General features: G+C 72.8%; 50 protein-coding genes, 3 pseudogenes and 1 riboswitch (1 of these 54 only partly in view). Of the genes and pseudogenes, 26 read left to right on the forward strand and 27 right to left on the reverse strand.

Features of this window, described 5'->3' with window-relative positions:
• Positions 1-312: 312 nt before the first annotated feature.
• Together ACFVTC_RS28600 and ACFVTC_RS28605 are read left to right on the forward strand one after the other, a co-directional pair.
• Entirely contained in the window at positions 313-2,934 is a 2,622-nt protein-coding gene (locus ACFVTC_RS28600) for a helicase-associated domain-containing protein (protein ID WP_390131385.1), read from the forward strand.
• A 57-nt stretch (positions 2,935-2,991) separates the two neighbouring features.
• The gene (locus ACFVTC_RS28605; protein WP_266699937.1) at positions 2,992-4,635 is read left to right on the forward strand and encodes a DNA repair helicase XPB; all 1,644 of its coding nucleotides are present in this window, start codon (positions 2,992-2,994) and stop codon (positions 4,633-4,635) included.
• A 956-nt stretch (positions 4,636-5,591) separates the two neighbouring features.
• Here ACFVTC_RS28605 and ACFVTC_RS28610 read toward each other — a convergent pair.
• Positions 5,592-6,437 (reverse strand): annotated as a pseudogene (locus ACFVTC_RS28610) (glycosyltransferase 87 family protein); the annotation flags it as partial.
• Positions 6,438-6,604: 167 nt separating this feature from the next.
• Positions 6,605-6,799, reverse strand: coding sequence for a hypothetical protein (locus tag ACFVTC_RS28615; RefSeq protein ID WP_390131386.1), 195 nt, complete (start codon positions 6,797-6,799; stop codon positions 6,605-6,607).
• 344 nt (positions 6,800-7,143) lie between these two features.
• Between ACFVTC_RS28615 and ACFVTC_RS28620 the strand changes: the two genes are divergently transcribed.
• Positions 7,144-9,228 (forward strand): HelD family protein, encoded by a 2,085-nt coding sequence (locus tag ACFVTC_RS28620; RefSeq protein WP_390131387.1) that lies wholly within the window; start codon positions 7,144-7,146, stop codon positions 9,226-9,228.
• Between the two features lie 102 nt (positions 9,229-9,330).
• Here ACFVTC_RS28620 and ACFVTC_RS28625 read toward each other — a convergent pair whose 3' ends face one another.
• Entirely contained in the window at positions 9,331-10,026 is a 696-nt protein-coding gene (locus ACFVTC_RS28625; protein ID WP_390131388.1) for a copper homeostasis protein CutC, read from the reverse strand.
• A gap of 143 nt (positions 10,027-10,169) precedes the next feature.
• Here ACFVTC_RS28625 and ACFVTC_RS28630 point away from each other — a divergent pair, with 143 nt between their 5' ends.
• From ACFVTC_RS28630 to ACFVTC_RS28640, 3 genes are read left to right on the forward strand one after another with little or no spacing between them, the layout of a single operon-like run.
• A complete protein-coding gene (locus tag ACFVTC_RS28630) occupies positions 10,170-10,832 on the forward strand; it encodes a hypothetical protein (protein WP_390131389.1) in 663 nt (220 codons plus the stop codon).
• A 17-nt stretch (positions 10,833-10,849) separates the two neighbouring features.
• Positions 10,850-12,055, forward strand: a complete 1,206-nt coding sequence (locus ACFVTC_RS28635) for a Cmx/CmrA family chloramphenicol efflux MFS transporter (protein WP_390131515.1) — start codon at positions 10,850-10,852, stop codon at positions 12,053-12,055.
• 20 nt (positions 12,056-12,075) lie between these two features.
• The gene (locus ACFVTC_RS28640) at positions 12,076-13,179 is read left to right on the forward strand and encodes a GNAT family N-acetyltransferase (protein ID WP_390131390.1); all 1,104 of its coding nucleotides are present in this window, start codon (positions 12,076-12,078) and stop codon (positions 13,177-13,179) included.
• Between the two features lie 107 nt (positions 13,180-13,286).
• Here the strand turns inward: ACFVTC_RS28640 and ACFVTC_RS28645 are convergent, their stop codons facing one another.
• Together ACFVTC_RS28645 and ACFVTC_RS28650 are read right to left on the reverse strand one after the other, a co-directional pair.
• A complete protein-coding gene (locus ACFVTC_RS28645) occupies positions 13,287-13,553 on the reverse strand; it encodes a DUF4031 domain-containing protein (RefSeq protein ID WP_329288580.1) in 267 nt (88 codons plus the stop codon).
• A complete protein-coding gene (locus tag ACFVTC_RS28650) occupies positions 13,550-13,945 on the reverse strand; it encodes a hypothetical protein (protein WP_390131391.1) in 396 nt (131 codons plus the stop codon). The genes ACFVTC_RS28645 and ACFVTC_RS28650 overlap by 4 nt, the downstream gene beginning before the upstream one ends.
• A gap of 55 nt (positions 13,946-14,000) precedes the next feature.
• Here ACFVTC_RS28650 and ACFVTC_RS28655 point away from each other — a divergent pair, with 55 nt between their 5' ends.
• The 3 genes from ACFVTC_RS28655 to ACFVTC_RS28665 all read left to right on the forward strand — a co-directional run bounded on the left by ACFVTC_RS28655 (position 14,001) and on the right by ACFVTC_RS28665 (position 16,723).
• The gene (locus ACFVTC_RS28655; protein ID WP_390131392.1) at positions 14,001-14,924 is read left to right on the forward strand and encodes a MurR/RpiR family transcriptional regulator; all 924 of its coding nucleotides are present in this window, start codon (positions 14,001-14,003) and stop codon (positions 14,922-14,924) included.
• Between the two features lie 205 nt (positions 14,925-15,129).
• Complete coding sequence (gene murQ, locus ACFVTC_RS28660) at positions 15,130-16,077, forward strand: N-acetylmuramic acid 6-phosphate etherase (protein WP_390131393.1); 948 nt, start codon at positions 15,130-15,132, stop codon at positions 16,075-16,077.
• A 58-nt stretch (positions 16,078-16,135) separates the two neighbouring features.
• Positions 16,136-16,723 carry a hypothetical protein gene (locus ACFVTC_RS28665; RefSeq protein WP_390131394.1) on the forward strand — a complete coding sequence of 196 codons (588 nt, stop codon included), beginning with the start codon at positions 16,136-16,138 and terminating at the stop codon, positions 16,721-16,723.
• 121 nt (positions 16,724-16,844) lie between these two features.
• Here the strand turns inward: ACFVTC_RS28665 and ACFVTC_RS28670 are convergent, their stop codons facing one another.
• The 5 genes from ACFVTC_RS28670 to thrC form a co-directional block, all read right to left on the reverse strand.
• On the reverse strand, positions 16,845-17,999 hold the full coding sequence (locus ACFVTC_RS28670; RefSeq protein ID WP_390131395.1) for an NADH:flavin oxidoreductase: 1,155 nt from the start codon (positions 17,997-17,999) through the stop codon (positions 16,845-16,847).
• 197 nt (positions 18,000-18,196) lie between these two features.
• Positions 18,197-19,819: a chaperonin GroEL gene (gene groL, locus ACFVTC_RS28675; RefSeq protein WP_168528718.1), complete on the reverse strand. Its 1,623-nt coding sequence runs from the start codon at positions 19,817-19,819 to the stop codon at positions 18,197-18,199.
• 433 nt (positions 19,820-20,252) lie between these two features.
• The gene (locus ACFVTC_RS28680) at positions 20,253-20,459 is read right to left on the reverse strand and encodes a cold-shock protein (protein ID WP_007493268.1); all 207 of its coding nucleotides are present in this window, start codon (positions 20,457-20,459) and stop codon (positions 20,253-20,255) included.
• A 454-nt stretch (positions 20,460-20,913) separates the two neighbouring features.
• A complete protein-coding gene (locus ACFVTC_RS28685) occupies positions 20,914-21,189 on the reverse strand; it encodes a MoaD/ThiS family protein (RefSeq protein ID WP_390131396.1) in 276 nt (91 codons plus the stop codon).
• Between the two features lie 120 nt (positions 21,190-21,309).
• Positions 21,310-22,647 carry a threonine synthase gene (gene thrC / locus ACFVTC_RS28690; RefSeq protein WP_390131397.1) on the reverse strand — a complete coding sequence of 446 codons (1,338 nt, stop codon included), beginning with the start codon at positions 22,645-22,647 and terminating at the stop codon, positions 21,310-21,312.
• Positions 22,648-22,664: 17 nt separating this feature from the next.
• A riboswitch (SAM riboswitch) is annotated at positions 22,665-22,821 on the reverse strand.
• Positions 22,822-22,988: 167 nt separating this feature from the next.
• Between thrC and ACFVTC_RS28695 the strand changes: the two genes are divergently transcribed.
• Entirely contained in the window at positions 22,989-23,933 is a 945-nt protein-coding gene (locus tag ACFVTC_RS28695; RefSeq protein ID WP_390131398.1) for a glucosyl-3-phosphoglycerate synthase, read from the forward strand.
• A 126-nt stretch (positions 23,934-24,059) separates the two neighbouring features.
• Complete coding sequence (locus ACFVTC_RS28700; protein ID WP_390131399.1) at positions 24,060-25,472, forward strand: trehalose-6-phosphate synthase; 1,413 nt, start codon at positions 24,060-24,062, stop codon at positions 25,470-25,472.
• Positions 25,473-25,500: 28 nt separating this feature from the next.
• On the opposite strand, the gene otsB is transcribed toward ACFVTC_RS28700, so the two are convergent.
• The 3 genes from otsB to ACFVTC_RS28715 all read right to left on the reverse strand — a co-directional run bounded on the left by otsB (position 25,501) and on the right by ACFVTC_RS28715 (position 28,217).
• Positions 25,501-26,376 (reverse strand): trehalose-phosphatase, encoded by an 876-nt coding sequence (gene otsB / locus ACFVTC_RS28705; RefSeq protein ID WP_390131400.1) that lies wholly within the window; start codon positions 26,374-26,376, stop codon positions 25,501-25,503.
• 300 nt (positions 26,377-26,676) lie between these two features.
• A complete protein-coding gene (locus tag ACFVTC_RS28710) occupies positions 26,677-26,904 on the reverse strand; it encodes a DUF3263 domain-containing protein (RefSeq protein ID WP_168533769.1) in 228 nt (75 codons plus the stop codon).
• Positions 26,905-26,951: 47 nt separating this feature from the next.
• On the reverse strand, positions 26,952-28,217 hold the full coding sequence (locus tag ACFVTC_RS28715; protein ID WP_390131401.1) for an ABC transporter substrate-binding protein: 1,266 nt from the start codon (positions 28,215-28,217) through the stop codon (positions 26,952-26,954).
• Between the two features lie 137 nt (positions 28,218-28,354).
• On the opposite strand from ACFVTC_RS28715, the gene ACFVTC_RS28720 reads away from it, so the two are divergent.
• From ACFVTC_RS28720 to ACFVTC_RS28730, 3 genes are all read left to right on the forward strand, one after another.
• Entirely contained in the window at positions 28,355-29,305 is a 951-nt protein-coding gene (locus tag ACFVTC_RS28720) for an ROK family protein (protein WP_390131402.1), read from the forward strand.
• A complete protein-coding gene (gene nagA, locus ACFVTC_RS28725) occupies positions 29,305-30,450 on the forward strand; it encodes an N-acetylglucosamine-6-phosphate deacetylase (protein ID WP_390131403.1) in 1,146 nt (381 codons plus the stop codon). Before ACFVTC_RS28720 ends, nagA begins: the two co-directional genes overlap by 1 nt.
• A 117-nt stretch (positions 30,451-30,567) precedes the next feature.
• The gene (locus ACFVTC_RS28730) at positions 30,568-31,497 is read left to right on the forward strand and encodes a 1-phosphofructokinase family hexose kinase (RefSeq protein WP_390131404.1); all 930 of its coding nucleotides are present in this window, start codon (positions 30,568-30,570) and stop codon (positions 31,495-31,497) included.
• 176 nt (positions 31,498-31,673) lie between these two features.
• Here ACFVTC_RS28730 and ACFVTC_RS28735 read toward each other — a convergent pair whose 3' ends face one another.
• Both ACFVTC_RS28735 and cdgB read right to left on the reverse strand, forming a co-directional pair.
• Positions 31,674-32,675: a carbohydrate-binding protein gene (locus ACFVTC_RS28735; RefSeq protein WP_390131405.1), complete on the reverse strand. Its 1,002-nt coding sequence runs from the start codon at positions 32,673-32,675 to the stop codon at positions 31,674-31,676.
• A gap of 128 nt (positions 32,676-32,803) precedes the next feature.
• Entirely contained in the window at positions 32,804-34,495 is a 1,692-nt protein-coding gene (cdgB, locus tag ACFVTC_RS28740; protein WP_390131406.1) for a diguanylate cyclase CdgB, read from the reverse strand.
• A gap of 372 nt (positions 34,496-34,867) precedes the next feature.
• Between cdgB and ACFVTC_RS28745 the strand changes: the two genes are divergently transcribed.
• Positions 34,868-35,431, forward strand: coding sequence for a flavin reductase family protein (locus ACFVTC_RS28745; RefSeq protein ID WP_266699960.1), 564 nt, complete (start codon positions 34,868-34,870; stop codon positions 35,429-35,431).
• Positions 35,432-35,456: 25 nt separating this feature from the next.
• Here the strand turns inward: ACFVTC_RS28745 and ACFVTC_RS28750 are convergent, their stop codons facing one another.
• The 3 genes from ACFVTC_RS28750 to arfB form a co-directional block, all read right to left on the reverse strand.
• Positions 35,457-36,329, reverse strand: a complete 873-nt coding sequence (locus ACFVTC_RS28750; protein WP_390131516.1) for a sigma-70 family RNA polymerase sigma factor — start codon at positions 36,327-36,329, stop codon at positions 35,457-35,459.
• Positions 36,330-36,555: 226 nt separating this feature from the next.
• Entirely contained in the window at positions 36,556-36,837 is a 282-nt protein-coding gene (locus tag ACFVTC_RS28755; RefSeq protein WP_168528731.1) for a hypothetical protein, read from the reverse strand.
• 121 nt (positions 36,838-36,958) lie between these two features.
• Complete coding sequence (arfB, locus tag ACFVTC_RS28760; RefSeq protein WP_266699963.1) at positions 36,959-37,393, reverse strand: alternative ribosome rescue aminoacyl-tRNA hydrolase ArfB; 435 nt, start codon at positions 37,391-37,393, stop codon at positions 36,959-36,961.
• Positions 37,394-37,591: 198 nt separating this feature from the next.
• Here arfB and ACFVTC_RS28765 point away from each other — a divergent pair, with 198 nt between their 5' ends.
• Together ACFVTC_RS28765 and ACFVTC_RS28770 are read left to right on the forward strand one after the other, a co-directional pair.
• Complete coding sequence (locus tag ACFVTC_RS28765) at positions 37,592-38,167, forward strand: TerD family protein (protein ID WP_390131407.1); 576 nt, start codon at positions 37,592-37,594, stop codon at positions 38,165-38,167.
• A gap of 430 nt (positions 38,168-38,597) precedes the next feature.
• On the forward strand, positions 38,598-39,143 hold the full coding sequence (locus ACFVTC_RS28770) for a GNAT family N-acetyltransferase (protein WP_390131408.1): 546 nt from the start codon (positions 38,598-38,600) through the stop codon (positions 39,141-39,143).
• Between the two features lie 31 nt (positions 39,144-39,174).
• Here ACFVTC_RS28770 and ACFVTC_RS28775 read toward each other — a convergent pair.
• Both ACFVTC_RS28775 and ACFVTC_RS28780 read right to left on the reverse strand, forming a co-directional pair.
• Positions 39,175-39,303 (reverse strand): annotated as a pseudogene (locus ACFVTC_RS28775) (VOC family protein); the annotation flags it as partial.
• A 27-nt stretch (positions 39,304-39,330) separates the two neighbouring features.
• Positions 39,331-40,740, reverse strand: a complete 1,410-nt coding sequence (locus ACFVTC_RS28780; protein ID WP_390131409.1) for a M1 family metallopeptidase — start codon at positions 40,738-40,740, stop codon at positions 39,331-39,333.
• Positions 40,741-40,777: 37 nt separating this feature from the next.
• Here ACFVTC_RS28780 and ACFVTC_RS28785 point away from each other — a divergent pair, with 37 nt between their 5' ends.
• Positions 40,778-41,278, forward strand: a complete 501-nt coding sequence (locus tag ACFVTC_RS28785) for a hypothetical protein (protein ID WP_390131410.1) — start codon at positions 40,778-40,780, stop codon at positions 41,276-41,278.
• 96 nt (positions 41,279-41,374) lie between these two features.
• On the opposite strand, the gene ACFVTC_RS28790 is transcribed toward ACFVTC_RS28785, so the two are convergent.
• A complete protein-coding gene (locus ACFVTC_RS28790; RefSeq protein ID WP_390131411.1) occupies positions 41,375-42,082 on the reverse strand; it encodes a pentapeptide repeat-containing protein in 708 nt (235 codons plus the stop codon).
• Positions 42,083-42,208: 126 nt separating this feature from the next.
• On the opposite strand from ACFVTC_RS28790, the gene ACFVTC_RS28795 reads away from it, so the two are divergent.
• The 3 genes and pseudogenes from ACFVTC_RS28795 (at position 42,209) to ACFVTC_RS28805 (ending at position 45,956) form a co-directional block, all read left to right on the forward strand.
• A complete protein-coding gene (locus tag ACFVTC_RS28795; protein WP_390131412.1) occupies positions 42,209-43,375 on the forward strand; it encodes an NAD(P)-binding protein in 1,167 nt (388 codons plus the stop codon).
• Positions 43,376-43,424: 49 nt separating this feature from the next.
• Positions 43,425-44,409, forward strand: a pseudogene (locus tag ACFVTC_RS28800) (zinc-binding dehydrogenase).
• A gap of 56 nt (positions 44,410-44,465) precedes the next feature.
• Positions 44,466-45,956: an MFS transporter gene (locus ACFVTC_RS28805; protein WP_390131413.1), complete on the forward strand. Its 1,491-nt coding sequence runs from the start codon at positions 44,466-44,468 to the stop codon at positions 45,954-45,956.
• On the opposite strand, the gene ACFVTC_RS28810 is transcribed toward ACFVTC_RS28805, so the two are convergent.
• From ACFVTC_RS28810 to ACFVTC_RS28820, 3 genes are all read right to left on the reverse strand, one after another.
• Positions 45,945-46,418, reverse strand: coding sequence for a GNAT family N-acetyltransferase (locus tag ACFVTC_RS28810; protein WP_390131414.1), 474 nt, complete (start codon positions 46,416-46,418; stop codon positions 45,945-45,947). The two genes, ACFVTC_RS28805 and ACFVTC_RS28810, sit on opposite strands and share 12 nt — an antisense overlap.
• Positions 46,419-46,665: 247 nt before the next feature.
• Positions 46,666-48,078 carry an NAD(P)/FAD-dependent oxidoreductase gene (locus ACFVTC_RS28815; protein ID WP_390131415.1) on the reverse strand — a complete coding sequence of 471 codons (1,413 nt, stop codon included), beginning with the start codon at positions 48,076-48,078 and terminating at the stop codon, positions 46,666-46,668.
• A gap of 10 nt (positions 48,079-48,088) precedes the next feature.
• Complete coding sequence (locus ACFVTC_RS28820) at positions 48,089-48,742, reverse strand: rhomboid-like protein (RefSeq protein ID WP_390131416.1); 654 nt, start codon at positions 48,740-48,742, stop codon at positions 48,089-48,091.
• On the opposite strand from ACFVTC_RS28820, the gene ACFVTC_RS28825 reads away from it, so the two are divergent.
• A complete protein-coding gene (locus tag ACFVTC_RS28825) occupies positions 48,741-49,727 on the forward strand; it encodes an aminoglycoside phosphotransferase family protein (protein ID WP_390131417.1) in 987 nt (328 codons plus the stop codon). The two genes, ACFVTC_RS28820 and ACFVTC_RS28825, sit on opposite strands and share 2 nt — an antisense overlap.
• 130 nt (positions 49,728-49,857) lie before the next feature.
• Here the strand turns inward: ACFVTC_RS28825 and ACFVTC_RS28830 are convergent, their stop codons facing one another.
• On the reverse strand, positions 49,858-51,600 hold the full coding sequence (locus ACFVTC_RS28830) for an HEXXH motif domain-containing protein (protein ID WP_390131418.1): 1,743 nt from the start codon (positions 51,598-51,600) through the stop codon (positions 49,858-49,860).
• 67 nt (positions 51,601-51,667) lie between these two features.
• The gene (locus ACFVTC_RS28835; protein WP_390131419.1) at positions 51,668-51,838 is read right to left on the reverse strand and encodes a hypothetical protein; all 171 of its coding nucleotides are present in this window, start codon (positions 51,836-51,838) and stop codon (positions 51,668-51,670) included.
• A gap of 199 nt (positions 51,839-52,037) precedes the next feature.
• Between ACFVTC_RS28835 and ACFVTC_RS28840 the strand changes: the two genes are divergently transcribed.
• From ACFVTC_RS28840 to ACFVTC_RS28855, 4 genes are all read left to right on the forward strand, one after another.
• Entirely contained in the window at positions 52,038-52,340 is a 303-nt protein-coding gene (locus tag ACFVTC_RS28840; protein WP_390131420.1) for a trypco2 family protein, read from the forward strand.
• A gap of 3 nt (positions 52,341-52,343) precedes the next feature.
• On the forward strand, positions 52,344-53,459 hold the full coding sequence (locus ACFVTC_RS28845; protein WP_390131421.1) for a trypsin-like peptidase domain-containing protein: 1,116 nt from the start codon (positions 52,344-52,346) through the stop codon (positions 53,457-53,459).
• Positions 53,460-53,578: 119 nt separating this feature from the next.
• The gene (locus ACFVTC_RS28850; RefSeq protein WP_390131422.1) at positions 53,579-53,764 is read left to right on the forward strand and encodes a hypothetical protein; all 186 of its coding nucleotides are present in this window, start codon (positions 53,579-53,581) and stop codon (positions 53,762-53,764) included.
• Between the two features lie 14 nt (positions 53,765-53,778).
• On the forward strand, positions 53,779-55,593 hold the full coding sequence (locus ACFVTC_RS28855; RefSeq protein WP_390131423.1) for an HEXXH motif domain-containing protein: 1,815 nt from the start codon (positions 53,779-53,781) through the stop codon (positions 55,591-55,593).
• A 10-nt stretch (positions 55,594-55,603) separates the two neighbouring features.
• Here the strand turns inward: ACFVTC_RS28855 and fxsT are convergent, their stop codons facing one another.
• Positions 55,604-56,236, reverse strand: partial view of an FxSxx-COOH system tetratricopeptide repeat protein gene (gene fxsT, locus ACFVTC_RS28860; protein WP_390131424.1) — the end only. The gene runs 3,264 nt beyond the window's last position; the window shows 633 of its 3,897 coding nt (coding positions 3,265-3,897); its start codon lies off the right edge, out of view — the gene reads right to left on this strand; its stop codon occupies positions 55,604-55,606.

The following is a 56,236-nucleotide window of genomic DNA, read 5'->3' on the forward strand; positions in this document are numbered from 1 at the left end:
GTGGCCACCGACGGTACCGCGTCGGGCCCCGCTCCCGGGTGCTGCCGCCCCCGGACCCCCCCCCGCATCGGCCTGGACGGCCTCGTCCGCAAGCGCCGGACGGGCCGCGGGTGCGGGCCCGCGCCGAAAGAGTGCTGGAAGGCCGGCGCCCGGGGCCATGTCTTTCAGCCCTTCCGGCGATTGAGGACGAGCCCTTCGGGCGATGCGGGGGTCCAGGGGGCGCAGCCCCTCGGCGGGGTCCGGGGCCGAGCCCAGACGACGGGACGGGTCGGGTAGGGGCGGCGGGGGCGCGGAACCACTACCGTTGAGCGGATGAGGACAGAGGAGCAGCGCGACCCGGACCCCGCCCCGGCGGGCACCCCGCCGCGCTCACTGGCGGAAGCCCTCCGCACGAGGGACGACACCTCCCTGTCGACCCTCCTTCGCATCCGCCCGGATCTCATCACCCCCGTCCCCACCGACCTGACGCAGCTCGCCACCCGCGCCGCCACCCGCGCCTCGGTCGTCCGCGCCCTGGAGCGCCTGGACCGGTTCGCCCTGCAGACGGCGGAGGCCCTGGCGGTGGCGTCGGACCCGGCGACGTACGACGAACTGATGGGCCTGATGGCGGGGGACGACCGCGACCCGGCGGTCACGGCAGCGTTCCCGCACGCGCTCGCCACCCTGCGCGAACAGGCCCTCGTCTGGGGCACCGACGACCGCCTCCGGCTCGTGCGCACGGCACGCGAGCTGCTCGCCCCGGCCGCCCAGCACCCCTCCCCCACCGGCCTCGGCCCGACGGTCGCCGAGGCCACGGCGGGCATGTCCCCGGGCCGTATCCAGGAGATCGTGGCCGCCTGCGGTCTGCCGACCACCCACGACTCCGTCTCCGCGGTGGCCTCGCTGACCGCCCTGTTCACCGACCGCAAGCGGATGCCGGCGCTCCTCGACACCGCGCCCGCCGAGTCGCTGGAGGTGCTGTCACGGCTGGTGTGGGGGCCGCCGTACGGCCAGGTGACGGCCGATCCGGCGCGTCATCTGCGCTGGTTGATCGACCGCGCGCTGCTGCTGCCGACGGCGCCCGGCACGGTCGTGCTGCCCCGTGAAGTGGCCCTGCACCTGCGGGCGGGCCGCGCGCACCGGGAGACGGACCCGGTGGCACCGGCCCTCGAGCAGGCCAGGACGCACCGTCCGCAGATGGTGGACACGACCGCCGCCGGCCAGGCCTACACCGCGCTCGCCACCGTCGAGGAACTGCTCAAGGACTGGCACGAGGGCGGCCCGTCCGTGCTGCGCGCCGGCGGTCTGAGCGTGCGGGACCTGAAGCGGACGGCGGTCGCCCTGGACGTGGCGGAACCGGTGGCCGCGTTCTGGGTCGAGCTGGCCTACGCGGCCGGGCTGCTGGCCACGGACGGCGAGGCCGACGAACGGTACGCGGCGACGCCCGGTTACGACGAGTGGCTCGAGCTGCCCTCCGGTGAACGCTGGGCCCTCCTCGCCTCGGCGTGGCTGGCCGCGACCCGCACGGCGGGCCTGGTCGGCGGGCGGGACGCGAAGGACCGTACGTTGTCGGCGCTGGGGCCGGGTCTGGACCGCTCCGCGGCCCCCGAGGTCCGCCACCGTGTCCTCACCCTCCTCGCCGGTCTGCCGGAGGGCTCCTCCGCCGTCCCGGACTCCGTCATCGCCCGGCTCCACTGGGAGCGTCCCCCGCGCGGCCCCCGGACCGCCGCCGGCGACGACCTGCGGGGCCGGCTGGCCCGCTGGACCCTGTCCGAGGCGGAGCTGCTGGGGGTCACCGGCCGAGGCGCGCTGTCGGCGCAGGGGCGGGCCCTGCTGGGGTTGCCGCCGGCGCCGGCCCACGACACCGCGTCCGGGTCCGGGTCCGGGTCCGTGGGCGCGAGTGCCGGAAGAGGCGCCGGGGCAGGGGCCAGGCTTCCCGTGCACAGGCACCACCGCGCCGCCGCCGAGCCGGCCGCCCCTCTCCCGCGGACCCCGGCCGAACGGGCCGCCGCCTCCGCACAGGCCGCCCGGATCCTCGGGCCGCTGCTCCCCGAGCCCCTGGACCACGTCCTCCTCCAGGCCGACCTGACCGCTGTCGCCCCCGGCCCCCTGGAGCGCCCCCTGGCCGAATCCCTGGGTGTGCTCGCGGACGTCGAGTCGAAGGGCGGGGCGACGGTCTACCGTTTCACCCCGGGATCGGTACGGCGGGCCCTGGACGCGGGCCGTTCGGCCTCCGACCTGCACGCCTTCCTCACGGCGCACTCCCGCACCCCGGTCCCGCAGCCGCTCAGCTATCTGATCGACGACGTGGCCCGCAGGCACGGCCATCTGCGGATCGGGGCGGCGTCGGCGTACGTCCGCTGCGACGACGACGCCCTGCTGAACGAGATCCTCGCCGACAAGCGCTCCCAGGGGCTGCGGCTCAGGCGCCTCGCGCCCACCGTGCTCGCCGCGCAGGCCGACCCGGCCGCCCTCCTGGAGGGTCTGCGCTCCATGGGTTTCGCGCCGGCCGCCGAGTCCGCCGAGGGGGACGTGCTGATCACCCGCGCGCACGCCCACCGCACCCCGCCGCGTTCCGCCCCCGAGCCCGTCCCGGACGGCCCGCCGGTGCCCGACGCCACCCTCCTGGGCGCCGCGATTCGTGCCATCCGCGCGGGTGACCTGGCCTCCACGAGCCCGCGCAAGGGCGCTCGGGCCGATCTGCCGGGCACCGGTGAGCTGCCCCGCACCGGCTCCGCCGAGACCCTCGCCACCATGCAGGCCGCCGTCATGACCGGCGGGACCGTGTGGATCGGCTACGTCAACGCGGAGGGCGCCGCCAGCCAGCGCGTGATCGCCCCGATCCGCGTCGAGGGCGGCTTCGTGACGGCGTACGACCACACGGCCGACGAGGTCCGCACCTATCCGCTGCACCGCGTCACGGGGGTCGCGGAACTGGCGGACGACCAGCGGTGATCACCCGTTCGTAAGGCACACTTGAGGTTTGGCCGCACGGAAGGGATAGGTACGTACGTGAACGGTCCCCTCATCGTCCAGTCCGACAAGACCCTGCTCCTGGAGGTCGACCACGAGCAGGCAGACGCCTGTCGCCGGGTCATCGCGCCGTTCGCGGAGCTGGAGCGGGCGCCCGAGCACATCCACACCTACCGGGTGACGCCGCTCGGGCTGTGGAACGCGCGGGCCGCGGGGCACGACGCCGAACAGGTCGTCGACGCCCTCGTCGAGTTCAGCCGCTACCCGGTGCCGCACGCGCTGCTCGTCGACATCGCCGAGACGATGGACCGCTACGGCCGGCTCACGCTGAGCAAGCACCCGGCGCACGGGCTCGTCCTGACCAGCACCGACCGGCCCGTTCTCGAAGAGGTGCTGCGGTCGAAGCGGATCGCGCCGCTGGTCGGCGCCCGGATCGACCCCGACACCGTGGCCGTGCACCCCTCCGAGCGCGGGCAGATCAAGCAGACGCTGCTGAAGCTGGGCTGGCCGGCCGAGGACCTCGCCGGGTACGTGGACGGCGAGGCGCATCCCATCGAGCTGGCCGAGGACGGGTGGGCGCTGCGGCCGTACCAGAACCAGGCCGTGGAGAACTTCTGGCACGGCGGGTCCGGTGTCGTGGTGCTGCCCTGCGGCGCCGGCAAGACGCTCGTCGGCGCGGGGGCCATGGCACAGGCCAAGGCCACCACCCTCATCCTCGTCACCAACACCGTCTCCGCCCGGCAGTGGAAGCACGAGCTGGTGAAGCGCACCTCGCTGACCGAGGACGAGATCGGCGAGTACAGCGGGACGCGCAAGGAGATCCGCCCGGTCACCATCGCGACGTACCAGGTGCTGACGACGAAGCGGAAGGGCGTCTATCCACACCTCGAACTCTTCGACTCCCGCGACTGGGGTCTGATCGTCTACGACGAGGTGCACCTGCTTCCCGCGCCGGTCTTCAAGTTCACCGCCGATCTGCAGGCGCGGCGCCGGCTGGGTCTGACCGCCACCCTGGTCCGTGAGGACGGGCGCGAGTCGGACGTCTTCTCGCTCATCGGACCCAAGCGGTTCGACGCTCCGTGGAAGGAGATCGAGGCGCAGGGGTACATCGCGCCCGCGGACTGTGTGGAGGTGCGGGTCAATCTGACCGACTCCGAGCGGCTCGCGTACGCCACCGCGGAGGCCGAGGAGAAGTACCGCTTCTGCGCGACGACCGCGACCAAGCGGAAGGTGACGGAGGCGCTGGTACGGAAGTTCGCCGGGCAGCAGATCCTGGTGATCGGCCAGTACATCGACCAGCTCGACGAGCTGGGCGAGCATCTGGACGCGCCGGTCATCAAGGGCGAGACGAGCAACGCGCAGCGCGAGAAACTCTTCGACGCGTTCCGTGAGGGCGAGATCAGCGTGCTCGTGGTGTCGAAGGTCGCCAACTTCTCCATCGACCTGCCGGAGGCGACCGTCGCCATCCAGGTGTCGGGCACCTTCGGCTCGCGCCAGGAGGAGGCCCAGCGGCTGGGACGGGTGTTGCGTCCGAAGGCCGACGGCCACCAGGCCCACTTCTACTCGGTCGTCGCCCGCGACACCATCGACCAGGACTTCGCCGCCCACCGGCAGCGGTTCCTGGCGGAGCAGGGGTACGCCTACCGGATCCTGGACGCGGACGAGCTGCTGGCCGACAGCTGAGCCAGCACCAGCAGCCCCAGCAGCGGGTACGGCGAGGCCAGCGGCTGCTGCCACCAGGGGAGCCGGAGGTCCAGGTCGCCCTGGTGCGGGATCAGCCAGAGGGTGCGGGCCGTGAAGACCGCGGCGACGGCGGCGGCCGGACGCGGACCGTGTCCGGCGTACAGCACGGCGATCAGCGGCACGCACCACACCCAGTGGTGCGACCAGCTGACGGGTGAGACGAGCAGGGCCGTGAACGCGGTGCCGAGCACACCCCAGCGGTCGGGGTGCGGACCGGCGGCCGGGGCGTACCGCCCGGCGCGCGGGACCGCCCGCCCGGCGTACGCGAGGGCGCGGTCCGGGGCGTACGTGGTCTTCGACGCGTAGGTGGTCCGTGACGCGCAGGTGACCTCCGGCACGTGGGCGACCGCTGGTGCATACGTGGTCCTTGGCGCGGGCGTGGTCCTCCCCGGCGCGGGCTTTGTCCCCGGCCCGGGCGTGGTCCCTGGCGCGGGGGTGGTCCTTGGCGCGGGGGTGGTCCTCCCCGGCGCGGGCGTGGTCCTTGGCGCGGGGGTGGTCCTCGGCGCGGGGGTGGTCCCTGGCGCGGGGGTGGTCCTCGGCGCGGGGGTGGTCCCCGGCGCAGGGGTGGTCCCCGGCGCCGGGGTGGTCCTCCCCGGCGCGGGCTTTGTCCCTGGCGCGGGGGTGGTCCCCGGCGCGGACGTGGTCCCCGGCGCGGACGTAGTCCCCGGCGCGGGCGTGGTCCTGGAGGCGTGGGGGGCCTCTGAGTCGTGCGGGGCCGGGGTGGGCATGGAGGCGTGCGGGGTCTTCGCCGGGCACATGGCCTCCGGGTACGGAGCCTCGTCAGGGTGCCGAGCCCGAGCCGCGTACGGGATCTTCCCAACGGGCGGGCTCTCCGCCGCGGGCGGGCTCTCCGCCGCGGGCGGGCTCTCCGCCGCGGGCGGGCTCTCCGCCGCGGGCGGGCTCTTCGCCGCGGCGGCGAAGGCGACGGTGGTGGCGAAGGCGACGGTGGTGGCGACGGCGGCGGTGCGGGTGCAGGACAGCCAGAGGCCCGCACAGCCGACGACGGCGGTCGGCAGGGCCCAGGCCGGGCCCGGGGACGGCTCTCCCAGCGCGCGGGCGATCAGGCCCTGGAGCGACTGGTTGTCGACGATCCACGGCTTGCCGACGCGGCCGGTCTCGTAGAGCCGCCGGGTCCAGAAATCCACGCTCGCCGCGGGCAGCACGAGCGCGCCCAGCAGCACGGTCCCGGCGAAGGTGCCCGCGGCCGTGCCCGCCTCCCGCCGGCGGCCCGTGAACAGCAGGTACGCGATGAACGCGACGGGCGTCAGTTTCACCCCGGCCGCGATCCCGACCGCGACACCCTTGCCGGGGGCGCCGGGCGGCCGGGTCAGGTCCCACAGGACCAGACAGACGAGGGCGAGATTGACCTGGCCGAAAAGAACGCTCTGGAAGACGGGTTCGAGCCACAGGGCGAGCGCGGTGGCGGCACAGACCGCGGGGAGCCGGGCGGCCAGGCCCGCTAGACGGCAGGAGAGCCGTACGAGCACGGCCAGCAGGACCGCGTTCCCGAGGACGAAGGCCACTTTCAGCGCGGGCGGGGCGAGCCAGGCGGCCGGGACGAACAGCAGCGCCGCGAAGGGCGGGTACGTGGCGGGCAGCCGCCACTCGGTGACGGTGAACCCGTAGAGATCCGTGCCGTGCGCGACGGCCGCGCCCTCGGCCCGGTAGACGAGCGCGTCGGCCATGGGAGCGCGCTGGAGGACGCACAGCGCGGCGAAGGCGGCGAGGGAGACGGCGAGCAGGGCGGCCGCGACGGCAGTCGCGAACGGGCGGCCGACGGCGGCTCCGGTGGGTGAGCGAGTGATCACTTTCCGCTGAAGCACGGAGCGACCCTAGTGCCGTGGCACTTCGCTCCGGCGTACGGCTCACCGCGCCGGGCGGGGCGTACGACCGCGGCGGTGGCCGCGGCTCAGTGGTGCCGTACGCCCGCCTCCTCGCCGTACTCGCCGAGGACGACCACGTCGAGGGCCGCGCCCGCGAAGACCTTGACGGCGTGCAGGGCGTCGCCGAGGAGGTGGCGGTGGCGGCCCGCGGAGAAGGCGGTCGCGCCGCGGGTGGCGGGACCGTGCTGGGCTGGACCTGGGGTGAAAGTGGCTGCGCTCATGTATCCATCATGGGAGTCTCCGCCCCTTGTGGCGTCGGTCCATGGACCGAACCTCGGCTCTCCCTCGTACACCCGCGGGCCTCCGTGGGTCCGCCTCACGACGGACGGCGACCCCTAGGGATCCGGGGTCCGCGACCCTGACACCCGCGGACCCGCGCCCCCGCCGACGTGGAACCCGCGCCACCGCGGCGCCACGAAATCCGGTTGGCCCGTGCCCGCCCCCTGACCTAGAATCTCCGCTCTTGCCCGCCTCCCTCGACGGAGTGCCGCCGCCCGGACGGAAACCGGCCGGCCCCAGGAACATCCAGGATCCAGTCACGCCGCAGGTCTCCGGAGGCAGCCCCGTGTCCACCCCGCCCGCCGACCCCCACGCCGACCCCACCGACCGTGGCCCGGACGCCCCGGACGACCCCCTGCTGCGCGAGCGGACCCACCTCGGGGAGTCCCGTGCGGCGCTGCGCGCGATGCGCGAGGACGTGGAGAACCTCGACATCCGCGACGTCACCGCGAACTGGGTCAACGCCGCGGTGCTCCAGCGCCAGATGGACGAGCGGATCAAGGCCCTGGCCGATCTCAGCCACACCCCGCTGTTCTTCGGCCGCCTCGACTATCTCCACGCGCCCGGCGCCGACAAGGCGGAAGGCGCGGACGGCGAGCGCTTCTACATCGGGCGGCGGCATGTGCACGACGCCGAGGGCGACCCCATGGTCATCGACTGGCGTGCCCCGGTGTCGCAGCCGTTCTACCGGGCCTCGAAGAAGGACCCGATGGACGTCGGGCTGCGCCGCCGCTTCGGATACACCGGCGGCGACCTCACGGCGTACGAGGACGAGCACCTCTCCGACCCCTCCGAGACCGCGGCCACCAGCAAGCTGCTCCAGCAGGAGATCGAGCGGCCGCGCGTCGGCCCGATGCGCGACATCGTGGCGACCATCCAGCCCGAGCAGGACGAGATCGTCCGCAGCGGGCTGAGCGGAAGCGTGTGCGTCCAAGGGGGGCCGGGCACCGGGAAGACCGCCGTCGGCCTGCACCGCGTCGCCTACCTCCTCTACGCCCACCGGGAGCGGCTGGCCCGCACCGGCACCCTCGTCATCGGGCCGAACAAGTCGTTCCTGCACTACATCGAGCAGGTGCTGCCCGCCCTGGGCGAGCTGGAGGTCAAGCAGGCCACGGTCGACGACCTCGTCGCCCATGTGGAGGTGCGCGGGGCCGACACGTCCACCGCCGCCGTCATCAAGGGCGACGCGCGGATGGCCGAGGTGCTGCGGCGCGCGGTCCGCGCGCACGTGACCCCGCCGGGCGAGCCGGTCGTCGTGGTGCGCGGCTCCCGGCGCTGGCGGGTACCGGCGTACGAACTGGAGGAGATCGTGAGGGAGTTGCTGGACCGCGACATCCGGTACGGCGCCGCCCGCGAGGCCCTTCCGCAACGGATCGCGCACGCCGTGCTGGTGCAGATGGAGCGGGCCGGGGAGGCACCGGACGACCGGGTGCAGGACGCCGTCGCCCGTGACAGCGCGGTGAAGGCGGCGGTGAAGGCGATCTGGCCGCCCGTCGACCCGGCCCGGCTGGTCCTGCGGCTGCTCGCCGACGCGGACTTCCTCGCCGTGCACGCCGAGGGTGTCCTCGGCGCGGACGAGCAGAAGGAGATCCTCTGGGCGAAGCCGGCCCGGTCGGTGAAGGCCGCCAGGTGGTCCCCCGCGGACACGGTGCTGATCGACGAGGCGACCGACCTCGTCCAGCGCACGCACTCCCTCGGACACGTGGTGCTCGACGAGGCGCAGGACCTCTCCCCGATGCAGTACCGCGCCGTGGGCCGCCGCTGCACGACGGGGTCGGCGACCGTGCTGGGCGACCTCGCGCAGGGCACCACCCCCTGGGCCACCCGGAGCTGGGGCGAGGCGCTCGCCCACCTCGGCAAGGAGGAGGCCGTCGTCGAGGAGCTGACGGCGGGCTTCCGCGTCCCCACCGACGTCATCGCCTACGCCTCCCGGCTGCTGCCGCACATCGCGCCGGGGCTGACCCCGGTGGCGTCGGTCCGCGAGAACCCGGGCTTCTTCGAACTGCGCGCCACCGACACCGATCACGAAGTGGTCGACGCCTGCCAGGAGTTGCTGCGCCAGGAGGGCTCGGTCGGGCTCATCGCCGCCGACGCCCGCGTGCCGGTGCTCGCCGAGGCGCTGGCCGCCGCCGGTCTGACGTATCTCGGTCCGGGCGAGGAGACGACCCCGGACACCCGGCTGACGCTCGTCCCCGCCTCCCTGGCCAAGGGCCTGGAGTACGACTATGTGGTCCTGGACGAGCCGCGGGCCGTGGTCGACGGCGAACCGGACGAGCGGACGGGGCTGCGCCGTCTGTACGTGGCGCTGACCCGCGCGGTCTCGGGGCTGATCGTGACCCACGCAGCACCGCTGCCGCCCCAACTGGGTTAGCCCGCGGGCCTCGCAAACGGGAACGGCGGACTCGGGAACGGCGACGGCGAAGGCGAAGGCGCGGACCCCGGCGCGTCCGACGCCGGCCCGGAGAACCGGCCGCTACGCGTCCAGCGCCGCCCGCCACTGCCGTACCGCGTCCGCCGACACCGGCCCGGCCCAGCCGTCGGGCCGGGCCGCGCCACCGATGTGGAAGGCGTCGACGCCCGCGGCGCGCAGCCGGGGCACATGGTCGAGGCGCAGGCCGCCGCCGACCATCACGCGCGGCTCGTAGCCGGGCTCGCCGCCACGGGCGGTCTCGGCGAGGAGGGTGGGCAGCCCGTCGTCCACGCCGTTCGGTGAACCTGCCGTCAGATAGGCGTCCAGGCCCGGCAGTTCGGCGAGCTGCTTGCGCAGCGAGTCGCGGTCGGCGGCCCGGTCGATGGCGCGGTGGAAGGTCCAGGGACAGCCGTCGAGTTCGCCGACGATCCGCTCCACGGCGGACAGATCGGGCCCGCCGTGCTCGTCGAGGAACCCGAGGACGAACTCGCCGGCCCCCGCGGTCCGCATCTCGCCCGCCGCGCGGACGAGCGCGTCGACGTCCCCGGCCGCGAAGCCGTCGGCCAGCCTGAGCATCACGCGCAGCGAGATGTCCACGGCGGCACGGATCCCGGCAAAGGTCTCCACCGTCGGGGTGAGCCCGTCGGCGGCCATGTCGGTGACCAGCTCCAGCCGGTCCGCGCCTCCGTCCTGGGCGGCGACCGCGTCCTCCACGTCGAGGGCGATCACCTCCAGGACTGCACGCCTGCGCTCACTCATAGGACCTCTTCCCTCGGACGGCTACTACAGGTCTAGTCCAATCCCAAGCGTACGCCGGGAACAGCCACCGCCGCGAGAAGATCCCCCGAGGGCGCCCCGCCCGCACCCTGTGGTCCGCCGCCCCGGCGCGGGAGAATGCGCGCATGCCCGACCTCGACGCGCTGCGCGCCCGCTGGACCCATGCCCTGGAGGGGACCCGCCCGCCCGGCGGACCCGACCCGGCCCCGTACGCGGACAACCTCCTCGCCCGCTGGCGGGAGCCGCAGCGCCGGTACCACTCCGTCGCCCACCTCACCGCGGTCCTCGACCACGTCGATCTGCTGGAGGAGTACGCGGACGATCCGGACCTGGTGCGCCTGGCCGCCTGGTTCCACGACGCCGTCTACCATCCCGACCGCTCCGAGAACGAGGAGCGCTCCGCCCGCCTCGCCGAACGCGCCCTCGCCGAACTGGGCTGCGACGCGTCGCGCACACGGGAGGTCGCCCGCCTCGTCCGCCTCACCGTCACCCACGACCCCGCCCCCGACGACCGCGACGGCGCGGTCCTCTGCGACGCCGACCTCGCCGTCCTGGCCTCGCCGCCGGACGCCTACGCCGCCTACACCGCCGCCGTCCGCGAGGAGTACGCCTTCGTCCCGGACGCGGCCTTCCGCGCGGGCCGGGCGGCGGTGCTGCGCGAACTCCTGGACCTGCCGCGGCTGTTCCGGACGCCGTACGGTCGGCGCGAGTGGGAGGAGCGGGCCCGGCACAACGTCCGGGACGAGCTGGGCCGGCTGGCCCCGACCGCGCCCGGAGCCGGCGCATGACCGGCGCGCGCACCCGTATGCCCCTCGCCGTCCACATCCTGGCCCTCTCCGTCTTCGCCCTCGGAACCAGCGAGTTCATGCTCTCGGGGCTGCTGCCGCCGATAGCCGACGACATGGGCGTCACCATCCCGCGGGCGGGTCTGCTGATATCGGCGTTCGCCGTCGGGATGGTCGTCGGGGCGCCGCTGCTCGCCGTGGCCACCCTGCGGCTGCCCCGCCGCACCACCCTCGTCGCGCTCATCGCCGTCTTCGGTCTCGGGCAGATCGCCGGGGCGCTCGCTCCGACGTACACCGTGCTCTTCGCCTCCCGCGTGGCGAGCGCGCTGGCCTGCGCGGGCTTCTGGGCGGTGGGCGCGGCGGTGGCGATCGCGATGGTCCCGCAGACGGCGCGGGCCCGTGCCCTCTCGGTGATGATCGGCGGGCTCTCCATCGCGAACGTCCTCGGCGTGCCCGCCGGCGCGTTCCTCGGGGAGCACCTGGGATGGCGTTCCGCGTTCTGGGCCGTCGGCGCCGCCTCGGCGATCGCCCTGACCGGCGTCGTCACCCTGATCCCGCGCATCCCGCGGCCGGCCGAGAAACCGCGGCTGCGGCGGGAGGTGCTCATCTACCGCGATCCGCAGGTCTGGCTCGCCGTCACCGTCGTGATGCTCTCCGCGGGCGGAGTCTTCTGCGCGTTCAGCTATCTCGCGCCGCTGCTCACCGACGTCGCCGGGCTCGACGACGGCTGGGTGCCCGGCGTCCTGGCACTGTTCGGGGTCGGCGCGTTCATCGGTACGACGATCGGCGGCCGTATCGCCGACGCGCACCTGTTCGGGGTGCTCCTCACGGGTATCGCCGCCTCCGCCTCCGTCCTGGTCGCGCTCGCCCTGCTCGGGCAGTACGCGATCGCGGCCGTCGTCCTCTCCTTCCTGCTCGGTGTCTCCTGCTTCGGCACCGCCCCGGCGCTCAACGCCCGCCTGTTCAACCTCGCCGGTTCCGCCCCCACCCTGGCCGGCGCCACCGTCACGGCCGCCTTCAACCTCGGCAACGCCGGGGGCCCCTGGGTCGGCGGCGCGGTCATCGACGCGGGCCTCGGGTACGCGGGGACTGCCTGGGCGGGCGCAGCGATGACGGTGGCCGGGATGGCCGTGGCGGCGGTCTCGCTGCGCCTGCACCGGCGCGGCGGGCCCTCCCGCCTGGTGGCGGCCGGGAACACGAACAATCCAGTACGCACACAGGCCTGAGCGCACTTATCCTCACCCGCATGCGAGGCATGGGTGGGGACCAGGTGCGGGAAGCCGTCGCCGGGGCCGTGGCACTGCTGCGGACGGTGACCGGACGGGACTGGGACGCGGTCCGGGCGGGCCGTCTGGAGTGGAGCTGCCGCAGGACGGCCGAGCACATCGCGTCCGACCTCATCGCGTACGCGGGCCAGTTGGCGGGCCGCGCGACCGGGGCCTACCTGCCCTTCGAGATCGTCATGGACGACGGCACCGACGCGGCGGGCGTCGTCGACGTGATCGAGGCGACCGGCGCCCTGCTGGCCGCCGCCGTCCGTACGGCACCGCGCGAGCTGCGCGCCTTCCACCCGTACCCGTTCCGCAGCGCCGGCCGCGAGGGCTTCGCCGCGATGGGCGTCACCGAGGTGCTGGTGCACACCCACGACATCGCGCGGGGACTGGGGGTCGCCTACGAGCCCCCGGCCGAACTGTGCGAGGACGTCCTCACCCGGATCTTCCCGCAGGTGCGGCCCGGCCACGCCCCCTGGCCCACCCTGCTGTGGGCGACCGGCCGCGGCGAACTGCCGGACCGCGCCCCGCTCACCGAGTGGCGCTGGAACAACAACCTGGTGATCGAGGCCGAGCGGCTCACCCTTCAGGGCGTCACGCCCGCGGCCGCCGCCGATCTGCTCGCGGGCGGCGCGGGCGGTTTCCGGTGGATCGAGGGCGGCCCCTTCGAGGGCACCCGGGACGCCGCCGGAATGATCGTGAAGGGGTACGAGGCGGGCGTGCACCGCCCGGAGTGGGGCATGTTCGTGCTCGTACGGACCGCGGACGGCCTGGCCGTCGGCGGCATGGGCTTCCACGGAGCACCCGACGAGGAGGGCCGCGCCGAGGTCGGCTACGACCTCGCGGAGAACGCCCGCGGCCACGGCTACGCGACCGAGGCGCTCGGTGCCCTCGCCGCCCGGTACCTCGCCCGCGACGACGCCAAGGTCCTCTTCGCGGTCATAGACCGGGACAACGCCGCCTCCCAACGGGTCGTCGCACGCGCCGGTTTCAGCCGGGTGAGCCAGGACGCCGACCAGTACGCGTACGAACTGACGGGCCCGGACCCGGCCCTGCGGGTCTACGCCCGCGAGGACTGACCCGCGCCCGCGGGCGCGGCCCGCCCCCGCCCCCCGTCGCCCCCGTCGCCCGCGCTCTTCCGGCGGCCGGCCCCGGCCGCCGGCCCGTGCCACCCCGGACCCGGCCCTCACCCACCGGCGTGCTTGCGCCGGCGCAGCCCCGCCCCGTGCAGCAGCCGCACCACCTCGCGGCTGCCGACCTCCACCGCCCCGGCGCGCACGGCGTCCGCGTAGCGGTGTGCCGGGACGTCGTAGTGGTCACGTTCGAAGGCACGCGACGGGACGCCGAGGCCGGCCGCGAACCGGTGGAGTTCGTCGTACGACAGGTCGCTGATCAGGTGGGACCACAGGCGGCCATGGCCGGGCCACGTGGGCGGATCGATGTAGACGGTCACGAGGACGGGAGGTCGCCGGTGGCCGATCCGAGGGTGCCCACCGACGCGACCTTCACCCCGGCCTTGTGGCACACCCAGTGCGGGTCGGGCCCCAACTCGGGCTCCACGTCGAGCGCGTGCGGGTCCCCGGAGCCGCAGACCGGGCACAGCGGCCACCGTCCGTACCGCTCCAGGAGCGCGTCCTGCACGTCCTGGGCGACCAGTCCGGCGACATAGCCGAGACCCTCCGGCCACTGCTCGACCCACCAGCGGCGCTGCACCACCGAGTCCTCGACGAGCGAGACGACGTCCGCCTCGGCCACCTCCCCGGCGACCAGGTCGGCCAGGACGAGGGCACGAGCCGCGTGCAACGCCTGCTCCAAGGGGCTGATGGGATCACTGTGGGGGGGCATGCACCCATTGTGCGCACTCTTGACCGGATACCCCAGCAGAAAATATCTTTCAGAGGTGACTCGAGACGTGAAGGAAATTTTCGCCGGTGAGGCGCCGCCCGCTCCGGCCGCCCTCGCGGCCAAGGTGCGGACGCTGGCTCCGTCGATGACCCGTTCCATGCAGCGGGTCGCCGAGGCCGTCGCCGCGGACCCGGCCGGCTGCGCGTCCCTCACGGTCACCGGCCTGGCCGAGCTCACCGGCACCAGCGAGGCGACGGTCGTGCGCACCTCCCGCCTCCTGGGCTACCCCGGCTACCGCGACCTGCGTCTCGCGCTCGCGGGCCTCGCCGCCCAGCAGCAGTCGGGCCGCGCCCCCGCGGTCACCGCCGACATAGCGGTCGACGACCCGATCGCCGACGTCGTCGCCAAGCTCGCCTACGACGAGCAGCAGACCCTCGCCGACACCGCGGCCGGGCTCGACACGGTCCAGCTCGGCGCGGCCGTCACCGCGCTCGCCGCCGCCCGCCGCGTCGACATCTACGGGGTCGGCGCGTCCGGTCTCGTCGCCCAGGACCTCGCCCAGAAGCTCCTGCGCATCGGGCTGATAGCCCACCCGCACAGCGACCCGCACCTCGCCGTCACCAACGCGGTGCAGCTGCGCGCCAAGGACGTGGCCGTCGCGATCACCCACTCCGGCTCCACCGGCGACGTCATAGAGCCGCTCCGGGTCGCCTTCGAGCGCGGGGCGACCACGATCGCGATCACCGGCCGCCCGGACGGGCCCGTGACGCAGTACGCGGACCACATCCTCACCACTTCCACGGCCCGCGAGAGCGAACTGCGCCCGGCGGCGATGTCCTCGCGCACCAGCCAGCTGCTGGTGGTCGACTGCCTGTTCGTGGGGGTCGCGCAGCGGACGTACGAGACGGCGGCGCCCGCGCTGGCCGCGTCCTACGAGGCGCTGGCGCACCGGCACACCCCCAGGAGGCGTGCGCGGTAGCGCGCCACCGCAGCCCGGAAGAGGCCGCAGGCCGTACCAGACCCCCGGACCGACACGCCCGTCACACCCGTCACGCCCGTCACGCCCGTCACGCCCGTCACGCCCGTCACGCCCAGGCTCGCCCACGTGACCGAGCCGCACCCGTCACACCCAGCGCCCCGAAGGGCACACCCTTGTCACCCCGCACCGGAAAGAGCCGCTCCACATGACCTCCACCGCCGACGCCTCCTCCAACCACCGCGATCTGCGTGCCGAGCTGGAGACGCTGACCACCGAGGCGTTCCGCCCCGAACTCTCCGAGATCGACCGGCTGCCGACGCTGGAGATCGCGAAGCTCATGAACGCCGAGGACGCGACCGTGCCGGCGGCCGTCGCGGAGCGGCTCCCCCTCATCGCCGCCGCGATCGACGACATCGCGGAACGGATGTCCCGCGGCGGCCGGCTGATCTACGTGGGCGCGGGCACCGCGGGCCGCCTCGGAATCCTGGACGCCTCCGAGTGCCCGCCCACCTTCAACACCGACCCGTCCGAGGTCGTCGGCCTGATCGCGGGCGGTCCGGGCGCCGTGGTCACCTCGGTCGAGGGCGCCGAGGACTCCAGGGAGCTGGCGGCGGCCGATCTGGAGGCACTCTCCCTGACCCCCGACGACACGGTGGTCGGCATCTCCGCCTCCGGCCGCACCCCGTACGCCGTCGGCGCCGTGGAACACGCGCGCGCCCGCGGTGCGTTGACCGTCGGCCTGTCCTGCAACGCGCACAGCGCCCTCGCGGCCGCCGCCGAGCACGGCATCGAGATCGTCGTCGGCCCCGAGCTGCTGACCGGCTCCACCCGTCTGAAGGCGGGCACGGCCCAGAAACTCGTCCTCAACATGTTCTCGACGATCACGATGATCCGGCTCGGCAAGACGTACGGGAACCTGATGGTCGACGTCCGCGCCTCGAACGAGAAGCTCCGCGCCCGCTCCCGTCGCATCGTCGCACTGGCGACCGGCGCCTCGGACGAGGAGATCGAACAGGCCCTCACGGCCACCGACGGCGAGGTGAAGAACGCCGTCCTCGCCCTCCTCGGCGGGGTGGACGGCCCGACCGCGGCCCGTCTCCTGGAGGAGAGCGACGGCCACCTGCGCGCGGCACTCGCGGCGGCACCCCGCTGAGCGGCACCCGGTGGACCGGCCCCACCGGGTTGTCGGTGGGGCGTGGCAGGGTGGACGCATGAACCACGCACAGCTGACCGCCCTCGGCCGGGCCCTGCGCGTCCTGGGCGAGCACGGCGACGCGCTGAACGCCGACACGCCCGACGCGAAGCTGCACGAGGTCAAGGCCGACCTCAAGCGGGCCCTGGACCTGCTGGAGGAGACGGTCACCACGGCGGTGCCCACGACCCGCTGCGCCGAGCACCCGAACGGCCCGGTGGACGAGGGCGCCCCTGACCTCTGTCTGCTCTGCGAGACCCGCCGCCGCACCGCCCGCCGCACCGAGGTCAACGACGCCTACGGGCACGCCCGCCCCGCCGGCCCGGACGAGTCCCCCGAGCGCACGATGTCCCGGTACGGCGTGCGCGCCGACCGCCCCCAGCCCCAGCAGCGCTGGCTCCCGGAGGTATGGACGGGGCAGGCCTGGGCGCTGTGCGGCACCCCGCGCCGCGATCGCCAGGAGGCCGAGCGCTATCTCGCCGCGGAGCGCCGCACCCCCCGGCCGGGCATGGCCTACCGCCTGGTCCACGAGTTCACGGACTACGAGGTGCTGCGCATCTGGGGCACCCCGGTCAAGGTCGACATCGAACCGATGGGGAACCTGTAGCCGAGGCCCGCGAACGCGCCCGCCGACCGTACGGAAGCGGGCGTTCCGGACTCCGGGCCGGACCCGCGGCCGGGGCGGCGCCGGGCGCCGGCCCGACCACGGGCCAGGTCGAGGACGAGGGTCAGCTGAGCGTCCGCAGCGCCGCCGGGTCGTACGCCTTCAGCTCGTCCAGGCGGCCGGCGAGGACCTTCTCCGCCCACTCGGGGTCCTGGAGCAGCGCGCGGCCGACGGCGACGAGGTCGAACTCGTCGCGCTCCAGACGGTCGAGGAGGTCGTCGATGCCACGGACGGAGGAGCCCTCGCCCTGGAATGCCTTCAGGAACTCGCCGTCCAGGCCGACCGAGCCGACGCTGATGACCGGCTTGGCCGTCAGCTTCTTCGACCAGCCCGCGAGGTTGAGGTCGGAGCCGTCGAACTCGGGGAGCCAGTAGCGGCGGGTGGAGGCGTGGAAGACGTCCACGCCGGCCTCGGCCAGCGGGGCCAGGATCGCCTCCAGCTCCTCCGGGGTCTCGGCGAGCCGTGCGTCGTACGCCTGCTGCTTCCACTGCGAGTAGCGGAATATGACCGGGAAGTCCGGCGAGACCGCGGCGCGGACCGCGGCTGCGATCTCCGCCGAGAACCTGGCCCGGGCCACGGGGTCGCCGCCGTACGCGTCGGTGCGGCGGTTGGTGCCCGACCACAGGAACTGGTCGAGCAGGTACCCGTGGGCGCCGTGCAGCTCGACGCCGTCGAAGCCGATGCGCTCGGCGTCGGCGGCCGCCTTCGCGAACGCCTCGATGACGTCGTCCAGGTCCTGCTGGGTCATGGCCTTGCCGGTGACCTCGGCGCCCTCGTTGGTCAGACCGGACGGGCCGACCGCCGGGGCGTCGGCGAACGGCGGCTGACCGGCCTCACGCACCATGCCGATGTGCCACAGCTGGGGCACGATCGTGCCGCCCGCCGCGTGCACCGCGTCCGCGACCTTCGTCCAGCCCGCGAGCTGCTCCTCGCCGTGGAAGCGCGGGACGCGGTCGCTCTGGCCGGCCGACTCGTGGCCCACGTAGGTGCCCTCGGTGACGATGAGACCGACGCCCGCGGCGGCACGGCGGGCGTAGTACCCGACGACGTCCTCGCCCGGGACACCGCCCGGCGAGAACTGCCGGGTCATCGGTGCCATCACGATCCGGTTCGGGACGGTCAGGCCGTTCAGGGAGACGGGGCGGGACAGGATCTCGGCTGCACGGGAGGCGGCGTTGGCAGTCACGTACGGGACTCCTCGGAGAGGTCGGTCGGTCATCGGGCGGACGACTGACGGGCATTCCCCTCGGTATGTGCATGCGCATCAACCGCCCGACACCTCAACCGCCGGGTCCGGCGCGGCATTCCGGTGCTCTCCGACTCCTTGTGTGACCCCGGACACGCCCGAGGGCGGCACCCCTTGCGAGAAGGGGTACCGCCCTCGGAACGTCAGGACAGTGATCAGCCGGAGGCGGATCAGAAGTCCATGTCACCGCCCGGCATGCCGCCCGGAGCGGCCGCGGAGGCCTTCTCCGGCTTGTCGGCGATGACGGCCTCGGTGGTGAGGAACAGCGCGGCGATGGAGGCGGCGTTCTGCAGGGCAGAGCGCGTGACCTTCGCCGGGTCGATGATGCCTTCGGCGATCATGTCGACGTACTCACCGGTCGCGGCGTTGAGGCCGTGACCGACGGGCAGGTTGCGCACCTTCTCGACGATGACGCCACCCTCGAGACCACCGTTGACGGCGATCTGCTTGAGCGGGGCCTCCAGGGCGAGCTTCACGGCGTTGGCGCCGGTCGCCTCGTCACCCGTCAGCTCGAGCTTCTCGAAGACCGAGGAAGCCTGGAGCAGGGCCACGCCACCACCGGCGACGATGCCCTCCTCGACGGCCGCCTTCGCGTTGCGAACGGCGTCCTCGATGCGGTGCTTGCGCTCCTTGAGCTCGACCTCGGTGGCGGCACCGGCCTTGATGACGGCCACGCCGCCGGCCAGCTTCGCCAGGCGCTCCTGGAGCTTCTCGCGGTCGTAGTCCGAGTCCGAGTTCTCGATCTCGGCACGGATCTGGTTCACGCGGCCGGCGACCTGGTCGGCGGAGCCGGAGCCGTCGACGATCGTGGTCTCGTCCTTGGTGATGACGACCTTGCGGGCGCGACCGAGCAGGTCGATCCCGGCGTTCTCCAGCTTGAGGCCGACCTCCTCGGAGATGACCTCGCCACCCGTGAGGATGGCGATGTCGCCGAGCATGGCCTTGCGGCGGTCACCGAAGCCCGGGGCCTTGACGGCGACGGACTTGAAGGTGCCACGGATCTTGTTGACGACCAGGGTCGACAGGGCCTCGCCCTCGACGTCCTCGGCGATGATCAGCAGCGGCTTGCCCGACTGCATGACCTTCTCCAGGAGCGGGAGCAGGTCCTTGACGTTGCCGATCTTGGAGTTGGCGATGAGGATGTACGGGTCGTCGAGCGACGCCTCCATCCGCTCCATGTCGGTGGCGAAGTACGCCGAGATGTAGCCCTTGTCGAAGCGCATACCCTCGGTGAGCTCCAGCTCCAGACCGAAGGTCTGGGACTCCTCGACGGTGATGACGCCTTCCTTGCCGACCTTGTCCATCGCCTCGGCGATGAGCTCGCCGATCTGGGTGTCGGCGGCGGAGATGGAGGCCGTGGAAGCGATCTGCTCCTTGGTCTCGACATCCTTGGCCTGCTCGAGCAGGGCACCGGAGACGGCCTCGACGGCCTTCTCGATACCGCGCTTGAGGGCCATCGGGTTGGCACCGGCGGCCACGTTGCGCAGGCCCTCACGGACGAGCGCCTGGGCGAGCACGGTCGCAGTGGTCGTACCGTCGCCGGCGACGTCGTCCGTCTTCTTGGCGACTTCCTTGACCAGCTCGGCGCCGATCTTCTCGTACGGGTCCTCGAGCTCGATCTCCTTGGCGATGGAAACACCATCGTTGGTGATCGTGGGGGCGCCCCACTTCTTCTCGAGGACGACGTTGCGGCCCTTGGGGCCAAGGGTGACCTTGACGGCGTCGGCGAGCTGGTTCATCCCGCGCTCGAGACCGCGCCGTGCCTCCTCGTCGAACGCGATGATCTTGGCCATGTGAAGTGGTCCTCCCGGACTGGGGTGGATTGCTCCGGACCGCGCTGGCGCCCGCGACGGACGGCCTGCCTGCCCCGTGGTTCCTTGCACCACCTGGCCTGCGGGCCTCACCGACCCGGTCCTTCGTTATCACTCTCACCTTCAGAGTGCTAACGCAATGATTAGCACTCGCCCCTGCCGAGTGCAAGCGACTCGGGAGGATCCCCAGGTGAACAGGGGCGGCACGACCGCCCTCCGAAGGGGGCCCGCGACCGCCCCCGCGAGGTCACGGAGACGCCCGGGGAGGCACCCGGGACGGAGTCCCCGCAGGTTCGCGGCCGGCACCCGGACGGTCCACGGCCGGACCCTCGGACGGTCGCGGACATACCGAAGGGCTCGCACCCCAGCGGGGTACGAGCCCTTCGTCACGTCGAACAGTCAGTCGGCGCGTGCTTCAGCCGGTCGCGAGCCGGACCATGTCCGCCTGCGGCCCCTTCTGGCCCTGCGAGATCTCGAAATCGACCCGCTGACCCTCTTCCAGGGTGCGGTAGCCGTCCATCTGAATCGCGCTGTAGTGGACGAAAACATCCGCACCACCGTCGACCGCGATGAAGCCGTACCCCTTCTCCGCGTTGAACCACTTGACGGTGCCCTGAGCCATGCCTAACTCCCCTATTACTGGCCCTTGCACAGGACCGCACTTCGCGGGCCCGGGTCAGACCTCCACCCCCCAACGGATTGGGGGTGTGCGCCGGAACGCGTCGACCGCGGCTGAATGTATCTGCCCAACTGCCGTCTGCAACAGGTCAATCGGACGAGAATTCTGGGCAGGCCCGATCGGGAATATAGGGAGACTTCGCGAGGATTCAGGGCAACTCGGGCCCCATAAAGGCCGCATAAGGCTCAAAAGAGCCGAGCACTTTGGCCACTTCTTATCGCAGGCGGGACGTGCACTCATATGCACCCGGCATGGATAAGGCGGCGTGTTCCCCAACTCTACCCCGCTCAACCATACAGAATTGCCCCCTCCGCTTCTCTCGCGGAGGGGGCAATTCGATGAACTCTCGGTGATTGGCATTACCCACGGTAATGATCTCACTGTGGGTAATCGCCCGTCAGCCTCCGGCGACGGCCGGGATGATCGACACGCCCGCGCCGTCCGGCGTCGCCGTCTCCAGGCCCTGCTCGAAGCGGACGTCGTCGTCGTTGACGTACACGTTGACGAACCGGCGCAGCTTGCCCTCGTCGTCCAGCACGCGCGCGGCGATGCCCGAGTGGTTCTTCTCCAGGTCGGAGATCACCTCGCCGAGGGTCCCTCCCTCGGCGGTCACCTCGGACCGGCCACCGGTGTAGGTGCGCAGGATGGTGGGGATGCGGACGTTGACGCTCATGCGGTGACCTCCCGGTCGGATGGTGGCGTACGGCTGGAAGCGGCCCGGCGGGGGCGCGCGGAACCGCGCGGCCGGCCCCCGCGGGCCCGCGGCCGGGGAACGGCCTCCCCGGCCGGGCGGCTACGCGAGGCCGGCCTCGCGGAAGGAGTCCAGGCTGGGACGGATGGTCGCGGTCAGCCCCGTGCCGGCCACCGCGTCCAGCGTCTTGAGGCCGTCACCGGTGTTCAGCACGACCGTGGTGAGCGTCGGGTCGAGCAGCCCGTTCTCGATCAGTTTCTTGGCCACACCCACCGTCACACCGCCGGCCGTCTCGGCGAAGATGCCCTCGGTACGCGCCAGCAGCTTGATCGCGTCGACCACCTGCTCGTCGTTCACGTCCTCCACCGCCCCGCCCGTCCGCCGCGCGATGTCCAGCACGTACGGGCCGTCGGCGGGGTTGCCGATGGCCAGCGACTTGGCGATGGTGTTCGGCTTCTGGGGCCGGACGACGTCGTGGCCGGCCTTGTAGGCGACGGACACCGGTGAGCAGCCCTCGGCCTGCGCGCCGAAGATCTTGTAGGGCTTGTCCTCGACGAGGCCGAGCTTGATCAGCTCCTGCAGCCCCTTGTCGACCTTGGTCAGCTGGGAACCGGAGGCGATCGGCACGACGAGCTGGTCGGGCAGCCGCCAGCCGAGCTGCTCACAGATCTCGTACGCGAGGGTCTTGGACCCCTCCGCGTAGTACGGCCGCAGGTTGACGTTGACGAAGCCCCAGCCCTCACCGGCCGGGTCGCCGATCAGCTCGGAGCAGAAGCGGTTCACGTCGTCGTAGTTGCCCTCGATGCCGACGAGCTCTCCGCCGTAGACGGCGGCCATGACGACCTTGCCCTGCTCCAGGTCGTGCGGGATGAACACGCAGGAGCGGAAGCCGGCGCGGGCGGCGGCGGCACCCACCGCGCCGGCGAGGTTGCCGGTCGAGGAGCAGGAGAGGGTGGTGAAGCCGAAGGCACGGGCGGCCTCGATGGCCTGGGCGACGACGCGGTCCTTGAAGGAGTGCGTCGGGTTGCCGGAGTCGTCCTTGACGAAGAGCCTGCCGGGGTCGACGCCGAGCTCGCGGGCGAGGTTGTCGGCCTTGACGAGCCTGGTCCAGCCCGGGTTGATGTTCGGCTTGTCGGCGACGTCGGCCGGGACGGGGAGCAGCGGCGCGTAACGCCAGATGTTCGCGGGGCCCGCCTCGATGCGCGCCCGGAGCTCTTCGGTGTCGTAGGCCGAGAAGTCGTAGGCGATCTCGAGCGGTCCGAAACACTCCTCGCAGGCGAAGACCGGGCCGAGCGGCACGCGGTGGCCGCACTCGCGGCAGGAGAGCGCCGCGGCGGGACCCAGATCGACGGAGCCGGCGGAAGCGGAGGAAACGGTGGAAGCGGACGGGTTCGCTGAGGTCGCGGCGTCCGGAGTGCTTGCGACAGTCTGCGCAGCCATGGAGGCGAGGCCCTTTCTCCTCATCTTCCTCACGACGCACTTCGCCGTGAGACGGATTTGGCACCTTCCCGAGCCGGGAGCCCCGCGACGCGATCGGCGATGATCGGTACGAGACCGGCTGGAGGGTTGCCGGGGCTTCATCGGGCCGTATCCCTCTGCCCCTCTGGATGAGCGGTATTCGGTTGTTGGTCTGCTGTCCGGGATGATCTACGACATGCGATGGTCATCCGCGTTGTTCAAGACTGTAACCGAAGGCCAGGACAGTTGAGATAGTCGTCCGAACCGCGAGATGGGTCACACCGTGAGACATCGGGTGATCAGACAGTGAGGAGCCGCAGACTGTGCTGAAGGAAGTCGAGCGCTGGCTGAGTACGCGCTCCTGGTCCGTGTCCGATCGCCCGCTCCACGGAATCATGTCCGCCAAGCGCGCGTCGGGCTCCACCGTGAGCGTCGTGCTGCCCGCGCTGAACGAGCAGGAGACGGTCGGCGAGATCGTCGCCGTCATCCGCGAGGACCTGATGCGCCGGGTGTCCCTCGTCGACGAGATCGTCGTCGTCGACTCGGGCTCGACCGACCGCACCTCGGAGGTGGCGGCCGCGGCGGGCGCGCGGGTCGTGCACCGGGACGAGATATTGCCCCGTATCCCGGCCGTGCCCGGCAAGGGCGAGGTCCTGTGGCGGTCGCTCCTGGTGACGAGCGGGGACATCGTCTGTTTCATCGACGCGGACCTGAGGGATTTCTCGTCGGACTTCGTCTCCGGGATCGTGGGCCCGCTGCTCACCGAGCCGGGCGTGGACCTCGTCAAGGGGATGTACGACCGTCCGCTGGCCGGCGCCGCGGGGCAGGGCGGCCGCGTCACGGAACTCATGGCCCGCCCGCTGCTGAACATGCACTGGCCGCAGCTGGCCGGGTTCGTCCAGCCGCTCGGCGGTGAGTACGCGGCCCGCCGCTCGCTGCTCGAACAGCTCCCCTTCCCCGTCGGGTACGGCGTCGAACTGGGCATGCTCGTCGACGCCCTGCACCTGGTGGGCCTCGACGCGCTCGCCCAGGTCGACGTGGGCGAGCGCAAGCACCGCCACCAGGACGGGCAGGCGCTGGGCCGGATGTCCGCCGCGATCTACCGCACGGCGCAGCTCCGGCTGGCCCGCGGTCACCTCATCCGGCCGTCCCTCACCCAGTTCGAGCGGGGCGAGGACGGTTTCGAGCCGCGCACGTACTCGGTGGACACGGAGGAACGCCCCCCGATGGCCGAAATCTCCGAGTACGTCAAACGCAGGGCCGCGTGAACCGCGTCCCTGGTGAGGGGGTGAGGGACGGCGCCACCGGCCCCACCGCCCCGCGGTCCGTGTCTTTCGTCGCATCCGGCCGACGGGAACGTTTGAGCGTTTCGGTGCCGGGCTAGGTTTCGAGGCATGGCTTCAACGGCTTCACCGCACGGCGCCCACCGGATCCTCGTCGCGTCCAACCGCGGCCCGGTCTCCTACGAGGTGCGCGAGGACGGCTCGCTCCAGGCCCGGCGCGGCGGGGGCGGGCTGGTCTCGGGCCTCTCCGCGATCGGTCCGGACGCGGGAGCCCTGTGGGTGTGCTCGGCGCTCGGCGAGGGCGACCGCGAGGCCGTCCGGCGCGGGGTCGGCGAGGACGGTGTGCGGATGCTGGACATCGACGCCGCTGTGCACGCGGACGCGTACAACGGCATCGCGAACTCGGTGCTGTGGTTCGTCCACCACATGCTGTACCAGACGCCGCTGGAGCCGGTCTTCGACCAGGAGTTCCGGCGCCAGTGGTCGTCGTACGAGGAGTTCAACCGCGCGTTCGCCCGAGCCCTGGCGGACGAGGCGGCCGAGGGCGCCGTGGTGATCGTGCAGGACTACCACCTGACCCTGGTCCCGGGCATGCTCCGCGAACTCCGCCCCGATCTGCGCATCGGCCACTTCTCCCACACCCCGTGGGCGCCCGTCGACTACTTCCGCATGCTGCCCGACGACATCGCCGAACAGGTGCTGCGCGGCATGCTCGGCGCTGACCGGCTGGGCTTCCTGACGCACCGCTGGGCGAACGCGTTCACCGCCTGCTGCGAGGCGCTCGTCGGCGGGCTCGGCGACACCCGGGTCGGCGTGCACGGGCTCGGCGCGGACGCGGACTTCCTGCGCGGGCGCTCCCACGAGGCGGACGTCGCCGAGCGGATGGACGCGCTGCGCGAGCAGATCGGCGAGGGCCCCGACGGCCGCGCCCGCAGGGCGATCGTGCGGGTCGACCGCACCGAGCTGTCGAAGAACATCGTGCGGGGCCTGCTGGCGTACCGGCAGCTCCTGGAGGACCGGCCGGAGTGGCGCGAGCGGGTGGTCCACGTGGCCTTCGCCTACCCCTCGCGCCAGGACCTGGCGGTCTACCGGGACTACACGGCCGCCGTGCAGACCCTGGCGGACGAGATCAACTCCCAGTACGCGACGCCGGGTTGGACCCCGGTCGTGCTCCACGTCAAGGACGACTTCGCCCGCTCGCTGGCCGCCTACCGGCTCGCCGACGTCGCCCTCGTCAACCCCATCCGGGACGGTATGAACCTCGTCGCCAAGGAAGTGCCCGTCGTCTCCGACGAGGGGTGCGTGCTGGTGCTGTCCCGGGAGGCCGGGGCGTACGAGGAACTGGGCGAGGACGCGCTCACGGTGAACCCGTACGACGTCGTCGGCACCGCGCGGGCGCTGCACGAGGCCCTGTCGCTGCCGGCCGGTGAGCGGGCCGAGCGCACGAAGCGGCTCGCCGCGGCGGCGACGGCCCTGCCTCCGGCGCAGTGGTTCCTGGAGCAGTTGCGCGCGCTGGAGGAGTGAGGGCGCCGTTCGCCGCGGCGGGCCGGGGTCACCGGTCCAGCCGGGAGGCCAGTGCCCTCAGCAGACCGACGACCCCGGCGGGGCCGTCCACCACAAGGTCGGCGCGTTCGGCGAGTTCCGCGACCTCCGAGCTGCCGCTGCACACCAGCAGGCCCGGGACGCCGTCCGAGCGGAGTTTGTCGACGGCGGCGAAGGCGGGGAGGTCGCCGAGGTCGTCGCCCGCGTAGAGGACGGCTTCGGCGCCGACCTCGCGGACGTACTCCAGGAGGGCGACGCCCTTGTCCATGCCCGGCGGGCGCAGCTCCAGGACCATGCGGCCCGGTTCGACGATCAGGCCGTGCCGGGTGGCGAGGTCGGCGAGGGGTGCGCGCAGGGACTCGAAGGCGGCCTGCGGGTCCGTGGCGCGGCGGGTGTGGACGGCGACCGCGCGGCCCTTCTCCTCGATCCACGTGCCGTGCCAGGCGCCGATCCGGTCGAGGACCCCCGGCAGCTCGGCGCGGACCGCCGCCACGCCGGGGTGGGGGGCGGGGGCGCTGACGGTGCCCGTGCGGGCGTCCCAGCGTTCGGCGCCGTAGTGGCCGAGGACGACGAGGTGGTCGAGGCCCGGGACACCCGCGAAGCCGCCGTGGCGCACCGCGACGCCGGCGGGGCGGCCGGTGACGACGGCGACGGAGGCGACCTTCGGCGCGAGGGCCGCGAGGGCGGGGACCGCGGCGGGGTGGGCGCGGGCCTGTTCGGGGTCGGGGACGATGGGGGCGAGGGTTCCGTCGAAGTCGAGCGCGATCACGGTTCGGGCCGGGTGCGTGAGGATGGCCTGCAGCCCGTCCCTTCCCGCGGCGGTCGCCGGTGTCGGGACGGTGTCCGTGGTCTCGGGGTGTTCCGGGAATTCCGCATGACTGCCCATACGCCGACCCTATCGGCGCCGCGCCCGAACGCACCCGCCGTTCTCTCGCCCCCGCCGCCCCTGCCCGACCCGTCCCCGGGGCTCCGCCCCGGACCCCGCCAGGGGCGCCGCGCCCCCTGAACCCCCGCTTCGCCCGAAGGGCTCGTCCTCAAACGCCGGACGGGCTGATGGTGCGGGCCCGCATATCCAGCCCGTCCGGCGCTTGAGGACAAGGCCCTTGAGGCCGGCGGGGGTCTGGGGGCGCAGCCCCCAGGTACAGATGGGACGGGTAGGGGCGGCGGGGGCGGGAAAACCCCCGGGTCAGCGGTCGTCGCGGCGGCCCGCCCGGATCCGGCGGAGCCGGTTCACCGTGACCGGATCGTGGGCCAGCGCCCGCGGATCATCGAGCAGGGCGTTGAGAAGCTGGTAATACCGCACCGGCGCCAGCCCGAGCTGCTCCCTTATCGCCCGCTCCTTCGCCCCCGGCCCGGCGAACCCCCGCCGCTCCATGGCGAGAACCGCCCGCTCCCGCGCCCCGAGCTCCTCCATGGACGTCATGGAAAGCACCGTAACCCCCACCACCGACACCCGGTCCCTCAGTCCCTGCTGTCCCTGATGGTCGCCGTCCGCTGCAGCGCGCCGAGGACCCCGGACGGGCTGCCGTCCGGAGCGACCGCCTTGCCGATGTCCCGCTTGATGTCCGCGCTGACGGACGCCCAGGAGGTCTTGCCGACCGGGTAGAGCTGCGAGGTGGGCAGCTCGTCGAGGAACGGGACGAGATCCTTGTCCTTCGTGTCGGCGCTCATCGCCTGGGACGCGGACGTCGTCACGGGCAGCAGGTCGTACTCGTGGGAGAAGGCGAGCACGTTCTTCTCGCTGTAGACGTAGTCCAGGAACGAGCCGATCTGCTCCCGGTGGCCGTTGTGCTTGAACGCCATCATCCAGTCGGCGACACCCATCGTCGTCCTGGCCCTGCCGTCGACGCCCGGCATCGGCACCATGCCGAACTTCACGCCCTTGTCGGCCGCCGCCTTCATCAGCGTGGGGTGCCCGTTGAGCATTCCGACCTCACCCCGGGCGAACGCCGCGAAAGCGTCGGCGCGGTTGAGCTTGGCAGGTGCGACGGGTCCGGTGAGCCCCTTACCGACCAGTTCGTTCTTGAGCCAGGTGACCGTGTCGACGTTCTCCGCCGAGTCGAGGTGGTACGTGCCGACGTCGTCCGTGTAGCTGTCGCCGCCGCTCAGAAGCCACTGCATGGTCTCCGCCTGCGCCTCCTCCGGGCCCAGCGGCAGGGCGTAGGGGAACTTCACGCCCCGCGCCTTGAGCGCCGCCGCGTCGGCCGCGAGCTCGCTCCAGCTCTGCGGCGGGGTGAGACCGGCGTCCGCGAAGAGCTTCTTGTTGTAGAACAGCAGCCGCGTGGACGCGGCGAAGGGCATGCCGTACTGCACCCGGTTCATCTGCCCCGCCTCGGTGAGCTGGGAGGCGAAGTCGGCCTGGACCGGTATGGAAAGCACCTGATCGGCGCTGTAGAGCTCGCCCTTGGCCGCGTAGTCGGCGTACGCGCCGATCTGTGCCAGGTCGGGCGCCCTGCCCGCCGCGACCCGTTCGCCCACCTTGCGGTCGACATCGGTCCAGGGGTACACGGTGACCTCGACACGCACACCCGGGTGGGCGGTCTCGTATCCCTTGACCACCGTGTCCCAGTATTTCTGGGAGCTGTTGGCCTTGGAGTCGCCGTAGTCGGCCGCCACGAGTTCGAGGGTCACGTCCGGGGACCCGTCCGAGCTGCCGCAGCCCCCGAGGGTCGCCGTCATACCCAGTGCGGACATCACCGCGACCAGTCCTGTCCTACGTCGCTGCACGCTGTTGTCTCCCACCCCTGCGCCGTCTTGCCGTCTTTGCTTCTGCGTCCATTGCATCCGTCTCGGAATGCGGATACAAGGTCTACACCACGTGAGTGGACTAGACCTCTCCTGGGGTAAGGGGCGAGACTGTCCCCGTGAGACATGTCATCGCCCTCGATGTGGGCGGCACCGGGATGAAGGCCGCCCTCGTCGGGCCGGCGGGCGAGCTGCTCCACCAGGCCCGCCGCGCCACCGGCCGGGAACGCGGCCCGGACTCCGTGGTCGGCGCGATCCTCGACTTCGCGGCCGAGCTGCGCGCCCACGGCGAGCGGCGCTTCGGCGCGTCCGCGGCGGCCGCCGGGGTCGCCGTCCCCGGCATCGTCGACGCCGACAGCGGCACCGCCGTCTACTCGGCCAACCTCGGCTGGCGCGACGTACCGATGCGCCGGCTGCTCGGCGAGCGGCTGGGCGGCGTACCGGTGGCCCTCGGGCACGACGTGCGCACCGGCGGTCTCGCGGAGGGCCGCATCGGCGCGGGACAGGGCGCCGACCGCTTCCTGTTCGTCCCTCTCGGCACCGGCATCGCGGGCGCCATCGGCATCAACGGCACGGTCGAGACGGGCGCGCACGGCTTCGCCGGCGAGATCGGCCACATCGTCGTACGCCCCGGAGGCGCCGTGTGCCCGTGCGGACAGCGCGGCTGTCTGGAGCGTTACGCGTCCGCGGCGGCCGTCAGCCAGGCATGGGCCGAGGCATCCGGATCCCCCGACGCCGACGCGGCGGACTGCGCGAAGGCCGTGGAGTCGGGGGACCCGCGGGCCGTCCGGGTCTGGCAGGACGCCGTCGACGCGCTCGCCGACGGACTCGTCACCGCGCTCACCCTGCTGGACCCCCGCACCCTGATCATCGGCGGCGGCCTCGCCGAGGCCGGGGAGACCCTGTTCGCACCCCTGCGGGCCGCGGTGGAGCGACGCGTCACCTTCCAGAAGCTGCCGTCGCTCGTCCCGGCCGCCCTCGGGGACACGGCCGGCTGCCTGGGCGCCGGTCTGCTGGCCTGGGACCTGCTCGAAACCCCCCTCACCGACCGCTCGGAGGTAACCACCTGATGGCCCCTAGCAAGGTTCTCTCCGGTGCCAGGGTGGTCCTGCCCACCGGAGTCGTGGACGGCGGACGCGTGATCGTCGACGGCACGCGCATCGCCGGGAGCACGGCCGACGACACCCCGGCCACCGATCTGTCCGGCCACTGGCTCGTGCCCGGCTTCGTCGACCTGCACAACCACGGTGGCGGCGGCGCCTCCTTCACCTCCGGCACCGTCGAGGAGGTCCTGCGGGGCGTGCACACGCACCGGCTGCACGGCACCACCACGGTCGTCGCCTCGACCGTGACCGGCGACATGGACGGCCTGGCCCAGCGCGCCGGGCTGCTCTCGGAGCTGGCCGAGCAGGGCGACATCGCGGGCATCCACTTCGAGGGCCCGTTCATCTCGCCGTGCCGCAAGGGCGCCCACTCCGAGGAGCTGCTGCGCGACCCGGACCCGGCCGAGGTCCGCAAGCTGATCGACGCCGCGCGCGGCCGGGCCAGGATGGTCACCCTCGCCACCGAACTGCCGGGCGGCCTCGACTCCGTGCGTCTGCTGGCGGAGCACGGGGTGATCGCGGCGATCGGGCACACGGACGCGACGTACGAGCAGACGGTGGAGGCCATCGACGCGGGCGCGACCGTGGCCACGCACCTGTTCAACGCGATGCCCGCGCTCGGTCACCGCACGCCGGGTCCGATCACGGCTCTCCTGGAGGACGAGCGGATCACCGTCGAGCTGATCAACGACGGCACGCATCTCCACCCGGCCGCCCTCCAGCTGGCGTTCCATCACGCGGGCGCGGGCCGGGTGGCGTTCATCACGGACGCCATGGACGCGGCGGGCTTCGGCGACGGCCGCTATCTGCTCGGTCCGCTGGAGGTCGAGGTCAGCGAGGGTGTCGCGCGGCTGGTGGAGGGCGGCTCGATCGCGGGCTCCACGCTCACCCTGGACCGCGCCTTCCAGCGGGCGGTCACGATCGACCGGCTGCCGGTCGAGGACGTCGTCGCGGCCCTGTCCGCCAACCCGGCCAGGCTGCTGGGCGCGTACGACAGGGTGGGCTCGCTGGAGCCGGGCAAGGACGCCGACCTGGTGGTTCTCGACGCGGAGTTCACGCTCAAGGGCGTGATGCGCAAGGGTGAATGGGTGGTCGATCCCCAACTGGACTGATTCATCCGTTTGTTGCCGTGCGGCGGTCGGCCCGGGGGACTGGGCCGACCGCCGTCGCGTTTGGCATGATCGTGCCTCCGGAACTGTCGGCAAGCGCATCGGGGGAGGTCGGCCCAGGTGATCCTCACGGTCACACTGAACACCGCTGTCGACATCACCTACCGTGTGCGGTCCCTGCGGCCGCACACCTCGCACCGGGTGACCGAGGTGACCGAACGCCCCGGCGGCAAGGGGCTGAACGTGGCCCGGGTGCTCGCCGCCCTCGGTCACCGGGTGACGGTCACGGGCTTCACGGGCGGTGCCACCGGCCGGTCCCTCCAGGAGCAACTCACCGACTGCGCGGGCCTGGTGGACGCGCTGGTCCCGGTGTCCGGCCCGACGCGCCGCACGGTAGCCGTGGTCGACACGGCGACGGGTGACACCACGCAGCTCAACGAGCCCGGTCCGGAGATAACCCCCGCGGAGTGGGCGGCCTTCCAGGAGACGTACGGGCATCTGCTGCGCTCCGCCTCGGCGGTAGCCCTGTGCGGCAGCCTGCCGCCGGGGGTCCCGGTGGGCGCGTACGCGGGGCTGATCCGGGCGGCCCGCGCGGCGGCCGTCCCGGTCCTCCTCGACACCAGCGGCGAACCGCTGCGCCGGGGTGTCGCCGCCCGCCCCGACATCGTCAAGCCGAACGCCGACGAACTGGCCGAACTCACCGGCTCCCACGAGCCGTTGCAGGCCACCCGCGACGCCCGCAGACGCGGCGCGCACGCCGTGGTGGCCTCACTGGGCGCCCAGGGGCTGCTCGCGCACACGCCGGAGGGTCTCTGGCGGGCCGCCCCGCCCCACCGCGTGCACGGCAATCCGACGGGCGCGGGCGACTCGGTGGTCGCGGGCCTGCTGTCGGGCCTGGTGGAACATCTGCCCTGGCCGGCCCGCCTGACCAGGGCCGTCGCCCTGTCCACGGCGACCGTACTGGCCCCGGTGGCGGGCGAGTTCGACCGGGGCGTGTACGAGGAACTGGTGGACCGGGTGTCGCTGACCGGCGAGACCAGCGCGGCCTGAAACCGTCCGGCCACGGCCGACACCGTGGGGACGGACGGCAAGACGGACCGGGCGGCCGTCCCGCGCGTCGACGGCGGACGCGTACCGGCCACGACGGTGCCGGTTCCCGGCCTCACCTCGACGGCCATCGAAGGCCCCGCCCCCGACGGCCGGCCGAAGCCGGATGCTCCCGGGACTCAGCCGCCGGACTTGACCCAGCCGTCGACCAGCCACATCTGGTCGATGAGGGCGTCGCACTGGTTGCCCTGCTCGCAGGAGATCTTGATGGCGTTCGTGCCCTTGTCGAGCTGGATCCAGTTGTAGGTCTTCGTCCAGCCCTTCTCGTAGTCGCCCGCGGGGCCACCCGCCCAGTTCTTCAAGCCGACAGGCGTCTTGGAAGCCGTGCCGTTGACCGTGAGGGTGGCGGTGCCGTCCTTGCCCGGGACGCTGTAACCGACGTACACGCTGTACTTGCCCGACTTGGGGATGCTGTTGACGGTCCAGGTGACGGACGCGCCGCCCTGGTTGAAGCCCGCGACGTAGACGCCGCCGTTCGACTTCGCTCCCTTGACGTCGGACGCCGTGGTGGCGCCGCCTTCCAGGCGCAGCGCCTTGGCGTCGATGGTGGGCAGCTTGCCCGGCTCCGGCGGCTGCTCGCCGGCCGGCTTGCTCGGCTCCGCGCTCTGCGATGCCTGTGGGGACGAGCCCGCTTCGTCACCGGTCTTGTCGCCGTTCGAGTCGCCGCCCATCATCGCGACGCCGATGCCGATGACGACGGCCGCGACCACGGCGATCGCGCCGATCAGCAGGCCCTTGGTGTTCGGGCCGCGACCGCGTCCGCCACCGCCGGCCGACTGCCGGGAGGCGGGCGCACCGCCGGGGCCCGTCTCGGGCGCCGCGTAGTGCGCGTTCCGCTGGCCGTGGCCGGGCTGCTGCTGGCCGGGCTGGCCGTAGGGCCCTTGCTGCGGGACCTGGCCGTAGGGCGCGGTGGGGGCGGCGGCCTGCTGCTGACCGTAACCGGCCTGCTGCTGTCCGTACTGGCGCTCGCCGACCGCCCGCACCCGGTTGACCGAGCCCGGGTAGCCGTAGCCGCCACCTCCGCTGGGCGGAGTGGCGCCGTTGGCCTGACCGTCGGCGTACAGGTAGCCGAACGGGTCGTCGTCCTCGGGCGTGCTCGCGCCGTTGTTGCCGGGCGTCATCCCTAGGTACTCCTCAACAGGTGCGGTACAGATGCGGTACACGAAATGAAGCACGTGAAGGGCGAGCCTACCCGCTTCCAGGGGGCCAAACGGGTGGCCTTCACCGCATCAACCCACTGACCTGTGACTTATCCGGCACGCCGATGCTGTTTGGGACGAGAACGTTTCTCGACGTACATCCGTTCGTCAGCGGATTTCAAGACCTCGTCGGCCGTCATGCCGCAGTGTGCCCATCCGATGCCGAAGCTGGCGCCCACCCGGACCGCCCGGCCGTCGACCCGGATCGGCGGGATGATCGCGTTCCGCAGCCGTACGGCGAGGTCCGCCGCGTCCGCCCGGCCGAGGCCGTCGGCGAGCACCACGAACTCGTCACCGCCGAGCCGGGCGACCGTGTCGCCGTCGCGGACGCCGTTGGTCAGGCGCCGGGCGACCTCGATGAGCACGGCGTCGCCCGCGTTGTGCCCGAACCGGTCGTTTATCGACTTGAAGCCGTCGAGGTCGCAGAAGAGCACCGCGAGCCCCTTGGCGCCGTCGTCCGTCTCGCCCTCGGGCGCGATGGTGTGCACATGGTGGTCGAAGGCGTCGTAGGCCGCCGCGCCCGGCCCGAAGTCGAAGCCGTGCGCCGCGGCGTGCCCGTCGAAGGTGCCGTGCTCGGCGGCCTGCTCCGCGTACGGCCCGTGCCCGTAGGCGGCGTCCAGCGACTCGACCGCGCCGGGCTGGAGGGCCTGCGGGCGCTGGCACAGCCGGGAGCCGAGGCGGGAGCGCAGTTCCGCCGAGTTCGGCAGGCCGGTGAGCGAGTCGTGCGAGGCGCGGTGGGCGAGCTGCAGCTCGCGGCGCTTGCGCTCCTCTATGTCCTCGACGTGCGTGAGCAGGAAGCGCGGGCCGTCGGCGGCGTCCGCGACGACGGAGTTGCGCAGCGAGACCCAGACGTAGGTGCCGTCGCGGCGCCCGAGCCTGAGTTCCGCGCGGCCGCCCTCGGCGGAGGTGCGCAGCAGGGTGCCGATGTCCTCGGGGTGCACGAGGTCGGAGAAGGAGTAGCGGCGCATCGCGGAGGCGGGGCGGCCGAGCAGGCGGCACAGGGCGTCGTTGGTGCGCAGGATGCGGCCGTGCTGGTCGCCGCCCATCTCGGCGATGGCCATGCCGGAGGGTGCGTACTCGAAGGCCTGGCGGAAGCTCTCCTCGCTGGCGCGCAGGGCCTGCTGTTCGCGCTCGAGGCGGACCAGGGCGCGCTGCATGTTGGCCCGCAGACGCGCGTTGCTGATCGCGATGGCGGCCTGGAAGGCGTACATCTGCAGGGCCTCGCGGCCCCAGGCGCCGGGCTGCCGTCCGTTGCGCGGCCGGTCGACGGACAGGACACCGATCAGTTCGCCCGTGTTGCCGCCGACGCCCGGGGTGTACATCGGCGCGAAGAGACGGTCCGAGGGGTGCCACTCGTCCTCGAAGCGGGGCGCGGGGCCGTCGGTGTACCACTGCGGTACGTCGTCGTCGTCGAGGACCCAGCCCTCGGTGTGCGGTATGAAACGCAGGTCGCCCCAGGCCTCGCCCATGTTCAGGCGGCGGTCCCAGGACTCGCGGGAGCCGACCCGGCCGGTGATCAGCGCCTCGGCGGCGGAGTTGCCGGCGAGCGCGGCGACCACGAGGTCGCCGTCGGGGCGTACGAGGTTGACACACGCCAGCTCGTAGCCGAGGCCCGTGACCACGCCGTCGGCGACGGTCTGCAGCGTGTCCGCCAGGCTCCGCGCGGTGTTCATGTCCGCCATCACCTGATGCAGCTGCCGCAGGGTCGCAAGACGGACGTAGGGCTCCGACTCGGTCTCCATTCGCCCTCCCCTCGAGACCTCGCAGCAACTCCAGGGTTGTCTTCGGCGTACCTGGTTCTCTGGACCGGTTCTCTGTACCTGAGTTCTCTTGCGCGTACCGGTTGGTAGCTTCCTGCCTGGCTTCCCCGCCACTGAATCACAGCGCGCTGCTCACTCGGTACACAGGGTCAACAAAATATGGCCCCTGTGACTCAAGTCACAGCGTAAGATGAACAATTGAGTGGGGTTTCTGCATTTTCCCCGTGTGTTAACTGAACACATATTTAGATGCCGTGCAGACACTGTGAGCGGTTGTGTCCGTCCTCGGACCTAGGACCCGGCTCGGCCCGAGGTCCGATGTGGACGCCCCGGGTCGGAGACTAGCGTTTCGGCGTGCTGAACACTCCCCCTGCCGTTCCTTCCACCCCCTCCGTGCATGCTGAGGGGGTGAGCAACGACGAGTTCCGCGCCGCCATGTCCCGGCTGGCCGCGGGCGTGGTCCTGGTGACCGCGCACGAGCCCGCGCTGGACCCGGAAGGACCGGGCGGCGAGGACGTCGGCATGACGGCCACGGCGTTCGTGTCCGTCTCCCTGGACCCCCCGTTGGTCCTCGTCAGCCTGCGCGAGGGTTCCCGTATGGACGACCTCCTCGACGAGCAGCCCCTGTGGGGCGTCTCCGTGCTCGCCGAGAGCCAGCGCCACATCGCCGGCCGCTTCGCCATGAAGGGCCGCATCAGTGACCGTCTGCTCTTCGAGGACATCCCGTACGTCCGCGGCGAGGCGGCCGGGGCGCCCCTGGTGGGCGGCGCCCTGGCGACCCTGGAGTGCCGCACCGAGCAGCGGGTCACCGCCGGTGACCACACACTCGTGGTCGGGCGGGTGCTGACGGCGTCGGTGCCGAGCGCGGACGGGGGGCCGCTGGTGCACTTCAAGGGCCGCTACCGGCAGCTGGGCTGACACCCCGGCAGCCGCAGGACAGGGGTCACCGGTCGAGGACCGTGACGTCCACCCCGGCCAGCCGCCGCGGATCGTTGAGGATGTCGATCACCGCGATCCGCCCCCGTACGACCGTGAACGCGAGGACGCCGACGGGGCGTCCCTCCTCGATCACCACGACCCCCGCGGCGCCGTTGACGAAGGCGGGCCGCGCGACCCGGGCCAGATGGGCGAAACGGCTCGCGTTCGAGGCCACGTTCACCGCGCCGGTCGTCACCCCGTCCTCGGACCGTGCCACCACGTCCGGGTCGAGCACCGCGACGAGGGCCGTGAGATCGCCGTCGCGCGCCGCCGCGAGGAACGCCTCCACGACCTCCCGCTGCCGCGTCAGGTCCGGATCGGGCGCCGGGGCGCCGCCCTGGACACGGCGCCGGGCCCGGCTGGCGAGCTGCCGGGCGGCCGCCGGTGTGCGGCCCACGACGGGCGCGATCTCGTCGAACGGCACCGCGAACAGGTCGTGCAGCACGAAAGCGAGCCGTTCGGCGGGCGTCAGCGTCCCCAGGACCACCAGCAGCGCGATTCCCACCGAGTCGGCGAGCAGCGCCTCCTGTTCGGGGTCGACGCCTCCGAAGGGGCTGAGCACCGGTTCGGGCATGCGCACCCCGGGCCCCTCCTCCAGCGGCTCCTCGCCGCGGGTCCTGCGGGAGCGGAGCATGTCGAGGCAGACCCGGCCGACGACCGTCGTCAGCCAGCCGCCGAGGTTGTCGACCCGGCCGGCGTCGGCGCGGCTGAGCCGGAGCCATGCCTCCTGGACGGCGTCGTCGGCCTCCGCGAGCGAGCCGAGCATCCGGTAGGCGACGGCGCGCAGCCGGCCGCGATGCGATTCGAAGCGCTCGGCGAGGAATTCGTTCGCGTTCACGGCATCGTTCACGGCATCGATCCCGGCGCCGTTTCCCACGCCGTTCCCCGCACCCGCGCCATTTTGCTTCGCATTCGCGTTCCCGAACGCGTTCTCGCCCGCGTTCCGAGCGTTCTCATGGTTCTCATTCAGAAATTCGCTGTCGCTCATCCGTCACATCTCCCCGTCGGGCCCGCGGTCCTTCGTCCGTCGGTGGATTGACGGATCGCGGGCCCGAGATGTGACGTCAGGCCTCCGGCACGGCGCTCAGCCGCAGCCGGCCGGGGTCTCCCGCCCGCTCCACTTCGACCTCCGTCACGGAATCGTCGCCGAAGCGAAGGGTGAAGTACGGGCTGGCCTCGATCAGGAACTGCATGTCCTCCCGCGCGCCCCTGTCCAGCGGCGGCGAGACGACGGCGTCCCACGCCCGGGAGCCGGGCCCGGCGGCCAGCCGGACGGGGATCCGTGCCAGGCAGCTCGATCGGTTGGCCCACCACTCCAGATGCGCTCTGTCCTCATTTCCGTCCATTCCCCGAGCGTAGCCACGAGTGGCCGACTCGGCCCGCCGCTCAATCCGCGTACGGCGCCGGGCGTTTCGCGCGGCGCCGTCGGAGCGGTCCTCGGAGCCCGGTGGCGGGACGGAACGGCCCTCAGCCCCAGTCGCGCCCGGAACGCCCGCGCTTGGTGTCCGAGCGCTGCTTCTTCTCGCGCAGCCGTCGCTCGTTGATGCCCCTGGGGATACGGGTGGCCCGGCGCGGCTTGGGCGGCACCGTCGCCTCGGCGAGGAGGGAGGCGAGCCGTACGGCCGCGGTCTCCCGGTTGCGCCACTGCGAACGGTGCTCGGAGGAGCGCACGCTGATCACACCGTCGACGAGCCGCCCGGCGAGCTTGGCGAGCGCCCGCTCCTTCCAGACCGGGGGCAGCGCCTCGGTCTTCGCGAGGTCGAACCGCAGCTCGACCTGCGAGTCGGTGGTGTTGACGTGCTGACCGCCCGGCCCGCTGGACCGCGAGAAACGCCACATGAGCTCGGCCTCGGGGAGCGAGACGGAGCCGCGGATGACATAAGGACCGGACATGGGGTTCATGGTCCCCCGGATGTCCGGTCCACGTCACCCGTTTTTCGCGCGGGGGTCCGTCCGGCGCAAAGGTAAAGAAAGTAAAGACAGCCGGAACCTTCGGCACCCCTCTTGGCGTTCTTAGGGGTAGCTGTAGCTTCGTGGCCGTACGAAGCCCAACCGTACGGGCACACCGCACGTACGCAACGAGGGAAGGGACTCCCAACAATGGCTGTAAGCCTGTCCAAGGGTGGCAACGTCTCGCTCACCAAGGAGGCTCCGGGCCTGACCGCCGTCACCGTGGGCCTCGGCTGGGACGTCCGCAGCACCACGGGCACCGACTTCGACCTCGACGCCTCGGCCATCGCGGTCAACCAGCAGGGCAAGGTCTACTCGGACGCCCACTTCGTCTTCTTCAACAACAAGCAGACCCCGGACCAGACCATCGTCCACACCGGTGACAACCGCACCGGCGAGGGCGCGGGCGACGACGAGGCGATCAACGTCAACCTGGCGGGCCTCCCCGCCGACATCGACAAGATCGTCTTCCCGGTCTCCATCTACGACGCGGAGACCCGCTCGCAGAACTTCGGCCAGGTCCGCAACGCCTACATCCGCATCGTCAACCAGGCCGGCGGCACGGAGATCGCCCGCTACGACCTCTCCGAGGACGCGGCGACGGAGACCGCGATGGTCTTCGGCGAGCTCTACCGCAACGGCGCGGAGTGGAAGTTCCGCGCGGTCGGCCAGGGCTACGCCTCCGGCCTGACGGGCATCGCCCAGGACTTCGGCGTCAGCGTCTGATCCGTACGCGCGAGTCGACGGAGCCCCCGGCCCGGGAACCCTGGCCGGGGGCTCTTCGCGTGGACGGGCAGGAGCCCCGCCCTTCATCCCTGGGGGCTCCGCCCCCGGACCCCCGTCCGGCCTGAACGGCCCCGTCCTCAGACGCCGGACGGGCTGAAAGTCATGTCCCCGGCCGGGGGCATCCAGCGCGGACCCGCACCTCCACCCGGTCCGCAACGGTCCAGCACAGGCCCACATCCGCAGCCCCGCCGACTAAGGGCTGTCCCGTAATCCCCGGTGGATCAGCGCGCGGCGTCAGATGCGGTGCATCGCAAGGCGGAGGGTCGTCCTCATACTGGGCGTAGTCGGGCGATCCGACAACGCGGCGAGGTGCCGTAGCTGTCGTCGCGCGCCCGCCGGGGATTACGGGACAGCCCTTAGCCTGCACCGCGTGATCCTCGAATCCCTGCCCCTCACCCCGGACCACGACATCCCGGGGCCGCTCCTGACCGAACTCACCGCCCTGCACGTCTCCAACCGCGAATTCAACGCGTTGAGCGGCGACTTCCCCGACCCGGACGACATCCGCCCGGAGCAGGTCGCGGAGGCGCTCGCCGAGGAGGCGGCCCACCCGGGCGTGGAGTTGCTGCTCGCCCGTGGCGCCGGGCGGCTCGCCGGGTTCGCCATCACGCTGGCGCACCATCCCGACCCGGCGGATCCGGACCCGTGGATCGGCCTGCTCCTCGTGGACGCCCGCGAGCACGGCAAGGGATACGGCAGGGCGCTGGCGGCCGGTGTCGAGGAGCGGTTCCGGGCCGCAGGCCGCACCGGCGTGCGCCTTGCCGTCCTCGACAACAACCCCAAGGGCCTGGCCTTCTGGACCGCCCTCGGGTACGAGGTGATCGACCACCGCGAGGACCGCCGGCTCGGCCGTCCGTGCGCGGTACTGCGCAAGGCCCTGGACTCCGCGGGCACCGACCGGACGGACACTCCCTAGGAGTTCGGCCACCCGGGAGAAAGAGGCGGAACGGGTGACCGCGCGGATCGCGGAGGACCCGTACGCCCTTCCGGGGCCGGTGCTCCTCCAGCGTCGCGCCCAGGGCACGGGCCCGCTCGGTCTCCGCACCCAGGTCGCCCACCTGGAGGCCGAGGAAGGCCCGCGTGTGGTGGCTGCCCGTCCCGGTCTAGGCCGTGGCCGGTCTGCCCTCGCCGTACAGCCAGTCCTTCCAGATGCGGCGGAAGTCCTTGCCCGGCGCCTTCTTCTCGACGTACGCGGTGAAGTCGGCGGTCGTCGCGTTGCCGTGACGGTGGGTGGCGGCCCAGCCCTGGATGATGTCGTAGAAGGTGTCGTCGCCGACGGTCCTGCGGATCTTGTGGAGGACCATGGCGCCCCGGTCGTAGACGGGACTGTCGGAGATGTGGGCCGCGCCGGAGGGCTTGGCGGGCGGGAAGTCCCAGATCGCCTTGTTGTCGGCGGCGTCGTCGTAGTAGTCGCCGCGGTAGAGGGCGTTGAAGGTCTCGTCGGCCGTGTCGCCGTCGTGGTCCTCCTGCCAGAGCCACTCCGCGTACGTGGCGAACCCCTCGTTGAGCCACATGTCCTGCCAGGACGCGGGGGTGACGGAGTCTCCGTACCATTCGTGGGCCAGTTCGTGGACCAGCGTCCCGACGTCGGGGGCGCCCGGGAAGACGGGGCGGTTCTGGGTTTCGAGCGCGTAGCCGGCGACGCCGGGGCCGTCGACGATCGCGCCGGTCGAGGAGAACGGGTACGGGCCGAAGTTGTACGCCTCCCAGTCCATGATCTCCGGAATGCGGGCCAGCACCTTCGCGCTCGCGGCGGTCTGTGCCGGGTCGACGGCGACGTACACGGGCAGACCGCTCCTGGTCGTGCTGCGGGTGATGTCGTACGCCCCGACGGCGAGCGTCGCGACATAGCTCGCCATCGGTTCGGCGGTCCGCCAGGCGAAGGTCCTGCGGCCGTCGGCGGCCGTCGTCTCGCTCCTCAACTCCCCGTTGGAGACGGCGCTCAGGCCCTTGGGGACGGTGATCGTGATGTCGTACGACGCCTTGTCGGAGGGGTGGTGGTTGCCGGGGAACCAGGTCATCGAGCCGACGGGCTCACCGAGGGCGAGCGCGCCGCGGGCCGTGGGCAGCCAGCCCTCCTGCGAGCCGTCCGCGTCCGTGAGCGTTTCCGGGGTGCCCGAGTACCGGACCGTGGTGCGGAACGTCTCGCCCTTGCCGAGGCCCGTGCGCGGGCGCACCGTCAGTTCCTGGCCCGTCCGGCTCCAGCGCGCGTCCCGGTCGCCGACGGAGACACCGGCGACGTCCAGGCCCTTCAGGTCGAGGTTGAAGGCGTCGAGGCCCCGGGTCGCCCGCGCGGTGATCCGGGCGGTGCCCCGCAGCCGCTTGCTCCCGGGGTCGTAGGAGAGGGTCAGGGCGTAGTGCGTGACGTCGTAGCCGCCGTTGCCCATCTTCGGGAAGTAGGGGTCGTGCACGCCCGGGGTGCCCGCCGAGCCGTCCCCGCCGCCGCACGCGGTGAGCGCGCAGGTGAGGGCGAGAGCCAGGGCGCAGGGGACGATCACGGAAGATCGGGGCACGTCCGCGATCCTACGAGGCCGTGACACCATCACGTACGTGCTCGACATCGGCTACGCCCTCTCCAACCGGTTCCCCGACCCCCCGCAGACCGACTACCGCCGCGCGGACGTCCACGCCCTGCGGCACGACCTGTTCTGCGGCGACGTGTACCTCGCCGACACCAAGGCGGACCGGGAGGTGTCCACGGCCTGGGGATGGGTGCCGGTGCTCGACTTCGCGTGGGCGCTGTGCGACATCGTGGAGCAGCTGGACCGGGACCCGCACGGCAGCCGGGCCTCCCGCCCCCAGCACGCCGAGCTCGACTTCACCGAGTCGACGGACCGCATGCTCTTCGAACGCCGCTTCGGCTGGGTCGACATCGAGGCCGACTGGATGCACCGCGACGAGGAGCCGCTGACCTTCTCGCACTCCGCGCTGCGCCGGGAGGCCCGCGACTTCCTGCACGACCTGATCGCGGACCTCACCGACCTCCACGAAGACCTCGCCGAGAACCCGGCCCTGTGGACCCTCCAGGCCCGCTTCCCCCGCGTCACCTGATCCCCCCGTGGCCCTGCCCGGTCACCTCCCGGACTTCCCCCTCGGTCTCCCTCACGGCTCCCGCCCCCCGGCCCGCCTTTCAGCTCGCCCCGGCCCTCACGCCTCACCCGCGTCGCCGTGCACCCGCACGCCCAGAGCCGCCGCCAGCACCGGTGCCAGGTCGAACAGCTGGGCCGGGCTGATCACCGCGCCCGCCAGCCGGTCCACACCCCGCGCGATGTCCAGCTCCGCGGCGCGGCGCAGATCCACGTCGACCAGGGTCGCCGCGGTGAGGTCTGCGCCCTTGACGACACAGTCCACGAATTCGACGCGCTCCAGCCGGGCACCGCCGAAGTCCGGCTCCACCAGCACACAGCCCTCGAAGACGACGTCCTTGAGGCGGGCCTTGCGCAGGTTCAGATAGTCGATCTTGCCGCCGCGGATCAGTACGCGCTCCAGCACGGAACCGTGCAACTGCACCCCGCCCAGGCGGGCGTCGACCAGCTCGACGTCGCGCAGCGTCGACTCGGCCAGGTCGGTGCCCACACCCCGGATGCCCGTCAGGACCGAGTCCAGCACGCGCGCGTGGTGCAGCCGTGTCTCGTCAAGCGCGCACCCCGTCAGGGCGCAGTCCATGAAACGCGCGCCGCCGCCGTCCTGCCCGGCGAAATCCGTCTCCCGGAACTCCAGCCCGTCATAGTCCCCGTCCGGCTCCAGCGCGGAGCCCTCGTGGGGCTCCAGCGGCGGCAGCCGCACCTCCGGCCGCCGCGCCCCCTTCACCGCCCCGCTCGCCCTGCCCGTGCCGCCCGCCGCTTTCCGCACCATGCCCCCATCCTGCACTCCCCCACTGACAACGCCTCCGGCCTGCGGTCCTGTCCCCCGATGTCACATTCCGGCCCCGCGAACAGTCGTATCCGACAAGACGACCCCTACCGCAGGGAGAGGCCAACCATGCACCACCTGACCGTCATCGGCGGCGGCCTCGCCGGACTCACCGCCGCGATCACCGCCGCCGAGGCAGGCGCCAGGGTCACGCTGTACGAGGCCCACCACACGCTCGGCGGCCGGGCCCGCACCGCGGACGGCCCGTACCGGACGGACAACGGCCCGCACACGCTGCACGGCGGCGGCCCGCACTGGACCTGGCTCAAACAGCGCGGACTCACCGGACCGCTCGCCCCGGTACCGGCCAGGGAGACCGCGCGACTGCGCCTGCACCACCGGGGCGTCCTGCGCCGCACCCCGCCCCTCGCCCTGATCGGACTGCTGCGCCGGGATGCCCGGCAGGCGCCCGTGGACGCCGACTTCCTGACCTGGGCGAGCGCCCGGACGGGCGAGGAGGGCGCCCGCGCCGCCGCGCACTACTCGGCCGTCACCCTGTTCCACCACGATCCCGGCGCGCTCTCCGCGGCCTTCGTGCAGGAACGGCTGCGCAGGGCCGCCCGGCTGCCCGCGGAGGCACGCCATCCGCGCGGCGGCTGGGCGACCATCGTCGACCGCATGGCCGCCCGCGCCTGGAACCTCGGCGTCCGGGTCGAGACCCTCGCCCGCGTCGACACGCTCCCCGACCGTCGCGGTCCGGTCGTCGTCGCCACCTCCCTCGACTCCGCCCGCCGTCTCCTGGGGGACGACTCCCTCACCTGGACCGGCGGCCGGACCGCCCTTGTGGACCTGGCCCTGCGCACCCGGCGCGGTGACCCCTACGCCCTCTCCGACCTGGACGCACCCGGCCGGCTCGACCGTCCCACGGCGCGGGACCGCACCCTCGCCCCGGACGGGGAGCAACTCGTCCAGGGACAGTTCCCGATCGCCCCCCACGAGTCCCGCGGCGACGGTGCCGCCCGCGCCGAACACCTTCTCGACCTCGCCTTCGAGGGCTGGCGCGAGCGCGTGACCTGGCGGCGGGACGCGGTGGCGCTGGGGCGCACCGGTGCGGTCGACCCGCCTGGCACCACCTGGCGCGACCGCCCGGCCCTCGACCGCGGCGACGGCGTCTACCTCGCGGGAGACCAGGTGGCCGCGCCCGGCATGCTCTCGGAGGTCTCCTTCAACAGCGCGCTCGAAGCCGTCGCCCTGGCCTTCGGCATCCGGGAACGCCTTGACCTCAAGCACGCTTGAGGTCGAAAGGTGGGGCTCCTCACCGCCCGCACCCAAAGGAGCCCTTCCGATGCACGCCGTCCGCCTGCACACCTTCGGCCCGGCCGAGAACCTCATCTACGAGAGGACCGAGGACCCCGAGCCGGGTCCGGGCCAGGTCCGTGTCGCCGTGGCCGCGGCGGGCGTCCATCTCCTGGACGCCGCCCTGCGCGAAGGCGCCCGGGGCCCCGCGCCCGCCCCCGCCGCGCTTCCCACCGTCCCCGGCCGCGAGGTCGCCGGCACGGTCGAGTCGCTCGGCGAGGGCGTCCCCGGCCACTGGCTCGGCAGACGGGTCGTCGCCCACCTCGGCTTCGCGCCCGGCGGATACGCCGAACTGGCCGTGACCGACGTCGGCCGCCTGCGCGAGATACCCCGGAACCTCGACTGCGCCCAGGCCGTCGCCATGATCGGGACGGGCCGTACGGCGATGGGGATCGTGCGGTTCGCCGAGTGGGGCCCCGACACCGTGGCCGTGATCCCGGCGGCCGCGGGCGGCATCTATCGGCACCCTCCTCGTGCAGTACGCCCGGCACGCGGGCGCCACCGTGATCGGCGTCGCGGGCGGTCCGCGGAAGGTGGCCCTGGCCCGGCAGAACGGCGCCGACCTCGCCGTGGACCATGAGGACGCCACCTGGCCGACACGGGTCCGCGAGTACCTCGGCCCCCGCGCGGCGACCGTCGTCCTCGACGGTGTCGGGGGCGCCACCGCCCGCGCCGCCGTGGACCTGCTCGGTCCCGGCGGCAGGCATCTCGTCTTCGGCTGGTCCGCCGAGGGCATCCGGGACGGCGGACCGCTGATCGTGCCCGGCGTGACCGAGCAGGTCCTCGGCCCCGCCATGATGCGCCGGGCGGGCGGCCCCGACCCCCTGCGCACCCTGGAACTGCGTGCGCTCGCCGAAGCGGCGGCCGGTCGTCTCACCCCGGCCCTGACCCGCTTCCCGCTCGCCTCGGCGGCCGCCGCCCACCGCGCCCTGGAGACCCGCGCCACCATCGGCAAGGTGGTCCTGGAACCGTGAGCGGGAGGGCCTCGCCGAAAGGTGCGTCACCCACCGATCCATGGTCTTCTGGGCAGGTGAGTGTCACCCCGACAGGTGAACCCGCAGGCGCCGATCCCCACCGCTGGTGGGGTCTGGTGATCATCGCTCTGGCCCAGTTGATGGTCGTCCTGGACGCGACCATCGTGAACATCGCGCTCCCCTCCGCACAGCGTGACCTGGGCATGTCCGACGGCAACCGTCAGTGGGTCATCACCGCGTACACCCTGGCCTTCGGCGGGCTGCTCCTGCTCGGCGGCCGGATCGCCGACCTGGTCGGCCGCAAACGCACCTTCGTCATCGGGCTCATCGGCTTCGCGGCCGCCTCCGCACTCGGCGGAGGGGCCACCAGCTCCGCCATGCTCTACGGCGCCCGCGCCCTGCAGGGAGCCTTCGCCGCCCTCCTCGCGCCGTCCGCGCTCAGCCTGCTGACCACCACCTTCAGCGACCCGAGGGAACGCGGAAAGGCCTTCGGCATCTACGGCGCCCTGGCCGGCAGCGGCTCGGCGATCGGACTTCTCGCGGGCGGCCTGCTGACCGAGTACCTGAACTGGCGCTGGTGCCTGTACGTCAACGTCCCCGTCGCCGTCGCCGCGGTCGTCGGCGCGACCACCCTGCTGCGCGACCGCCCCGGCTACCGGGGCGGTCGCCTCGACGTCCCTGGTGCGGTACTCGGCTGCGGCGGCCTCGTCGCCATCGTCTACGGCTTCAGCGAGGCGGAGCCGCGCGGCTGGACGGACCCGCTGGTCCTCGGCCTGCTCGCGGCCGGCGTCGCCCTGATCGCGGCCTTCGTGTGGTGGCAGAAACGGGCACCGAGCCCCCTGCTCCCCCTGCACGTCGTCCGGGACCGCAACCGCGCCGGCTGCTTCCTGACGATGGCACTCGCCGTCATCGGCATGTTCGGCATGTTCCTGTTCCTGACCTACTACCTGCAGATCGTCCTCGGCTACTCGCCGGTGCGGACGGGCCTGGCCTTCCTGCCCTTGACGGCCGCCATCGTCGTCGGCTCGACGCAGATCTCCGCGCGGCTGCTGCAACACGTCGCGCCGCGCGTGCTGATGGTCCCCGGCACGCTCCTCGCCACGTCCGGAATGCTGGTCTTCACCCGGCTGACCGTGCACCCCGACTACGCGGGCCTGCTGCTGCCCGGCATGCTCCTGATGGGGCTCGGCATGGGCCTGATCTTCATGCCGATCTTCGCCACCGCCACCGCCGGCGTCGCCCCGCGGGACTCCGGCGTGACCTCCGCGACCGTCAACACCTCACAGCAGGTCGGCGGCTCGATCGGCACGGCCCTGCTGAACACCGTCGCCACCACCAGCGGCGCCACCTACATCGCCGCCCACCTCACCGACCCGGCCCGCAGGGCACTCGTCGTCCGCGAGGGCGTCGTGCACGGCTACACGATCGCCATCTGGTGGGCCTGCGGCATCATGCTCCTGGCCGGTCTGATCGCCGGCCTGCTGATCACCGCGAAGGCCCCCAAGCACGCGCTCGGGACGGCCCCTGTCCCCGAGTCAGTCCCGTGAACCCAGCTCCCGCAGCGCCCCGTCGGTCAGTCGGTACACCGTCCACTCGTCCTGCGGACGCGCGCCGAGTGCCTCGTAGAACTCGATGGAAGGCCGGTTCCAGTCCAGCACCGACCACTCCAGCCGCTCGTACCCGCGCGCCACGCAGATCCGTGCCAGCTCGGTGAGCAGCGCCTTGCCGTGGCCGCCGCCCCGCGCCTGCGGACGCACATAGAGGTCCTCCAGGTAGATGCCGTGCACCCCGCGCCAGGTCGAGAAGTTCAGGAACCACAGCGCGAACCCGACCACCTCCCCGGCCTCCTGCGCGACGTGCGCGAACGCCGCCGGGTACTCGCCGAACAGTGCCTCGAACAGCTGTGTCGGGGTCGCCCGCGCCTCGTCCGGCACCTTCTCGTACTCGGCCAGTTCACGGACCATCGCGTGGATGACGGGCACGTCGGCGGGGGTGGCGGTGCGAATCATGGGCGCAGTGTCACACACCCGCCGCGCGGCCCACCGCGCGTGGGACCGTCGTCAGTGCCGCCTCGCCGATGCCGTCCCGCCGATGCCGCCTCGCCGATGCCGTCCCGCCGATGCCGTCCCGCCGATGCCGCCTCGCCGATGCCGTCCCGCCGATGCCGCCTCGCCGATGCCGTCCCGCCGATGCCGTCCCGCCGATGCCGTCCCGCCGATGCCGCCTCGCCGGTGCCGTCCCGCCGGTGCCGTCCCGTCAGTGCCGTCCGGCCACCCGGTCCGCCATCCGCGCCAGCCGGGACGACTCCGCGCTGCGGGTGGCCAGTTCGCGGCGGTCCGCGGTGCGGTAGGTCGCGTACATGCCGTGCACACCGATCCAGCGGAAGGGCTCCGGCTCCCACTTGCGGACCTTGTGGCCGACCCACGGCAGGCCGGTCAGCCCGGTCGGGCCCGCCTGACCCGAGTCCAGCCGGACGAGGTCGCGCAGGGTGCGGGCGGCGAGGTTGGTGGTGGCGACACCCGAGCCGACGTAGCCGCCGGCCCAGCCGAGGCCGGTCGCGCGGTCCAGGGTGACCGTGGCGCACCAGTCGCGCGGCACGCCCAGGACGCCCGACCAGGCGTGCTCCACCCGGACGCCGGCCAGCGACGGGAAGAGGCGGACCAGGATCCCGTACAGGGCCTCGACGGTCGCCTGCTGCGTGCCGCCGTCGTGGTCGGTGCGCGAACCGAAGCGGTACGGGACACCCCGGCCGCCGAGCGCGATGCGGTCGTCGGCGGTGCGCTGCGCGTACATGTACGCGTGCGCCATGTCGCCGAGCGTCTCGCGCCCCTCCCAGCCGATCCGCGCCCACTGCTCCGGCGTCAGCCGCTGCGTCGCGATCATCGACGAGTTCATGGGCAGCCAGGTGCGCCGCTGGCCCTTCAGGGAGGCGGTGAAGCCCTCCGTGCAGCGCAGGACGTAGGGGGCGCGGACCGTTCCGTGCGGGGTCACGGCGTGCTGCGGGCGGATCTCCGTGACCGGCGTCCGCTCGTGGATCGTCACCCCGAGTGCCTCGGCGGCCGCCGCCAGACCCTTCACCAGCTTGACCGGGTGCAGACGTGCGCCGTGCGGAGTCCAGGCCGAGCCGACCGCGTCCGCGACCCGGACCCGCTCGGCGGTCTCGCGTGCGCCGTACAGCTCGCGGTCCCGCTCCCCGTACGACAGCTCGTGCTCGTGGAAGGTCTTCAGCCGGGCCAGCTGCGCGGGCGTGTACGCCACCTCAAGGACGCCGCCCCGGTGGACGTCCGCGTCGATGCCCTCCTCGGCGGCGACCCGGACGACCTCGTCGACCGTGTCGTTCATCGCCCTCTGCAGACGGACCGCCGCCTCGTGGCCGTGCAGCCTCGCGTACCGGTCGCGGCCCGCGACGCCGTTGTAGAGCCAGCCGCCGTTGCGCCCCGACGCGCCGTACCCGCAGAACCTCTGCTCCAGGACGGTGACGCGCAGCGAGGGCGCCGCCTTCTTCAGGTAGTACGCGGTCCACAGACCCGTGTAGCCGCCCCCGACGATCACGACGTCGGCGGTCGCGTCGCCCGGCAGGGGCTCGCGCGGGACGGGGAGCCCGTCGTCCGCGTACCAGAAGGAGATGCCGCCGTTGACCGTGCCGCTTCCCGTGCCGCTGCTGCTCATGGCCGGGACGTTAACCCCTGGGAGCGGCCAGTGTCTCCTTCGGATTCCGTGCTTTTCCGCGGCCTCTGACCAGCGGATAGCAGCCCAGACCGATCACCACGGAGAGGAAATGTCCGCATTGGGCGAGGGTGGGCGTGCCGAGGACCGGCAGCCCGTAGAAGACCAGGACCGCCGCCAGATACGGGTACCGCCAGGGCGCCGGGATCCGGTACGTGAGCACGGCGATCACCCCCGCCAGCGAGTAACTCACCCCGATGTCGAGGGTGTTCACGGCGGACTCCGGTGCGATCCCGCGCCGTACCGCCTCAAGCAGCGCCCCCTCACTGGCCAGCGTCGCCAGCACGTGCGAGGCCACGCACACGAACAGCCAGCGCAGGGTGCCGAGCCAGCGCTCCGCCTGCGCGTGGAACACCGTGAAGAGAAAGGCGTACGGGAACCAGTAGTCGCCGTCGATCCACATCGCGCTGGAGATCAGCACCCGCAGCGGGTCGTTCGACAGCTCGTGGATGTTGGTGGACCGCTGCCGCAGGAAGTCCTGCTCGAACTCCGGTGACATGTGGTGCATGGCCACGGTGGTGAAGAAGAGGACGCCCAGCCATACGTAGGTGCCGGGGGCGCTGCGTATGTAGCTCCCCACGGAGCGCGGGATCCGGTCAACGCGCATGGGCGGCCGCTCCCCCGCGGGTAGGGTCGACAGGGTGATCGAGGTTCCGCAGGCCCTGGCCGCCTCGCAGCTCCGGTACAACGGAACGGCGGGCCGCGCCTTCGTCGCCGCGCTCCCGCGGCGCGCGGCCCGCTTCCTGGACCGCTGGGAACTGCGCCTCGACGGCCCCTCGATGCACGGGGTGACGGCGCTGGTGCTGCCGGTGCGCCGGGCCGACAACACCCCGGCCGTGCTGAAGCTCCAGCTTCTCGACGAGGAGAGCGCGGGAGAGCCGCTCGCGCTGCGCGCCTGGGCCGGCGGCGGCGCCGTACGGCTTCTCGACCACGACAGGGCCACCGGCACCCTGCTGCTCGAACGGCTCGACCACACCCGAATGCTGTCGCACCTTCCCGACACGCGCGAGGCCGCCCTCGTCATCGCGCGGCTGCTGGCCCGGCTGACGGCCGTGGCGGCACCGGAGGGCGTGCGCCGGCTCGGGGACGTCGCGGCGGACATGCTGGAGCGGGTGCCGGGCGCCCTCCGGCGGATTCCGGACCCCTCCGACCGGCGGCTCGTCGAGGACTGCGCCGCTGCGGTGCGCGAGGTGGTGACCGAGCCGGGCGACCGTCTCCTCCACTGGGACCTCCACTACGACAATGTCCTGCGCGGCCTCCACCACGACGACGTCCACGACGACGTCCGCGACGCCGACGGTCACGACTGCGACCGCGTCGCGGGGCGCGCGCCCTGGGTCGCCATCGATCCCAAGCCGCTCGCGGGCGACCCCGGATTCGAACTCTGTCCCGCGCTCTGCAACCGTTTCGAGCCCGGCGAGATCCTCCGGCGCTTCGACGCGATGACCGACGTCATGGGTCTGGAGCGCGCGCGGGCCCGCGCCTGGACCCTGGGCCGTGTTCTACAGAACACTCTGTGGGAGATCGAGGTCGGCCGCCCGCTGGAGCCCGTTCGACTTGAGGTCGCCCGCCGGTTGCGGGAGGTCAGCTGAGGGCCCTCCCGTGGTCCGCGTGTCCGCCGTTCGGGTCACGGGCACGCGGGGAGGCCCGGTGCCGGGAGCGTCCCGGGGCACGCTGACGCGTCCGGTGCCGGGAGCGCGCCGGTCGAGACCGCCCCAGGACTCACACCGGACACGCGGAGGCCAGGGCGCGGCCCAGTTCCAGCGGGTCCGCCCGCCCGTCCAGTGCGGTGTGCAGGGCCATCGCGAGTTCCGGGTGCGCCAGCAGACCCTCGCCGGCCCGGTCCGCGCCGGCCCGCGCCGCCAGCCCGAGTCCCACCCAGGCATCGGGGTCGCCGCCGCGGACCGCCCGCTCGCGGAACGCCTGAAGGGCCTGCGGTGTACGGCCCTCGACCAGGGCGACGTCCTCGTCGAGCGCGCCGGCGACCACGGCGCCGGGATCGTCCCGCAGTGCCACGAAGCCCGCCGGGTCGGCCAGCAGCCACCGCAGCAGCACGGCCCGTGTGTCGAACCCGCGCAGCGGGCTGCCGTGCGGACCGCCGGGGACGGGCGCCACGTCCGGAGCCGGGGGCAGCGGTTCACCGCGGGACCAGGCCGCCGCCTGCGCGCGGACCGTCTCCGCCGCCGGCCGCAGATGGTGGGCGCGCCAGCTCGCCCGGTGATCCGCGACGGCCAGGGCCGCCGCGGTCCTGGCCCGCACGTCGACCGGTTCGTCCAGCCAGGGTTCGACACGCCGTGCCAGCTCGGCCACCAGCCGCCGCCCCAGCTCGTTGAGCCCGTCCGCCGAGCCGATCGCGCGCAGCGCGTGCGCCGTCTGGCAGCGCCACAGCGCGAACTCGAACTGCCCGAGCACGTGGACGCGCCGCCGCCAGAACGCGGTGACCCCGAAGAAGGCGTACACGCCCTGGAGCAGGCCGCCCAGCGGTCGCGGATCATCGCGCCAGGGGGCGTAGTGCAGCCGGTCGCCCCGGTCGTCGTACAGGGTGAACAGGTGCATGAACGCGCTGAGTTTGTTGTGCTGGAACTCGTGCACCAGCGTCGAGGCGAACTGTTCGGCGTCGTCCGGCGCCGAGGCCAGGGCACCGCCGAATGCCTCACCCGAGGACGCGCTGTGCGGCCGGAACCGTTCGGCGCGCGGGCGGGGCACCACCGACACCAGCCCGCGGGCCAGCGCCCGTGCGCCCTCGGTGTCGGTGCGCCGCAGGATGTCCCAGGCCGGGGCGAACAGTTCCTGCCACTCGCCGGCCGTGGCGACCGGTTCGACCCGGCCCGGTTTCCGCAGGTCGCGGTAGGGGTCGGTGTCGTCCAGGAGCAGGGTGCAGCCGGCCGCGCGCAGCTTCGTCAGGGCGTGCCAGTCCGGGCCCTCCAGCGGGCGTCCGGCGATCCGCACGTGTCCGGCGCGGGCGGAGACCTCGGCCACGTCCCAGTCCGCCGGGCCGGGTACCCGCATCGCCCCGAGCGCGGGCAGGACCGCCCATCCGTGCCGGACCGGGATCTCGGCGCGGAACTCCAGACCGGCGCGGACGGCCGCGGCCGCCGCGATGGCGTGGAGGTGTCCGGTGTCCGCCCACAGGGGCGCCTCGTCCTGGGCGGTCCCGCGCAGCCGGCGCAGTGTGTGCGACGCCCAGACGCCGACCGCCGGATATCCCAGCAGCCCTTCCACCGCCTCGCGCGCCTCCTCGGACGCGGCCCAGGCGCGGGCCAGCAGCCGCCAGCCCTCCTCGAGGGGAGGCAGCGGGCCGGGCGGGGCCGTCGCCGCCGAGTCCAGCAGGGCCCGTACGACGAGGAGCCGCCAGCTCCGCTCGGTCCCGCGCAGCGTGTCCACCGTCGCGGGGCCGCCCCCGCCGCCCAGCAGTTCGTCGAACGACCGCGGTGAAAGGACGTGGGGTCGGGCCGTCTGGTGCATGGGAGAGCCTGTTCGTTGCTGCCTGTTCGCTGCTGCTGGGGAGGGTGCGGCGACGCCTTCGGCGTGGTTACGCCTCGCGCTGCGGGTTGTAGCCCCCGAGGCTGCCGGCGGGGTCGTCCACGCGGCCGAGCAGCCGGCGCATGGAGGCCGACGCGGCCGGCAGATCCAGACAGGGCCACGCGTCCAAGGGAACGTCGGTGAGGTCGATCAGCTCGGACTCGACTCCGGACTTCTCCATGGCGGCGCCCCTGTGACGGTGAAGGTGTGCGGTCAATGCCTTATGTATCACTGAAATATGGCTTTTCCAGTGATTTGAGGCTGCTCGAGTGATCTTAGTGTATCCGAGAGGTCACACAGAGCCACATCGCGTGATCGCCCCGGACCGGGTGACGGCCCCGGACCGAGTGGCGTGCGGGCGCCACGGGTAGGGAGCGGGTGTGATTGAACTCGCTGAACTGATCGAGGAGTTGCGCAGGGAACTGACCGCGGCCCGGACGGCGGCGGAGGGGGAGGATCTGTACTTCGAGGTGGGTCCGGTGGAACTGGAGGCGGCCGTGGTCGTGGAGCGGTCGGCGACGGCGGGCGGGAAGATCCGCTTCTGGGTGGTGGAGGCGGGCGCCGACGGACGCGTGGCCGAGGGCGTCACGCACCGGGTGAAGCTGACGCTCGATCCGCGCACCCGCAGCGGCGGCGGACGGGCGCCGTGGGTGGGCGGGGCCGAGGCGGACCGGGAGCGCTGAGCCGTGCCGGAGCGGGAACCGCGCCGCGGACTGGACCCGGTCCGGGTGGCGGAGGTGATGGTGCGTCCGGCGGCGGCCCGGGGTCCCGGGCGGCGCGGTTCCGGGTACCGGGTCGGGCTCCGCTGGGTGCTCACCGCCGCGCACGTGGTCCGCGACGCCGAGGGGGCAACCGCGGACGTACGGTTCGAGGCCGACCGCGCCGCGCAGTGGACGGCGCCCGCGCGGGTGCTCCTCGCCTCCGACAAGGCGGACGTGGCGCTCCTGGAGATCACCGGGTCCGTACCGCGGGGCGTGCACGCGGCCGTACCCGAACCGCCCCTCTACGGCGCGGTGCCCGACACGGACGTCGTCCTGCCGTGCAGCGCGTTGGGCTTTCCACGCTTCAAGCTGCGCGAGGACCGGATGCGACTGCTCGACGACGGCTCGGCTTCCCAGTACCGCGACTCCTGCCACGCCACGGGAATGACGTCGGTGCTGTCCAACCGCCGTGAGGGCACCCTCGAACTCGCCGTCACGCCACCGGAGTCGGACGCCGAACCGGACCGTTCCCCCTGGGAGGGCATGTCGGGCGCGGCCGTCTGGCACGACGGCACACTCGTCGGCCTGGTCAGCGCCCACCACCGCACGGACGGTCTGGGCCGGCTGGCCGCCGTACGCGTGGACCGCTGGTACGGGCTGCTGACCGGGGCCGAACTGGCCGTGCTGCACGAGTGCGCCGGGCTGCCCCGCTCGGCGCCCGAGCTGGTCCGGTTCTCCCCTCCGGGGAACGCCACACCGGGCCCGGTCGCCCTGACCCATCTCCCCGACCGGCTCCCCCTGGGAGAACTCGGCGGGCTGGTGGGCGCGTTGACCGACCTCCCCACCGTGCGCGGCCCCACCACCCTGGCCCTGCTCCTGGACAGCATCGACCCGGTGGTCTCGGCGATGAGCCCCCGGTCACCGGCCCTGCGGCCGGACCTGTTCGGGATCCTCGGCACCTGCCTGCGCTATCCGGGAACCCTCGACCAACTACTGGAGGCGATACGGTTGTTGGAGGGCGACTCCGTAGGTGTGGCCCGAATGGACCAGGAGGCGGTGGAGTTGGCCCGGCGCCACCGCCGGGCCGATGGAAGCCGCTGACCTGATATGGCGGGGCCGCGCGGACGCGGGGTTTCATACTCCGTGCGGTGGGTCATTATCAGGGGGATGCGAGCCGCCAGCATCCACATGTGCAGCCGGGGGAAAGGGGTTTGGCCGTCATGGAGCCGACTGTGGCCGCCGTCGAGTCCAGCCTGGTCGATCTCGCGGGGGTGTCTCTTGAAACACTGCGCTCCATGGACAGTCGAGTTCTCGCCGCTTCGGTACAGGAACTGCTGCCGGGAATCGACCATCAGCTGGCCAGCGTCGCCGGCGTCGACGGCGGTCGCGGCGCGCGTCTCGACTGACGCCGGGGCCGCGTATGAGCGCTGAGCGGCCACTTCCTCATCACCGCCTGCCGCCCGACACCCTGGCCGAGCTGGTCCGCGGCGAGGGCGGCCCGGCCACGCTCGACCTCCTGCTCGGCGGCGAGCGGAGCCGTCGCCTGCTGCTCCTACGGATGCTCGACGACGCCGGCGGCCTCGGCCCCGCATGGGACCTTCTCAGCGAGGCGCAGCAACGCGCCCCACGTGTCGTCGACGACCTGCTCATGTACCCGCAGACGGGCATGTGGCTGACCACAGCGCTGCGCCGGCTGCGCGGCAAGGCGACGACGCAGGAGCCCCCGCTGTGGGTGGAGCTCGGCCACATGCGGGCCCTCGCCGCCGCCGCGGCGCTACGCGCGGAGCTCGACTTCACCATCGAGGTCCCCGTGCGGCACGGCCGCGTACCACTGCCCACCCTCGGCTGTGCCGTCCTGCCGGTCACGGAACCCTGGGCGAAGGCCACGGTACGGGCGGAAGGCGGACACACGGTGGTCGAGACGGCCGGGATCGAGGTGGCCGTACCGTCGGCGAGCGGATCGGCGGGGCCCGGATGGTTTCCGGTGCGCAGGCTCACGGTCGGCCCGAAGGAGCGGCAGCTGGACATCGCCCTGGACGACGTGGACCCGTACCGCACCTACCCGGAGCCCACGGAGCCACGCCCACTGTCCGGTGAGGCCGTGGCGCAGTGGCGGCGGATGCTGGAGCAGGCCTGGGAACTACTGCTGAGGGAACAGCCGGAGACGGCGCAGGCGATGCGCCGGGGGATGTTCTCGCTGACGCCGACCCCCGCAGGCGAAAGGTTTCGGCCGCGCAGTGTGAGCGCGGGGGACGCCTTCGGCGGCGTCGAGGCCTCGGATCCGGACGACGCCGTACAGCTCGCAGTCACCCTCGTACACGAGTTCCAGCACACCAAACTGGGGGGACTCCTCCATCTGGCGCCCCTGCTGACCCGCGGTTCCGACGAGAACCAGGAGCTGTGGTACGCCCCTTGGCGAAACGATCCCCGGCCGCTCGAAGGACTGCTTCAGGGCATCTACGCGTTCGCGGGGATCGCCCGCTTCTGGCGCGAACACCGCAAGGCCACGGCCGCGAGGTCCGCCATGGCGCACTTCGAGTTCGCGCTGTGGCGGACCCACGTGGCGACCGCGACGGAACAGATCCGCCACCATCCTCGTCTGACGCCCCTCGGCTCGACCTTGCTGGACACACTGCGCGACCGTTGCACGCAGTGGCTGGCGGAGCCGGTTCCCGAGGAGTACCTGGCCCTGGCGCGGCTGTGCGCCGACGACAACGTCGCACGCTGGCGGGCCCATCACCGGCGGCCGCCCGCACCAGCGGTCGAGACCGCCGTCCACGCGTGGCTGGACGGGGCGAGCGGTCCGCCCGGCTCCCTGGCGTCCGAGCCCGAGATCGTGCCCGACCCCTCCGCACGGTGGCTGGACAGCCTGGCGATCCTCGTCCGCCACCGCCTCAGCGGCGCCGACGACGGCAGGATCTCGTTCGACGGGCCGGAGAAGGCCGCGGCCCGGGTCAGCGGAGCGCTCACCGCGGACGCCCTGCTGGCCGCGGGCGACGCCACGGCCGCCCGGCACGCCTACCGGGAGCACCTGGCCACGGAGCCCGGTCCGGCCGGGGCCTGGGCGGGCCTCGGCCGTGCCCTCGCCATGGGGGGCGACGAACCGGGCGCGGCCCGCCTGCTCTGTCACCACCCGGAACGCGCGCGAGCGGTTCACCGGGCACTGCTCCGGGTCACGGGCACCGCACCTGACCCGGTCGGCCTGGCCACCTGGCTCGGCGCGCCCCCGGTCTGACCGCCCCACGTCACAACGGCATCGGGTCGATGTCGCAGTCACTCCGCTGCCTGGCCCGCGCCTGCGCGGTCGCGGGGTGGGGAGCGGACTCGGCGGAGTTGAGACGGGGCTCGTCCAGGACCCTCTCCATCCGGGCCAGGGTGTCCTCGCGAAGCGCCTCGCCCTCCTCCCCCTCGCCGAGAGCGATGAGGTCCAAGGAGAGGTTCGCCGCGCCCACCAGCGTGGTCGGGTGGTCCTCACCCAGCCGCGTCCGGCACAACGCCACCGTCCGCTCCCCCAGTTCGCGTGCTTCCGCCACCCGGCCCAGCGCACTCAGGTCGCTCGCCAGGTTGATGGCACAGGCCAGCACGATCGGATGGTTCTCCCTGAGACGCCCGGTCAGCGACTCCAGCGCCGCCTCGTCCAGCTGCCTGGCCTCCTCCGCCCGGCCCAGCAGCCGCAACGTCACCGCCAGGTCGACGTCGGCCGCCACGACGTGCGGGTGGTCCGGCTGGAAGATGGTGCGGAATCCCTCTCCGGCCCTCTCCCCGCGCTCCCGGGCCTCCTCCAGCTCGCCGTTGTGCCGCAGCGCCACCGACAGTGCGAGCGCGGCCGTCTGGGACTCCGGGTGGGCGGCACCGTAGCGGAGGGTGAACTGATCGAA

The sequence above is a fragment of the Streptomyces sp. NPDC057950 genome, assembly GCF_042887295.1.
GTDB lineage: Bacteria > Actinomycetota > Actinomycetes > Streptomycetales > Streptomycetaceae > Streptomyces > Streptomyces kaempferi.

Excerpts from the sequence above, each read along its gene's own strand:
- ACFVTC_RS28600 (WP_390131385.1), top strand. The coding sequence starts at position 313 with ATGAGGACAGAGGAGCAGCGCGACCCGGACCCCGCCCCGGCGGGCACC.
- ACFVTC_RS28615 (WP_390131386.1), bottom strand. The coding sequence starts at position 6,799 with ATGAGCGCAGCCACTTTCACCCCAGGTCCAGCCCAGCACGGTCCCGCC.
- ACFVTC_RS28625 (WP_390131388.1), bottom strand. The coding sequence starts at position 10,026 with ATGAGTGAGCGCAGGCGTGCAGTCCTGGAGGTGATCGCCCTCGACGTG.
- ACFVTC_RS28630 (WP_390131389.1), top strand. The coding sequence starts at position 10,170 with ATGCCCGACCTCGACGCGCTGCGCGCCCGCTGGACCCATGCCCTGGAG.
- ACFVTC_RS28635 (WP_390131515.1), top strand. The coding sequence starts at position 10,850 with ATGCCCCTCGCCGTCCACATCCTGGCCCTCTCCGTCTTCGCCCTCGGA.
- ACFVTC_RS28640 (WP_390131390.1), top strand. The coding sequence starts at position 12,076 with ATGCGAGGCATGGGTGGGGACCAGGTGCGGGAAGCCGTCGCCGGGGCC.
- ACFVTC_RS28650 (WP_390131391.1), bottom strand. The coding sequence starts at position 13,945 with ATGCCCCCCCACAGTGATCCCATCAGCCCCTTGGAGCAGGCGTTGCAC.
- murQ (WP_390131393.1), top strand. The coding sequence starts at position 15,130 with ATGACCTCCACCGCCGACGCCTCCTCCAACCACCGCGATCTGCGTGCC.
- ACFVTC_RS28665 (WP_390131394.1), top strand. The coding sequence starts at position 16,136 with ATGAACCACGCACAGCTGACCGCCCTCGGCCGGGCCCTGCGCGTCCTG.
- ACFVTC_RS28670 (WP_390131395.1), bottom strand. The coding sequence starts at position 17,999 with ATGACCGACCGACCTCTCCGAGGAGTCCCGTACGTGACTGCCAACGCC.
- groL (WP_168528718.1), bottom strand. The coding sequence starts at position 19,819 with ATGGCCAAGATCATCGCGTTCGACGAGGAGGCACGGCGCGGTCTCGAG.
- ACFVTC_RS28680 (WP_007493268.1), bottom strand. The coding sequence starts at position 20,459 with ATGGCTCAGGGCACCGTCAAGTGGTTCAACGCGGAGAAGGGGTACGGC.
- ACFVTC_RS28685 (WP_390131396.1), bottom strand. The coding sequence starts at position 21,189 with ATGAGCGTCAACGTCCGCATCCCCACCATCCTGCGCACCTACACCGGT.
- thrC (WP_390131397.1), bottom strand. The coding sequence starts at position 22,647 with ATGGCTGCGCAGACTGTCGCAAGCACTCCGGACGCCGCGACCTCAGCG.
- ACFVTC_RS28700 (WP_390131399.1), top strand. The coding sequence starts at position 24,060 with ATGGCTTCAACGGCTTCACCGCACGGCGCCCACCGGATCCTCGTCGCG.
- otsB (WP_390131400.1), bottom strand. The coding sequence starts at position 26,376 with ATGGGCAGTCATGCGGAATTCCCGGAACACCCCGAGACCACGGACACC.
- ACFVTC_RS28710 (WP_168533769.1), bottom strand. The coding sequence starts at position 26,904 with ATGGAGGAGCTCGGGGCGCGGGAGCGGGCGGTTCTCGCCATGGAGCGG.
- nagA (WP_390131403.1), top strand. The coding sequence starts at position 29,305 with ATGGCCCCTAGCAAGGTTCTCTCCGGTGCCAGGGTGGTCCTGCCCACC.
- ACFVTC_RS28735 (WP_390131405.1), bottom strand. The coding sequence starts at position 32,675 with ATGACGCCCGGCAACAACGGCGCGAGCACGCCCGAGGACGACGACCCG.
- cdgB (WP_390131406.1), bottom strand. The coding sequence starts at position 34,495 with ATGGAGACCGAGTCGGAGCCCTACGTCCGTCTTGCGACCCTGCGGCAG.
- ACFVTC_RS28755 (WP_168528731.1), bottom strand. The coding sequence starts at position 36,837 with ATGGACGGAAATGAGGACAGAGCGCATCTGGAGTGGTGGGCCAACCGA.
- arfB (WP_266699963.1), bottom strand. The coding sequence starts at position 37,393 with ATGAACCCCATGTCCGGTCCTTATGTCATCCGCGGCTCCGTCTCGCTC.
- ACFVTC_RS28765 (WP_390131407.1), top strand. The coding sequence starts at position 37,592 with ATGGCTGTAAGCCTGTCCAAGGGTGGCAACGTCTCGCTCACCAAGGAG.
- ACFVTC_RS28790 (WP_390131411.1), bottom strand. The coding sequence starts at position 42,082 with ATGGTGCGGAAAGCGGCGGGCGGCACGGGCAGGGCGAGCGGGGCGGTG.
- ACFVTC_RS28795 (WP_390131412.1), top strand. The coding sequence starts at position 42,209 with ATGCACCACCTGACCGTCATCGGCGGCGGCCTCGCCGGACTCACCGCC.
- ACFVTC_RS28810 (WP_390131414.1), bottom strand. The coding sequence starts at position 46,418 with ATGATTCGCACCGCCACCCCCGCCGACGTGCCCGTCATCCACGCGATG.
- ACFVTC_RS28815 (WP_390131415.1), bottom strand. The coding sequence starts at position 48,078 with ATGAGCAGCAGCGGCACGGGAAGCGGCACGGTCAACGGCGGCATCTCC.
- ACFVTC_RS28825 (WP_390131417.1), top strand. The coding sequence starts at position 48,741 with ATGGGCGGCCGCTCCCCCGCGGGTAGGGTCGACAGGGTGATCGAGGTT.
- ACFVTC_RS28820 (WP_390131416.1), bottom strand. The coding sequence starts at position 48,742 with ATGCGCGTTGACCGGATCCCGCGCTCCGTGGGGAGCTACATACGCAGC.
- ACFVTC_RS28830 (WP_390131418.1), bottom strand. The coding sequence starts at position 51,600 with ATGCACCAGACGGCCCGACCCCACGTCCTTTCACCGCGGTCGTTCGAC.
- ACFVTC_RS28835 (WP_390131419.1), bottom strand. The coding sequence starts at position 51,838 with ATGGAGAAGTCCGGAGTCGAGTCCGAGCTGATCGACCTCACCGACGTT.
- ACFVTC_RS28850 (WP_390131422.1), top strand. The coding sequence starts at position 53,579 with ATGGAGCCGACTGTGGCCGCCGTCGAGTCCAGCCTGGTCGATCTCGCG.
- ACFVTC_RS28855 (WP_390131423.1), top strand. The coding sequence starts at position 53,779 with ATGAGCGCTGAGCGGCCACTTCCTCATCACCGCCTGCCGCCCGACACC.